The sequence below is a fragment of the Bacillus sp. ISL-7 genome, assembly GCF_018613065.1.
The window spans coordinates 1-47,314 of sequence record NZ_JAGGQW010000077.1; the positions used below are offsets into that span (position 1 = coordinate 1).

Annotated in this window: 48 protein-coding genes and 1 riboswitch; of the genes, 38 read left to right on the plus strand and 10 right to left on the minus strand. The window is 37.6% G+C overall.

Annotation, left to right across the window (positions count from 1 at the left end):
• Nucleotides 1-100 precede the first annotated feature (100 nt).
• Nucleotides 101-304 (minus strand): hypothetical protein, encoded by a 204-nt coding sequence (locus J7E66_RS27445; RefSeq protein WP_215006058.1) that lies wholly within the window; start codon nt 302-304, stop codon nt 101-103.
• A gap of 376 nt (nt 305-680) precedes the next feature.
• A riboswitch (cyclic di-GMP riboswitch) is annotated at nt 681-770 on the plus strand.
• Nucleotides 771-800: 30 nt separating this feature from the next.
• Between J7E66_RS27445 and J7E66_RS27450 the strand changes: the two genes are divergently transcribed.
• Nucleotides 801-932 (plus strand): anti-repressor SinI family protein, encoded by a 132-nt coding sequence (locus tag J7E66_RS27450; protein ID WP_168242216.1) that lies wholly within the window; start codon nt 801-803, stop codon nt 930-932.
• 108 nt (nt 933-1,040) lie between these two features.
• Here J7E66_RS27450 and J7E66_RS27455 read toward each other — a convergent pair whose 3' ends face one another.
• Complete coding sequence (locus J7E66_RS27455) at nt 1,041-1,367, minus strand: helix-turn-helix domain-containing protein (protein ID WP_168242217.1); 327 nt, start codon at nt 1,365-1,367, stop codon at nt 1,041-1,043.
• A gap of 278 nt (nt 1,368-1,645) precedes the next feature.
• Between J7E66_RS27455 and map the strand changes: the two genes are divergently transcribed.
• Nucleotides 1,646-2,395: a type I methionyl aminopeptidase gene (gene map / locus J7E66_RS27460; protein ID WP_098930027.1), complete on the plus strand. Its 750-nt coding sequence runs from the start codon at nt 1,646-1,648 to the stop codon at nt 2,393-2,395.
• A gap of 37 nt (nt 2,396-2,432) precedes the next feature.
• On the opposite strand, the gene J7E66_RS27465 is transcribed toward map, so the two are convergent.
• Nucleotides 2,433-2,657, minus strand: coding sequence for a DUF1128 domain-containing protein (locus tag J7E66_RS27465; protein ID WP_066251264.1), 225 nt, complete (start codon nt 2,655-2,657; stop codon nt 2,433-2,435).
• Nucleotides 2,658-2,894: 237 nt separating this feature from the next.
• On the opposite strand from J7E66_RS27465, the gene J7E66_RS27470 reads away from it, so the two are divergent.
• Complete coding sequence (locus J7E66_RS27470; RefSeq protein WP_215006061.1) at nt 2,895-3,266, plus strand: YtxH domain-containing protein; 372 nt, start codon at nt 2,895-2,897, stop codon at nt 3,264-3,266.
• A 16-nt stretch (nt 3,267-3,282) separates the two neighbouring features.
• Complete coding sequence (locus J7E66_RS27475) at nt 3,283-4,119, plus strand: YihY/virulence factor BrkB family protein (protein ID WP_215006064.1); 837 nt, start codon at nt 3,283-3,285, stop codon at nt 4,117-4,119.
• 237 nt (nt 4,120-4,356) lie between these two features.
• Here the strand turns inward: J7E66_RS27475 and J7E66_RS27480 are convergent, their stop codons facing one another.
• Together J7E66_RS27480 and J7E66_RS27485 are read right to left on the minus strand one after the other, a co-directional pair.
• Nucleotides 4,357-6,270 (minus strand): heavy metal translocating P-type ATPase, encoded by a 1,914-nt coding sequence (locus tag J7E66_RS27480; RefSeq protein ID WP_215006067.1) that lies wholly within the window; start codon nt 6,268-6,270, stop codon nt 4,357-4,359.
• 176 nt (nt 6,271-6,446) lie between these two features.
• Nucleotides 6,447-7,625 (minus strand): MFS transporter, encoded by a 1,179-nt coding sequence (locus tag J7E66_RS27485; protein WP_215006070.1) that lies wholly within the window; start codon nt 7,623-7,625, stop codon nt 6,447-6,449.
• 185 nt (nt 7,626-7,810) lie between these two features.
• Between J7E66_RS27485 and cax the strand changes: the two genes are divergently transcribed.
• From cax to rlmD, 8 genes are all read left to right on the plus strand, one after another.
• Entirely contained in the window at nt 7,811-8,851 is a 1,041-nt protein-coding gene (cax, locus tag J7E66_RS27490; RefSeq protein WP_215006165.1) for a calcium/proton exchanger, read from the plus strand.
• 383 nt (nt 8,852-9,234) lie between these two features.
• Nucleotides 9,235-9,849, plus strand: coding sequence for a YczE/YyaS/YitT family protein (locus J7E66_RS27495; RefSeq protein WP_215006073.1), 615 nt, complete (start codon nt 9,235-9,237; stop codon nt 9,847-9,849).
• A gap of 131 nt (nt 9,850-9,980) precedes the next feature.
• Nucleotides 9,981-10,751 (plus strand): YfkD famly protein, encoded by a 771-nt coding sequence (locus J7E66_RS27500; RefSeq protein ID WP_251033171.1) that lies wholly within the window; start codon nt 9,981-9,983, stop codon nt 10,749-10,751.
• Nucleotides 10,752-10,883: 132 nt separating this feature from the next.
• A complete protein-coding gene (locus tag J7E66_RS27505; RefSeq protein WP_088085809.1) occupies nt 10,884-11,081 on the plus strand; it encodes an SE1561 family protein in 198 nt (65 codons plus the stop codon).
• Nucleotides 11,082-11,277: 196 nt separating this feature from the next.
• A complete protein-coding gene (locus tag J7E66_RS27510) occupies nt 11,278-12,819 on the plus strand; it encodes a fumarate hydratase (RefSeq protein ID WP_285289262.1) in 1,542 nt (513 codons plus the stop codon).
• A 404-nt stretch (nt 12,820-13,223) separates the two neighbouring features.
• A complete protein-coding gene (locus J7E66_RS27515; protein ID WP_215006079.1) occupies nt 13,224-14,189 on the plus strand; it encodes a nuclease-related domain-containing protein in 966 nt (321 codons plus the stop codon).
• Nucleotides 14,190-14,252: 63 nt separating this feature from the next.
• Nucleotides 14,253-15,020, plus strand: coding sequence for a delta-lactam-biosynthetic de-N-acetylase (pdaA, locus tag J7E66_RS27520; protein WP_215006082.1), 768 nt, complete (start codon nt 14,253-14,255; stop codon nt 15,018-15,020).
• Between the two features lie 192 nt (nt 15,021-15,212).
• A complete protein-coding gene (gene rlmD / locus J7E66_RS27525; protein ID WP_215006085.1) occupies nt 15,213-16,595 on the plus strand; it encodes a 23S rRNA (uracil(1939)-C(5))-methyltransferase RlmD in 1,383 nt (460 codons plus the stop codon).
• Nucleotides 16,596-16,978: 383 nt separating this feature from the next.
• Here the strand turns inward: rlmD and J7E66_RS27530 are convergent, their stop codons facing one another.
• Complete coding sequence (locus tag J7E66_RS27530) at nt 16,979-17,443, minus strand: VOC family protein (RefSeq protein ID WP_215006089.1); 465 nt, start codon at nt 17,441-17,443, stop codon at nt 16,979-16,981.
• A gap of 358 nt (nt 17,444-17,801) precedes the next feature.
• Between J7E66_RS27530 and J7E66_RS27535 the strand changes: the two genes are divergently transcribed.
• The 15 genes from J7E66_RS27535 (at nt 17,802) to J7E66_RS27605 (ending at nt 33,188) form a co-directional block, all read left to right on the plus strand.
• A complete protein-coding gene (locus tag J7E66_RS27535; RefSeq protein ID WP_215006181.1) occupies nt 17,802-17,924 on the plus strand; it encodes a DUF2200 domain-containing protein in 123 nt (40 codons plus the stop codon).
• Nucleotides 17,925-18,309: 385 nt separating this feature from the next.
• Nucleotides 18,310-18,723 (plus strand): NAD(+)--rifampin ADP-ribosyltransferase, encoded by a 414-nt coding sequence (gene arr, locus J7E66_RS32995; protein WP_374103894.1) that lies wholly within the window; start codon nt 18,310-18,312, stop codon nt 18,721-18,723.
• A 405-nt stretch (nt 18,724-19,128) separates the two neighbouring features.
• Nucleotides 19,129-19,695 carry a DUF4256 domain-containing protein gene (locus J7E66_RS27545; protein ID WP_215006092.1) on the plus strand — a complete coding sequence of 189 codons (567 nt, stop codon included), beginning with the start codon at nt 19,129-19,131 and terminating at the stop codon, nt 19,693-19,695.
• A gap of 250 nt (nt 19,696-19,945) precedes the next feature.
• Nucleotides 19,946-20,269: an ArsR/SmtB family transcription factor gene (locus J7E66_RS27550; protein ID WP_215006095.1), complete on the plus strand. Its 324-nt coding sequence runs from the start codon at nt 19,946-19,948 to the stop codon at nt 20,267-20,269.
• 3 nt (nt 20,270-20,272) lie between these two features.
• Nucleotides 20,273-20,662: an SRPBCC family protein gene (locus J7E66_RS27555; RefSeq protein ID WP_215006098.1), complete on the plus strand. Its 390-nt coding sequence runs from the start codon at nt 20,273-20,275 to the stop codon at nt 20,660-20,662.
• A gap of 21 nt (nt 20,663-20,683) precedes the next feature.
• Entirely contained in the window at nt 20,684-23,854 is a 3,171-nt protein-coding gene (locus J7E66_RS27560; RefSeq protein ID WP_215006101.1) for an ATP-binding cassette domain-containing protein, read from the plus strand.
• Between the two features lie 318 nt (nt 23,855-24,172).
• The gene (locus J7E66_RS27565; protein ID WP_215006104.1) at nt 24,173-25,354 is read left to right on the plus strand and encodes a C40 family peptidase; all 1,182 of its coding nucleotides are present in this window, start codon (nt 24,173-24,175) and stop codon (nt 25,352-25,354) included.
• A gap of 167 nt (nt 25,355-25,521) precedes the next feature.
• Complete coding sequence (locus J7E66_RS27570; protein ID WP_215006108.1) at nt 25,522-26,229, plus strand: M48 family metallopeptidase; 708 nt, start codon at nt 25,522-25,524, stop codon at nt 26,227-26,229.
• Nucleotides 26,230-26,263: 34 nt separating this feature from the next.
• Nucleotides 26,264-26,761 carry a YehS family protein gene (locus tag J7E66_RS27575; protein WP_215006111.1) on the plus strand — a complete coding sequence of 166 codons (498 nt, stop codon included), beginning with the start codon at nt 26,264-26,266 and terminating at the stop codon, nt 26,759-26,761.
• A 61-nt stretch (nt 26,762-26,822) separates the two neighbouring features.
• Nucleotides 26,823-28,292 carry a protein adenylyltransferase SelO gene (locus tag J7E66_RS27580; RefSeq protein WP_215006174.1) on the plus strand — a complete coding sequence of 490 codons (1,470 nt, stop codon included), beginning with the start codon at nt 26,823-26,825 and terminating at the stop codon, nt 28,290-28,292.
• A gap of 51 nt (nt 28,293-28,343) precedes the next feature.
• Nucleotides 28,344-28,613, plus strand: a complete 270-nt coding sequence (locus tag J7E66_RS27585; protein WP_088085824.1) for an iron-sulfur cluster biosynthesis family protein — start codon at nt 28,344-28,346, stop codon at nt 28,611-28,613.
• A 173-nt stretch (nt 28,614-28,786) separates the two neighbouring features.
• On the plus strand, nt 28,787-29,560 hold the full coding sequence (locus tag J7E66_RS27590; protein WP_215006114.1) for an IclR family transcriptional regulator: 774 nt from the start codon (nt 28,787-28,789) through the stop codon (nt 29,558-29,560).
• Nucleotides 29,561-29,612: 52 nt separating this feature from the next.
• Entirely contained in the window at nt 29,613-30,500 is an 888-nt protein-coding gene (locus tag J7E66_RS27595) for an acetaldehyde dehydrogenase (acetylating) (RefSeq protein WP_215006117.1), read from the plus strand.
• Between the two features lie 23 nt (nt 30,501-30,523).
• A complete protein-coding gene (gene dmpG / locus J7E66_RS27600) occupies nt 30,524-31,552 on the plus strand; it encodes a 4-hydroxy-2-oxovalerate aldolase (RefSeq protein WP_215006120.1) in 1,029 nt (342 codons plus the stop codon).
• 229 nt (nt 31,553-31,781) lie between these two features.
• Nucleotides 31,782-33,188 carry a GntP family permease gene (locus tag J7E66_RS27605; RefSeq protein WP_215006123.1) on the plus strand — a complete coding sequence of 469 codons (1,407 nt, stop codon included), beginning with the start codon at nt 31,782-31,784 and terminating at the stop codon, nt 33,186-33,188.
• Between the two features lie 177 nt (nt 33,189-33,365).
• On the opposite strand, the gene J7E66_RS27610 is transcribed toward J7E66_RS27605, so the two are convergent.
• The gene (locus J7E66_RS27610) at nt 33,366-33,791 is read right to left on the minus strand and encodes a MarR family winged helix-turn-helix transcriptional regulator (protein ID WP_251026733.1); all 426 of its coding nucleotides are present in this window, start codon (nt 33,789-33,791) and stop codon (nt 33,366-33,368) included.
• A gap of 36 nt (nt 33,792-33,827) precedes the next feature.
• Nucleotides 33,828-34,307 carry a glutathione peroxidase gene (locus J7E66_RS27615; RefSeq protein WP_215006126.1) on the minus strand — a complete coding sequence of 160 codons (480 nt, stop codon included), beginning with the start codon at nt 34,305-34,307 and terminating at the stop codon, nt 33,828-33,830.
• Between the two features lie 162 nt (nt 34,308-34,469).
• Here J7E66_RS27615 and J7E66_RS27620 point away from each other — a divergent pair, with 162 nt between their 5' ends.
• From J7E66_RS27620 to J7E66_RS27630, 3 genes are all read left to right on the plus strand, one after another.
• Nucleotides 34,470-34,697, plus strand: coding sequence for a hypothetical protein (locus J7E66_RS27620; RefSeq protein ID WP_215006130.1), 228 nt, complete (start codon nt 34,470-34,472; stop codon nt 34,695-34,697).
• Nucleotides 34,698-34,888: 191 nt separating this feature from the next.
• Nucleotides 34,889-35,272, plus strand: a complete 384-nt coding sequence (locus J7E66_RS27625) for a vWA domain-containing protein (RefSeq protein ID WP_374102998.1) — start codon at nt 34,889-34,891, stop codon at nt 35,270-35,272.
• Nucleotides 35,273-35,332: 60 nt separating this feature from the next.
• Complete coding sequence (locus J7E66_RS27630) at nt 35,333-35,941, plus strand: methyltransferase (RefSeq protein ID WP_215006133.1); 609 nt, start codon at nt 35,333-35,335, stop codon at nt 35,939-35,941.
• Here the strand turns inward: J7E66_RS27630 and J7E66_RS27635 are convergent.
• Together J7E66_RS27635 and J7E66_RS27640 are read right to left on the minus strand one after the other, a co-directional pair.
• Nucleotides 35,930-37,006 (minus strand): GIY-YIG nuclease family protein, encoded by a 1,077-nt coding sequence (locus J7E66_RS27635; RefSeq protein WP_215006136.1) that lies wholly within the window; start codon nt 37,004-37,006, stop codon nt 35,930-35,932. The two genes, J7E66_RS27630 and J7E66_RS27635, sit on opposite strands and share 12 nt — an antisense overlap.
• A 97-nt stretch (nt 37,007-37,103) precedes the next feature.
• Nucleotides 37,104-38,588: a peptide MFS transporter gene (locus tag J7E66_RS27640; RefSeq protein WP_215006139.1), complete on the minus strand. Its 1,485-nt coding sequence runs from the start codon at nt 38,586-38,588 to the stop codon at nt 37,104-37,106.
• A 333-nt stretch (nt 38,589-38,921) separates the two neighbouring features.
• Here J7E66_RS27640 and J7E66_RS27645 point away from each other — a divergent pair, with 333 nt between their 5' ends.
• The 8 genes from J7E66_RS27645 to aroD all read left to right on the plus strand — a co-directional run bounded on the left by J7E66_RS27645 (nt 38,922) and on the right by aroD (nt 47,173).
• Nucleotides 38,922-39,686, plus strand: a complete 765-nt coding sequence (locus J7E66_RS27645) for a MerR family transcriptional regulator (protein WP_215006142.1) — start codon at nt 38,922-38,924, stop codon at nt 39,684-39,686.
• A gap of 304 nt (nt 39,687-39,990) precedes the next feature.
• Nucleotides 39,991-41,004, plus strand: coding sequence for an ABC transporter ATP-binding protein (locus J7E66_RS27650; protein WP_215006145.1), 1,014 nt, complete (start codon nt 39,991-39,993; stop codon nt 41,002-41,004).
• On the plus strand, nt 40,985-41,953 hold the full coding sequence (locus tag J7E66_RS27655; protein WP_215006148.1) for an ABC transporter ATP-binding protein: 969 nt from the start codon (nt 40,985-40,987) through the stop codon (nt 41,951-41,953). Before J7E66_RS27650 ends, J7E66_RS27655 begins: the two co-directional genes overlap by 20 nt.
• 50 nt (nt 41,954-42,003) lie before the next feature.
• Nucleotides 42,004-43,620, plus strand: coding sequence for an ABC transporter substrate-binding protein (locus tag J7E66_RS27660; protein ID WP_215006151.1), 1,617 nt, complete (start codon nt 42,004-42,006; stop codon nt 43,618-43,620).
• Between the two features lie 154 nt (nt 43,621-43,774).
• Entirely contained in the window at nt 43,775-44,782 is a 1,008-nt protein-coding gene (locus J7E66_RS27665) for an ABC transporter permease (protein ID WP_215006155.1), read from the plus strand.
• A gap of 17 nt (nt 44,783-44,799) precedes the next feature.
• Nucleotides 44,800-45,699 carry an ABC transporter permease gene (locus J7E66_RS27670; RefSeq protein ID WP_308162605.1) on the plus strand — a complete coding sequence of 300 codons (900 nt, stop codon included), beginning with the start codon at nt 44,800-44,802 and terminating at the stop codon, nt 45,697-45,699.
• Nucleotides 45,700-45,838: 139 nt separating this feature from the next.
• Nucleotides 45,839-46,357 (plus strand): shikimate kinase, encoded by a 519-nt coding sequence (locus tag J7E66_RS27675; RefSeq protein ID WP_215006158.1) that lies wholly within the window; start codon nt 45,839-45,841, stop codon nt 46,355-46,357.
• A 51-nt stretch (nt 46,358-46,408) separates the two neighbouring features.
• Nucleotides 46,409-47,173 carry a type I 3-dehydroquinate dehydratase gene (aroD, locus tag J7E66_RS27680; protein WP_215006162.1) on the plus strand — a complete coding sequence of 255 codons (765 nt, stop codon included), beginning with the start codon at nt 46,409-46,411 and terminating at the stop codon, nt 47,171-47,173.
• Nucleotides 47,174-47,314: the final 141 nt, after the last annotated feature.

Sequence of the window (47,314 nt, forward strand, 5' to 3'; positions counted from 1 at the left end):
CCATATTATGGGTTACAGTTCACTGAAAAGGGCTGTTTTAGTTAAAAATGTTTAAGTTTTAGTATACTTATCAGCTATATATTTAAGTGCTCACGTCTTTTTACTCTGTCTGATCGGGCAGCAAACGAGCTGTGTCACCGCGATATTCTTCCTCATCTTCCACTCGATTTTTAAATGCTTCCCTTACCACTAGGAATTCTTCGTCTCCAACAGCTTCTCTCGTATGTTTTTCCGTTAAACTGTCTTTTGGAAAATTACCTGGGTGGTTTTTCTTTTTATGTTCAAAATGTTCTCCACGTGCCAATTTCAACACCCCTTTCGTCATCAAAAGTAGTATTCCCTGAATGAAGTGAAAATAATTATTATAAAAAAAGAAAATGCTGTCTGAAAGTGGAATCTAATAAATAGATTCACTCTTCACCAGCTTTATCTTTCGGGGGATCTAGTTTTCATAAGGAAATCCTTAGACATGGAACATCAAAGGGGTAAGCTGTAATTGGTATATTTTTGTAGATATTTGGCATAATTTGTTAGAAAAAAATGTGTGAAAATTAAAATAATGCGACAAATTACAACAACCTACTAAAATAGCACTAGATATAATATCAATGAGGATTAAGTAAATCGACCTATCAAATAAGAACGATAAGCTAATACAGTCATACTTAAGTTGTATTAGTATCAGAAAAAGGCAAACCTGTTGAAAAGCAGGGACGCAAAGCCGAGGATCTAAGGCAAGTATGACTTGTTACGATGGCCGGGCTACCTGGAATACACAATGTATTTTAGGAGTGAGAAAAATGGTTATTACAAAAAGTGAAGTAGAAGTAATCGATCAAGAATGGATGGACCTCATATTAGAAGCAAAAGACTTGGGATTATCCATAAAAGCAGTTCGTGACTTCCTTAGCCAACAAGAAGTTATGAGTTAATCACGGAACGACAGTGTACATAAATAAAAAAAGCATTCTACAAATGGGAGTATTTGTAGAATGCTTTTCTTTTTTCAAATTGAAACAGACCTTTTAAAAAGCTGGTTATTATTTATCGTTTTGATTAATTCGCCACTTGTTAAATTCAAGAAAATCACGAAATTGTTCTTTGGAAACACCAGAATTCATTGCATCTTTGACAAGATTCATCCAATCAATGTCTAAATCCGCTTTATTGACTTCTTCATGTATTAAATGATCAACAGGAATATTTAAGACAACTGCAATTTTTTCAAGAAACTTTATAGAAGGATTCTCTTGTTTGTTATTTTCAAGGTTGCTTAAATAAGATTTTGCCACGCCTGCTTGAGCAGCAAGTTCGGAAAGTGACATTTTCTTTTCTAAGCGAAATTTTTTTACGCGATCACCGATCATAATTCTCACACACCTAATTTTTATTCATTTACATTAATTCTATCAAAAAGAATAGAAAAGCACCATATGAAGAACAAAGGAATATGACAATAAAATGAACTTTGAGAAAGGTTTCACCATATAAAAGTATTTTTGAAAAAATCACAAGATAGGGTTAATATTAATAGTGTTGCCAATAGTGGTCAATTGTAATTCACTAAAAGGTATTGCTTTTAGACGAATAACAATTTTGAATATTTTACATAAAAATAAACAAAAAGGAAGGGGACCCTCCTAAAATGATTGTCCTTAAATCACAACGTGAAATTGAAGCAATGAAAAAGGCAGGAGAAATACTTGCAGCTTGTCATAAAGAAATCGGAAAATTAATCAAACCAGGTATAACCACTTGGGAAATCGATGTATTTGTTGAAGAATTTCTTAAGAAAAATGGAGCAACACCAGAACAAAAGGGTTATAAGGGCTATGAATATGCAACCTGTGCAAGTATAAATGACGAAATATGCCATGGCTTCCCAAGGAAGGAACCTTTAAAAGATGGGGACATTGTGACAGTGGATATGGTTGTCAATTACAATGGTGCTTTGGCTGATTCCGCCTGGTCTTATGCAGTAGGAAAGGTATCCGAGGAAACCGAACGTCTATTAAATGTTACTAAGGAAGCACTCTATAAAGGGATAGAACAGGCGATTGTCGGCAATCGAATTGGGGATATCGGACACGCAATTCAAACCTATGTTGAAAGCGAAGGTTTTTCTGTTGTTCGAGACTTTATTGGCCATGGGATTGGAGCAGTGATACACGAGAAGCCGGATGTTCCACACTACGGGCTGCCAGGAAAAGGCGCAAGAATTAAAGAAGGTATGGTCTTCACAATTGAACCCATGGTTAATGTAGGTAGATACCAAACGAAGATGGACAACAATGGCTGGACGGCAAGGACCATTGATGGAAAATATTCAGCACAATACGAACATACACTTGCGATTACAAAAGATGGCCCTGTCATCTTAACTGAACAGGAATAAAAACAAACCCGTTATGTGCAATAACGGGTTTTTTAGCTTATTTTTTTCGGAGGCTTCCAAGCTCTTCTACTAAGGCCTGCATTTCATTAGGACTAAATGAATTTTTTCTAAGGACCATATCATAAATCTCTTTTAATTCCTCGTACATTTCTTCATCAAAATGCGAAGGTTTTATGGCTCCAAGGTTTAGGACCTTTAGCTTTTCTTTAATTTGTTCAATCATATATTCGACATTCTCAATCGACTTTTCTGATAAATTCATTTGGGTCACCCTTTCTGCGAGTTAATATGTCCATCTTTTCATGTTGAAAATTATATGTCAATACAAAGTTCCTAGGAAAGACTCTCAATTTAGTAAACCAAAAAAAATGGATAAAAGTATCAGTTGGACTTGCGTGGCCATCCTCTATGAAGCAAAATAAATGAAAGAAGGTTTTGGTATTATTATCATCGGGTATTATTGATGATAATAATAATTAAGATTAAAGGAGAGGTTAACATGACAAAGAAAAATCAATTTTGGCGCGGAATGTTACTTGGAGCACTTGCTGGCGGAGCAATCAGCCTTTTAGATAAACAAACTCGAGAAGTGATGAAAGAAAACGTACAAAAAACTACTACAAAAGTTACCTATATCATGAAAAATCCAAGAGAGATTACTGATAAGGTGAAGGAAACTGCAGAAAATTTAAAGACAACCGTTAAGCAGGTCAGTGAAGATATATCTTATATAACAGATAAAGTGGAAGAGTTACGGGAGATAACTCCTCAGGTTACGGACATTTTAAAAGAAACGAAGGAAACATTCTCAAAAAGTGACGAAGCACTCATTATTGAAGAAGTGTTAGGAGAAGAAAAAGAAATTCATTAAAAAAAGGAGGATGAAAATGGAAAAGGTGGGGAATGTTCGCTCATCTTTATTAAAATTACTTTGGCACCGGGTCGATGAAGATGATTTACCTGGATTAAGTGCACAGCTTGCATATTATTTTCTACTGTCCCTGTTTCCGCTCTTGATTGTTTTATTTACACTTCTTCCATATATTCCAATTTCCCATCAGGATATGCTTGGGATCGTAAGGGATTTTGCACCTGTCGAGGCCATGGACCTAATTGAAAAAAACGTCCATGACATAATGAATCATCGGAATGGCGGGTTGTTATCGTTCGGGATCATCGGTACGATTTGGTCGTCATCGAACGGTATTAGTGCGATTGTGAAGGCTTTTAATAAGGCATATAATGTAAAGGAAAGCCGCTCGTTTATTGTCTCAAGAGGGATGGCTATTCTTTTAACTTTTGGAATGATTTTTGTTTTAATTCTGGCGATTATTCTTCCTGTATTCGGCAGAGAAATAGGTGTTTTTTTATTTTCTCAAATGGGCTACACGACAGAATTTATTAAGGTATGGGATACATTAAGCTGGCTGGTAAGTGCGATTATTTTGTTTCTCATTTTTACAGGATTGTATTGGATTGCACCGAATGTAAAAATAAAATGCCGGAGTGCCTTTCCAGGGGCAGCTTTTGCTACCGTGGGCTGGATTATTTCCTCGATTGGATTAACCTTTTATGTTGGAAATATCAGTAATTATTCGCTCACCTATGGCAGTATAGGTGCAATTATTGTCTTAATGATTTGGTTATACATATCGGCATTTATTATTATATTAGGTGGAGAAATTAATGCTTTTTATAGTGAAAAGAATCGTAAGAATTGCTAATAGTTTCCTTCATGAAAATAGCCCATCTGTTCAAACTAAGATAGAACGCTAACTAACTTCAGGGAGGTTCTTATTATGACAAAGAAGACCAAAAAAGATGGCGGTACAAAGCAAAAAGGTAAAGGTAGTAAAGGAAATAAAACTTCGGGGTCTGCGAACGGCTCGAATGGCTATCACTAATGGGTTAAATCCCATATAAAAATAAAAAGACCGGATGAATGTTCATCCGGTTTTTCACTATTTAAGCAATCGAAGGCTATTTAGAATGACTAAAATGGTACTGCCTTCATGACCGATTACTCCATATGGCAAATCGAGCATCTGCAAGAAATTCGATGCGATCAAGATCATGATTACAGTTATGGAGAAAACCACATTTTGTTTAATGATTCTATTCATGCGTTTGGAAAGATCGATGGCCTCGGCAATTCGCGGCAAATCATTTTTCATTAGGACAATATCAGCAGTCTCAAGGGCAACATCAGTTCCTCCGCCCATGGCAATACCGACATTGGCAATTGCTAGCGCGGGTGCATCATTAATCCCGTCACCTACCATTGCCACAGTTTTATACTTTTCTTTTAAATCCTTAAGTTTTTCTACTTTTACCTCAGGTAAGCATTCGGCGAAAAATTCATCTACATGGCTTTCAGAGGAAATCGCTCGTGCTGTTTTTTCACTATCCCCAGTAAGCATGACCGTATGAATACCTTGCTTTTTTAAATGATCAATGGCAAGTTTTGTTTCCTTGCGAACTACATCCTTCATGGCAATGATCGCACTCAGTTCACCATTTATTTCAATGTATACAAGTGTATTGCCAAGACTTGAAAGATCTTTTGCCTTACCTTCAGCAAACTTGTCAACATAATTATTGGCAATAAAGGCAGCCTTACCAATTTTCCACTGCTCACCATTAATTGTCGCTTTAACACCCCAGCCTGGTACATCCTCAAGACTTTCTGGATAAAGGAGATCCTTATTAATGCTCAATTTAACATAATTCACAATCGCGGTTGCAAGAGGATGGTTAGAATGGCTTTCAATTGAAGCTGCTTTCCAAATAAGGTCCTCTCGATCAAGTCCTTCCTTAACAATCACTTCAGTTACTTCTGGTTTCCCTTTGGTAAGTGTTCCCGTTTTATCAAATGCGATGGCTCCTAGATGGCTTAAATTTTCAAGATGAATACCACCTTTAACCAATATTCCATGTCGCGCTCCATTTGATATGGCGGATAAAGTGGCCGGCATAATGGAAGCAACAAGTGCACATGGGGATGCAACCACCAATAATATCATTGCCCTGTAGAAGGCTTCTTGCCAACTCCAGCCTAACATAAAGTGTGGGAGGAAAAACATTAATAAAACAACGGATAGGACTACCTTTACATAGGTTCCTTCAAAACGTTCAATAAACAGCTGTGAGGGTGATTTCTCGCTTTGGGCTGATTGAACAAGCTGTATGATCTTGTGGAAGAGGGTATCATGACTCGCTTTTGTCACTTTAACAGTAATTGAACCAGTCATGTTAACGGTGCCCGCGAAAACATCCTCCTCAGTTCCTTTTGAAACAGGCATAGATTCACCAGTAATAGCTGCCTCGTCGATATTCGTTTGTCCTTTGATGATGATTCCATCAGAAGGGACTCGCTCTCCAGGCTTAATTAAAATAAAATCACCGACACGAAGCACTGAAACAGGGACCTTTTTTTCATAACCACTTGAGATGAGCAAGGCTTCTTCGGGCTGAAGCTTCATTAAAGAGGAAATTTCCTTGTGGCTTTTATTCATGGTATAGGTTTCTAATGCTCCACTTACAGCAAAAATGAAAATTAGAACGGCACCCTCTGTCCAGTAACCAATAATTGCTGAACCTATGGCAGCAAAAATCATTAGCATTTCCACATTTAATTCTTTATTTTCATAGGTGGCTTCAATGCCTTCTTTAGCCTTGGCAAACCCGCCAATTACAAATGCCAGCAGGTAAGCAATAATGGAATCTGCTCCACTTCCGTACTTATCCAATATCCAGCCAGCAGCAATGAATCCACCGCTTAATCCCGCAGCAATCAATTCTGCATGCGGTTTGATTTTTTCTAAGAAACCTACTTTGTGAATACTCTTTGTTAGAGTCTTTGCTTCTGAATTCATAGGATCTCCCCCTCTCAATTTCCTAGTTGATAAGAATAATCAAAATCAATCCCCTTAAAAAATACGAAAGCTGTCATCAAAGGGATGACAGCAACAATTCTAACTTTTATCATTATTTTCTTTCATCTTACCACATATCTTATGCATTAGATATGAATTTGCTCTACAATAGTGGATTAAGAATTTTGTTGTTCGAAAACCAATAAAGTCTTTTTTCCAAAAGCAAAGATGATAATTGATAAGATCAAAAGCATTGTACTAATTATATAGAAGAAACTCACATTTTCAGAGAATTTAATGAACAATCCCCCGATGATTGGACCACATAAGCTGCCAAGACTAAAAAAGATGCCGCATAACAAATTTCCTGTCGGTAGTAGGTTCTTTGGAACTAAATCGGTCATGTAACTTATGCCGAGCGAGAAGGTCGAACCGACTATCATCCCGGAAATGAGGAAAGATACAAACAGCCCAATAAAGGAATGCTCAAGAAAACTTGCAGCTGTAAAGCTGAAAAATCCAAGAAATAATATAGTTATTAAGATATTTCTACGCCCAACCTTATCACTAATAATTCCTAACGGAAGCTGGGTAATGATACTGCCGATTGCAAAAGCTGATAACACCATTGAAACACTGGAAACGTCGAAATTCATTCTTAATGCATAGACAGGGAAACTTCCGTTTAAGGAGGATTCTAAAAAGCCGTAAGAGAATGGAGGTAAGAAAGCAACCCATCCATATTTTAATGCCTTTCTTAACTGCTTGATTGTGGCTAGGAATGAATTGATACCAACTTCTTGTTCAGGTAATTCATTTTTAAGAGTAAAAACAAAGACCCAGCCAATAAAACATAAAATCGAGGAAACAATAAAGGGCAGCGATTGATTTACGTTTACTAATGGTGTCATTAATGGCCCGGAGGCAAAACCAATCCCAAAGAACAGACCATACAGAGAAATATTACGTCCCCGCTTTGCAGCTGGGGAGGAGGAAGTAATCCAAGTCTGTGTGGCAAAATGGAGGGAATGATCGCCAATGCCAATCAGTAATCGGAGCGCAAACCAAAACCAAAATGTCTCCCATAATGGAAATAAAGCAAGTGAAACAATTACGAGCCCGCCACCATAGATAATAACCGGTTTATAACCGTATTTTCTGAGAGGCATTTCCATGAAAGGGGACACAAGTAGAATTCCTATATAAAGTGCTGTAGCATTTAAGCCATTTAATGAAGGAGAAACGCCGCTTTTTTCAAAAATTACTGCGATGAGCGGCAACAGCATGCCTTGCGAAAAACCAGATATGGCAACAATACTAACAAGAATCCAAAAACGAAGGTTATTTTTATTCATAGAACTTCCTCATTCAAATATTTTTAAATAGTTCCTAAATGATGGTAACGAGAAAATCCGCCATTTGCAATTGAACAAACTCCCTAGACTTTTATAATTAGTTTAGGTAAATTAGGGTACAAAAGGAAAAAATTTATATAATAGAAATCCGAGAATTTGGAGGGAATACGGTGAACAAGATTTTTATGCTTATGACACTTATTGGGGTGCCACTTTCAGTTATTGGCTCGCTTATGCACTGGTCAAATATCATCTTATTTATTATTTACTGTTTAACCATAGTTGCATTAGCCAGTTTTATGGGGAGGGCAACAGAAAGTCTCGCAATTGTTGCTGGCCCGCGAATAGGCGGATTATTAAATGCAACCTTCGGAAACGCGGTTGAACTTATTATTTCTATCTTTTCGTTGAAGGCAGGACTCGTTGGTATTGTTCTTGCCTCCTTAACCGGTTCGGTATTAGGAAACTTGCTTCTTGTGGCGGGACTATCTTTCTTTATTGGAGGCATAAAATTTAAGCGGCAGACATTTAATGTGTACGATGCTCGACACAATTCGGGCCTGCTTATGTTTGCTGTTATAATCGCCTTTGTTATTCCCGAAGTTTTTTCGATGAATATGAATGAGACAAAAACTCTTTCCTTAAGTATCGGCATATCAGTCATTCTGATTGTCCTTTATCTAGCGGCCTTATTTTTTAAGCTGGTCACCCATCGAGGTGTGTATCAGCCTAGTACTGAAAAAGGGGCGCATGAGGAAGAGATACCAGAATGGAGTAAAGGGAAAGCGATCGCTGTCCTTTTCATCGCTACCATAGCTGTTGCTTATATTTCCGAGCATCTTGTTCATACCTTTGAATATGTAGGTGAAACTCTCGGTTGGTCTGAATTATTTATCGGTGTAATTATCGTGGCAATTGTTGGAAATGCAGCAGAGCACGCTTCGGCTATAGTGATGGCATTTAAAAACAAAATGGATATTGCGGTGGAAATCGCAATTGGTTCTACCTTACAAGTGGCTATGTTCGTCTTACCTGTACTTGTTCTGATTTCTCTTTTCTTTGAAACCACGATGCCGCTTCTTTTCAGCTGGCAGGAATTAATTGCCATGGTTTCATCGGTTCTCCTTATGGTTGTTATCTCTAACGATGGAGAATCCAATTGGTTTGAAGGGTTAACTTTACTGGCAGCCTATTTGATTATGGGAATTGGTTTTTACTTACTCTAATTTACATTAAAGAGACTCTAAGCCTAATGGATTAGAGTCTCCTTTGAAATATATACTATTTTTAAATTCTTCCATGTACGGAGTTAATGATCTTGCTTGGACTATAATAATAAAATATCTTTTTTGTAGGGTTAAGTATCAATCGCTTTTCTTTGGGCCATCAATCACCAACCTTCATGTTTATTTAGATACATGAACACGAGTGTTGAATCTCATATAAGACGGGAATCCCAACCTCCTTAATATTAATTAGGTAAATGGATAGCAGATTGATTACAGCCCTCCTTACTTGATAGGTTAAGTATATTATATAACGAAATTGTAATTTTGTAAATGTTCTGATTATTACATTTATGTTACTTTTCCCCTAAAAGGAGCCACAAATGAAATTATTAATTAGGTTTTTATTTTTTATTTTCGGTTTAACTATTATGACTTTTGGAGTATGTATGACCATTGAAGTAGCCGATATTGGTGTAGGTGCATGGGACGCACTTAATGTAAGCCTAACTGAAAAGGTTGGGTTATCAGTGGGAAAATGGGTGATGATTGATGGAGCGGTTTTAGTCATCGTTGTTTCTCTTTTATTAAAAAAAAGACCGGATCTGCTTTCATTACTAACTATTATTATCATTGGTTCCTTAGTGGATTTTTGGTTAGACACTGTTTTTGATTTATTTCAAGTCAACCAACTTAAGGGGAAAATCGGGATGTTATTGATGGGCATCTTGATTATTGGATTTGGGGCAGCCATTTATATTCAGGCTAAGTTTCCACAAAGTCCAATCGATAATTTTATGTTGGCAATCAAGGAACGTTTTCATGTTAATTTAATGGTTGCGAAAACGATTGGGGAAATTACAGCCTTAATTCCAGCAATTTTTCTGCATGGGCCTATTTCATACGGGACCCTTATTATCACTTTTACGGTAGGGCCGGCCATTCAATTGTTTTTTCCATTTTTTGAAAAATTAATGGTCCGTCTTCAGGCGAAATAATGAAATTACTTGCTTGGATGGATAAAATATATCAACTCCGAAAAAACTACTAGCAGACTGATTAATGCTATTTAGTGAAAGGAGTTTAACTCGTGAAGAGAAATATCTCTGTTCTTATGACACTGCTATTAATGTTAACTTTTATTCCGTCAGGGTATGCACAAAAGGTTCCGGTGAAAAAAGTCTCGGTTAAATATCAAGTTCCAGCTTCGGTTCGGAATATCACCAAGGAAAATACTTATCCGAATTCGACACAGGATCTGCCATTACTGCAACCAAGTGATTTAACTAAGAAGTTGATTAATTCTTCAAAGGTCAAAATTGAAAATCCTGATTTGATCCGGATGTTGAATGAATCGAGTATTAATAGCACACCTTTTGCGATTGGTTATCGCGCGATCGTCTACTTAGGCCAGTGGCCGTTGAATTACGAATCAACCGAAACTTCCCCGAATTGGGAGTTCCAAAAAATAAACACAAATTATTTCGATAATCGTGGCGGAAAGGTGCCATATCAGATTAAGTATGTTCAGGAGTCGCAAAAAATCATCAGAGGCGGCCTAACGGCTAAAATCGCCAATGCCGAAGATGTGAAAAAAATGATGCTATTAAAGGCGATGGAAAAAACGAATCTTCCACTTTCATTTGATACGATTATTGGAGCAGGCACAAAGAATGATCATATTTATAACATCCCTCCTAACCGCCTAGGCTACTTATACGCTTATGCACCAGGTGTGAATGAAAAAGGAAAAGTAACCTACGGTGAGGTCTACTTAATGCTAAAAGGAAGTAAAAAGTTTATCGTAATTAAAAATGTCACGTCCCAAGGAATTGGTGCATGGATCCCTGTACAGGATTATGTTTCCTTTGGATTTGCCGCATCTGAAAGACCAAGATGACTTTAAAGTTGAGGACTCCTCCGTACAGGAGTCTTTTTATTTTTTAAAAATAGGGCAAAATAATAATAATCGATTGTCAAAGTTTAAATTATTCGGTAGGATGAGAACGTTAACGAAAAGGAGTGAATCAGTTTGGGTAATCCAATTGAAGATAAAAATACACAAGTGAATTTTTTAAAACAACGTTTAAACATGTTCATTGATGTGCTCGATGCCATTGATCCTGAAGATACGGATCTTGAAGATATTGACCGCTTAATTTCAATGTTAGATGATATGGAATCAAAATGCAGAGAATTTAATAATCGCGAAGTGAGTGAGTCTGTTTAATCAACAGGCTCTTTTTTTATTTTGGAGGGAGGTGAGTTTCTTTATCCAAAATTTACATGGTTTTTTTTCCGATTAACTTGGCAACGGTTGCAAGCTAATCCTTTAATTCTAGAGGGTATAGGAGTATAATATAAACGTGCAAAAACGTTGAAAATTGAAAAGACTATTGGGGAACATAGGGAGAGGGGTACTCGAATTGAATATTTCTAAATTTCAAGAAAGCATGTACAAGCTAGTCGTAGAAACATCAACAAAACTTCCTAAGGATGTACGCCGGGCCGTTAAAAAGGCGAAGGAAATAGAAAACGCGGGAACAAGTGCGGCGATGAGCCTAGCGACGATTACAAACAATATCAAAATGGCAGACGACCAAGTGTCACCCATCTGCCAGGACACTGGTTTACCAACCTTTAAAATCAAAACGCCAGTTGGTGTAAACCAGTTAGTAATTAAAGAAGCGATTCGCAATGCCATTGTTTTAGCAACAAAAGAAGGAAAATTACGCCCGAACTCGGTTGATTCACTCACAGGTGAAAATAGTGGTGATAATCTTGGTGCAGGGGTGCCGGTTATCAAATTTGACCAATGGGAAAAAGACTATATCGACGTTCGTCTTATATTAAAAGGCGGCGGTTGTGAAAATAAAAACATTCAATACAGTCTTCCATGTGAAATAGACGGTCTAGGCCGCGCTGGACGTGACCTTGATGGAATCCGTAAGTGTGTCATGCATTCCGTATATCAAGCACAAGGACAAGGCTGCAGTGCTGGCTTTATTGGCGTTGGGATTGGCGGCGACCGTTCCTCCGGATATGATTTAGCCAAAGAACAACTATTTCGTTCCGTTGAAGATGTGAACCCAAATGAAGAACTTCGCAAGTTAGAAGAGTATGTTATGGAAAATGCAAATAAATTAGGAATTGGCACCATGGGCTTTGGCGGCGAGGCAACTCTTTTAGGCTGTAAAGTCGGTGTGATGAATCGTATTCCTGCAAGTTTCTATGTGTCTGTTGCTTACAATTGTTGGGCATTCCGACGTTTAGGTGTGAGTGTGAACGCGGAAACAGGCGAAATTAATGAATGGATGTACCAAGACGGGGAATTCATTGATTTTGCTGAGGGAGAGGCAGCGAAGGAAACCGCAGCTACATCTGAGGGTGTTATCACGCTTGAGGCGCCAATTTCCGAAGAACAGATCCGTGCCCTTAAAGTTGGAGATGTCGTTCAAATTAACGGCATGATGTACACAGGCCGTGATGCAATTCATAAGTATTTAAGTGATCACGAGGCACCTGTTGATTTAAATGGACAAGTTATTTATCATTGCGGTCCGGTAATGTTAAAGGATGACGCTGGTGAGTGGCATGTTAAAGCTGCGGGTCCGACAACAAGTATTCGTGAGGAACCTTACCAAGGCGATATCATGAAGAAGTTCGGAATCCGCGCTGTCATCGGTAAAGGCGGGATGGGCCCGAAAACATTGGCAGCGTTGGAAGAGCACGGAGGTGTGTACCTGAATGCGATTGGCGGTGCGGCCCAGTATTATGCAGATTGTATTAAATCTGTGGAGGGTGTGGATTTAATGCAATTTGGTATTCCAGAAGCGATGTGGCATCTGCGTGTAGAGGGCTTCACAGCCGTAGTAACCATGGACTCGCACGGAAACAGCTTGCACGCCGACGTTGATAAATCTTCCTTAGAAAAATTAGCTCAGTTTAAGGAACCGGTTTTTAAATAAGGTATTTTTGGGATAGGCGCTTTGGGCGTCTATCTTTTTTAATTTAAAGAGCAATTAGTGAGGAAGGGATAAAACTGGGAATTAGATGCCATTTTTTGAAAAATAAAGTCCCTGTTTTGTATAATTAATCTTAATTTTGGTCGAATAACCTGGTTTTATTTTCGATGTTGGAAATATTTTCTAATAATTGTTCAATTCCTAGCTTTTTATGAAAAATAAATTGAATAATTGTATAATAAATCTTTTTTATCGTGTAATTATCTCCCGATATGTAAAATTCCCCTTTCATCTTTTGTCTATCACATTATTTTTAACAAAATTCATAAATACTTCATACACGAAATAAGGAAAACATGTTATAAATAAGCGAAACAATTTCTAGATTTACTAAGGGAGGTATTAATTTGTTTGTTAAAGAACTAACACTTCCGCTTAATCTCTTAAAAGCCGAAGCATTGGAAAAAAGAATGCCCTTAAATCATCCCAAACTTAATGCTTTAAGGCTATTCATTAAAAATTTACGATCTGGATATAATGGAGAAAGAAAAATACATTACTATCTAGGACAAATTCCCCCAAAAAGGTTTCTCATTATCCACGACTTGCGTCTCCCGTATGGAGAAGGATACTTTCAAATCGATGCCCTGCTACTTTCCCCAAGAGGTATTCTCATGATTGATGGAAAAAACCATTCTGGCAAACTTACGATTGAAAAAAATCAGATGATTCAAGATTATTTGGACAATAGGGTCATTTATGAAAATCCAATCGCACAGGCACAACGCCATAACATACTATTGACATATTTTCTAGAAAAACACCAAATCCCTCCAATCCCAATCGACTCCTTAGTTTCTATTTGTAAATCATCCACTGAGGTATGTATTAGTCCTGGATACACAGCTGCTCAAAAGAAGGTTTGCCGAGTAGGTGATTTACTTGGAAAAATCGATGTATTTTATCATCAACAGAATAAGAACCAGATTGAAAATAAAACCATTGAGAAAATAAAAAAGCTCTTTTTAAAGAACCACACTCCTCTAATTACAGACATTCTTCAAAAATTTGGTATTATAAAATCTGAAATTATAACTGGAGTTCAATGTCCCAATTGCTTCCAATTTCCAATGAAATATAAGAGGAAAATATGGTGTTGTCCTACTTGTCAATTTATTTCACAAGATGCGTACATAGATGCGATAAGAGAGTATTTCTTTCTACACACTCCATCATTTACAAACATGGAAATACGGAATTTCCTCCATCTTCCATCAACAAGAATAACCGCGTATTTTCTTTCCTCATTAAACTTCCCTTATACTGGAACAACTAAGGGGCGGATTTATTATCCGCCTAAAAATTTCCTTTAAATACTATTAATCTTTTCTCTCCAATAACAAATAATAAAAAAAACAAAAATAGGGGGAACATGGATGAAAAGATTATTGTGCATCCTCAGTATGCTGCTCGTTTTGATACCTCAGAGTACATATGCGGCTGTTTCTAATCAGCCGATTCATTGGGGTTTTAAAAAGGGGGTTAACGAACAGCCTGCAGAAGCAGGGGCTGAGCTTGATCAGTTGATCGAACAATACGGGGCTTTTTACAAAAGTGACCCTAATAAAAAGACGATTTATCTTACCTTCGATAACGGATATGAACAAGGTTATACCCCTCAGATTCTTGATATTTTAAAAAAGGAAAAGGTCCCTGCAACATTCTTTGTAACAGGACATTACTTGCTCTCAGCAGGGGATATAGTTAAAAGGATGGTAAAAGAAGGGCATATTATTGGTAACCATTCGTGGCATCATCCAGACCTTACAGCTGTAAGTGACGAAAGGATACGTGAAGAGCTGGAAAAGGTCCGGGCTAAAACGAAAGAATTAACGGGTCAAAAGGAAATGAAATATCTCCGCCCGCCAAAAGGAGTCTTTAGCGAGCGAACGATGCAAATTGCTAAAGAAGAGGGTTATTCACATGTTTTCTGGTCCCTTGCCTTTGTCGATTGGGAGGTAAACCGGCAAAAAGGCTGGCAATATTCCTACGACAATATCATGAGTCAAATCCATCCCGGTTGTATACTGCTATTACACACTGTTTCAAAAGACAATGCCGATGCACTTGAAAAGGCGATTCAGGACTTAAAGAAAAAAGGCTACAAGTTCAAAAGCCTGGATAAGTTTCCGAAGAAAAAATAATAAAAGCTAAAGGCGAATTTATTCGAAAATTCGCCTTTTAATGATTCATTTTATCAATACCGAATCATGGAGATTCGGTTTTTCAATGTAAATCATGCTATAATACGGGGTAAAATTAAAATGAAACTATCTGTAATGAAGAAACAGTTACTAGGGTTCTTTGAATTTATGGAATAATTTGGAGTGAAATAGATGAAAACTGATCAAAATATCAAAATCGAATTAAATCAAACCTTCCCCCTCACCATCAAAAGGCTCGGAATTAATGGGGAAGGCGTGGGCTATTTTAAAAAGCAAGTTGTCTTTGTGCCGGGAGCCCTTCCAGGTGAAGAAGTTGTCGTAGAGGCAACGAAGATTAACCCTAAATTTGCTGAGGCAAAAATCAAAAAAATCCGGATTAAATCCCCGCATCGTGTACTGCCACTATGCCCGGTGTATGATCAATGCGGTGGATGCCAGCTACAGCATTTGAAATACGACCAACAGCTTAAGGAAAAACGTGATATCATCATTCAATCATTGGAGCGCCATACCAAAGTTGACATCAACAAGCTCGAAATTCGTGAAACAATTGGGATGGAAGACCCATGGGGATACAGAAACAAGAGCAGTTTTCAAGTCAAGGCAATCGACGGCAGGGTATTAGCCGGACTGTATGGCCTTAATTCCCATCAATTGATTAATATTGACGAATGTGCTGTGCAGCATGCACAAACAAATGAGGCAACCTCTGAAGTGAAACGGATTTTAGAGGAATTAAAAATTCCGATTTATAATGAAAAATCTAGAAAAGGTATTATTCGAACCATTGTTACTCGTGTCGGCATTCAAACAGGGGAACTGCAAATAGTTCTAATAACTACACAAAAAGAATTGCCGAAAGTGGACGTCATCATTCAGGAAATCCAACAGCGTCTTCCAAATGTAAAATCAATTGTGCAGAATATAAATGGACAAAAAACATCACTAATTTTTGGCGACGAAACCTTGCCATTAGCTGGTGAAGATTTTATCCAAGAAACCTTGGGAGACTTACAATTCGAGCTTTCGGCAAGGACCTTCTTCCAGTTAAATCCTGTGCAGACAGTAAAACTTTATAATGAAGTGAAAAAAGCAGCGGCTCTAACTGGCCAAGAAAAAGTCCTCGATGCCTATTGTGGAGTGGGAACTATTGGCTTATGGCTTGCTGACCAGGCAGCCGAAGTCCGTGGGATGGACGTCATCACGGAATCGATTGATGACGCTAAGAAAAACGCGAAGCGCCACGGATTTACCAATACTAAATACGTACCTGGAAAGGCAGAAGAGGTCCTGCCTAAATGGGTCAAAAAGGGTTGGAAGCCCGATGTCATTGTAGTCGATCCACCTAGAACAGGCCTAGAGGGGCAGCTCATCCAAACCATCCTTCAGGCAGAACCAAACAAGTTGATATACATCTCATGTAATCCTTCAACTTTGGCTAAGGACATTCAGAACTTAAGCGCGAAATATGAAGTAAAGTATATTCAACCAGTGGACATGTTCCCGCATACGGCACACGTCGAGTGTGTTGTGCAACTCATTCTTGTAAGGTAATATATATAGAATTTATGCCTATTCTTCGGAGTAGGCTTTTTGCGTAGCTCAGAAAGGGATTGATTTTAGATAAAGTTCGTAAATTATTTACTCGACAAGATTTGGCACTCTTCGAGTCGTGACAGACACCCAACTTAAAGCAAACCGACATAGCGCTTATCGCCAATGCATTTGTCTATGGGTATCGTCTGGAAGATGTGTTAACGTTAAAGAGTTTAAAAAGTAAAAAAAAAGCCTAATCCCTCCGTATTTTAGCGAAGAGTTAGGCCAATGATCCTCCAAAAACGTGCCCGATTACGGAAGATCAAGATAATTATTGATTGCTACTTTAGCTTATTGAAAATGCTAAAGCATCATATATGATGCCATCTTCCAAAATAGTTTTATTTCTTCGTGGATTCTGTCCTCTCGTTAGCTATCTTCCCTCCCAAGCTAACAGGACTAACGTCTTTAACGTGCTCCGAAAAAGTCCATACATGCCCCTCTAGATCTTGGGCTGAATATTGACGCTCACCGTATTCCGTGTTGAAAATCTCTTCCAAAATGCGTGCACCCGAAGATATCGAATTCCTATAATGCTCATCTACATTGTTGACGAATACCATAAGGGATTGCGTTTGGAGTCCAAGTTTACTAGGGCTTGTCATTGTTCGGCTCGAATTTTTAAGCATGACCCAGGCATTACCTTTATGTATCATCACGCCATGAAGTTGTCCATCGGGGAGATTGAAATGATAGTCTTCGACGAAACCGAACACTGAAGTTAACCAAGCTAAGGCATCAGCAACGTTCTCATAATAAACATGCGGAAGGATGTGATCAGTTGGTACAGAACGATTTATCACCATAAATAGAACCTCCATTTATTTGTCTATTTTACTAGTTCTCCAATTTTAAACAAACACCTCTTAACCTGCCATTGATACGGTAAAAACAGCCCATTTGTTGTGAAACTAAAGCGCCCGATTATGGAAGATCGATTTTATTGAAGATAAGAACTTTTTAATTAACAAAACCGTCTTAATTTCTACCAATTTATTTTTATTGTCATTATTTTTGTTTTTCGAGTTTAACCTTTGTAGTCATCCCCATAGCGGAAGCCTCATAACTTAATACTCCATGCTGAGCATTATATGGTTTTGTATGATATTTCCTTTGAATCAATTATAATTAATTTAAGGAAAAGTAAGAGGAGGGCTGGCTAAAATGAAATGGCAAGAAGCTAGAGAGTTATTCCTAAATCAGTTTCTTTTGGTTTCAATTCTTGATTATCATGAAGAAGACGAATTATCAAAGGGCAAGCCAATGGAGAAGATTTTGAGAAGTTGAATTTCCGGGTGTACTCATAATAACAATCAATTAATTTGGAGGTAATTAGATGAATATAAAATTTGATCCAAATAACGTCGTTATTAAACTCTGTATGAGTGGGATGGGATTGGAGGATAGTGGAAATATTGAAGATGCAGTCAAGGTGTTTCACAAAGCATGGCACGAAGCAACAGACGACTATGAAAGATTTATTGCAGCTTATCATTTAGCTCGTCAACAAAAGAGTATTACAGACAAATTAAAATGGATGGAAACATCTCTACAGTGTGCACTAAAAATAGATGATGATAATGTGAAGAGTGCATACTCAACGTTATATTTAAACATTGCCAAATGTTATGAGGAGTTGTGTGATACTGAGAATGCAAAAAGAAATTATGAATTGTCAAATTCATCTCAGGGTGCCCCTTCTGATGTAGGACCATTTTACCATGGGACAAAGGCAGATTTGAAGGCTGGTGATTTACTAACAGCAGGTGGAAATTCAAATTACAAATCTGGGCTTAAAATGAACCACATTTATTTCACTGCTAATGTCAATGGCGCAGGACTTGCAGCAGCTTTAGCAAAAGGAGAAGGAAGAGAACGAGTTTATATAATAGAACCAACTGGTGAATTTGAAAACGACCCAAATGTTACTGACAAAAAATTTCCTGGTAACTTAACACGTTCTTATCGTTCAAAAGAACCTTTAAGAATTATTGGTGAAGTAACAGAATGGGCGAAACTGACAACTATGGAGCGACGCGAATGGCACGAAAATTTAGCTAAAAACAAGGGCGAAATTATTAACTGAACATATTTCAAGATGTTAAAATGCAAATGACTTTTTGAAAATAGCCAAGATGAAAGAAAATATTATCGAACTGGTTGCTGCGTATCCAGTTTCAATTGCTGAGTTTGCAAGGTATCCTTCACCAGTACCCCATGTGTTGCCACATACACTCCGCACATGTGGAGTGCGTGTCGCAGTTAATCTTGAAATAATCTGCGACCTACTTTCAATCCATGTTGAATGTGTTTGTGTGCTATATATGGCTGATTAAGGATTGGAAAAAATAAATAATATCCATCATAGAGCATCTGCAGAAAAATGCAGGTGTTTTTGTTTGTTTGTATAAAATGCTTTAGAATGAAATTAAATTAAAATTTTATTATGATTAAAAGCATTTGGTTAACATAATTTAGGAAGAGGTTTAGTATGAATATTGAAAAAAGGAAGTTGTCACCAGAACAACATGAAGAAATACTTAGAACATTGAAAGCCAGTTTTGAGAAAAACATGAATCGCCATAAAGGACTTGAATGGGCTAATGTACAAGCAAAGCTAGAAACTAATACTGAAAAACTGTGGTCGCTTTATGAAATGGAAAGAACAGGCGGTGAACCGGATGTTATCGATCATGATAAAAAGGCGGGCGAATACATTTTTTATGATTGTTCAGTGGAAAGTCCTAAAGGCCGCAGAAGTGTTTGTTACGATCGTGAAGCGCTGGAGTCAAGGAAAGAACACAAACCAAAAAACAACGCAATAGAAATGGCTGCTGACATGGGTATTGAGATGTTAACGGAAGAACAATACCGGGAGATGCAGAGACTTGGAAATTTCGATACTAAAACATCGAGCTGGGTGAAAACACCTGATAATATTAGAAAACTCGGTGGGGCCATCTTTTGTGATCGTCGCTACGATACTGTTTTTGTGTACCATAACGGAGCAGAATCCTACTATGCTGCCAGGGGTTTCCGTGGCTCGCTAAGGGTCTAAATTTTGCTGTGAAACGCTGCCCTGTGAAGGGACAACTCATTTTTAAGAAAGGCGACTAACCCATTTTTGGGAGTTGCCTTTTTACGTTTCCTGTAACGGATTACCAAAACTGTATTGAATAGGAATAAAGATATGATGATAAATGAATAGAACGATTAACTTATGACTAAAATAAAATTTGACTGGACACCAAATAGTGTCCTATGATAAAGACACTAATTAGTGTCCTATTTAAAAAGGGGGGGTGATTTTGAGCGAGAAAAATCAAGAGCGTGATGTTTATGCAGCCATCGCTGACCCAACAAGACGTAAATTGTTAGGTTTGTTGGCGGAGGCAGAAGAGTTACCTCTTCACGAATTAACTGCTCAATTTCAAATGGGGCGTACTGCTGTCTCTAAACATTTGGCTATTCTTAAAGAAGCGGGCCTAGTTGCTGACCGTAAAGTTGGTAGAGAAACAAGGTATCGACTAAATGCGGCTCCGCTACAGGAAATTAAAGATTGGGTATCCTTTTACGAGAAATTTTGGAATGAAAGAGTGTTACTCTTAAAAAATTTATTAGAGGAGGAATAAAAAATGGCAGATGTATCATTAGATTTTCAGTTTACAAGTTCAATCAATAAGGTGTGGAACGCATTAACCGATTCGGATACTCTTGCAAAATGGATAATGGAAAATGATTTTAAACCAATCGCAGGACATAAATGTCAATTCCGAAATCCGCAGTGGAATTTAATTGTAGATTGTGAAGTACTAGTAGTGGACGAGCCTAATAAGTTATCTTACACATGGGTAGGTGGTCCGATAAACACTACTGTCACATGGACATTGAAGGAAGAGGATGGCACAACTTACTTACATCTTGAACAAGCAGGATTCGAAAAAGAAGATCAAGCGTTCAATGGTGCGAAATATGGTTGGGCGAAAATGGGCGAAGATCTTAAAAAATTGTTAGGGGAAATGTAAGACTAAACCGAGGATATCCATATGAAAATAAATCAATTAATTGCGAACAATATTAACAAATTAAATGCAGCACTTCCAGCAGATCAATCGTTAGGAATTGCTGGTTTGTCAGGATCTGGAAAAACAACTTTTTGTCAAACCATTGGTGAAGAATCCAAGAAACGTCTCGTTTCCTTATTGCCAAAAGCTGAATATCAGTATTTATTTCCTAACATAATGGAAACCAATTTTAGTGCTATCAAGATGGAAGAAATGCCACTTGTACTTTTTCTTGGGAGATCATCCATTTCTTCCAATCCACGTTCAACAATTGGCACACATACTGGCGTGTTTACAGAGATTCGTGTGAGTCTGGCTGAAAAATATAATCTTTCTCCGGAAGTGTTTTCCTTTAATAATGCATTAGGCTGGTGTCCAGAGTGTAAGGGTCGTGGAACTACTAAAAATGTCGAATGTAAAAAGTGTATGGGAAAGCGCTATAATCAAGAAGTTGAACAATATAAAATTGAATTATTTGATCAACCACATAGTATTTCCAATATCAACAATTTAAGTATTGAATCGATTCTATCACTAGCAGAAGTTTTACATATTAGTGAAGCGAAACAGCATATTCTTAAAAATATTATTAATATGAATATTGGTTACTTAACATTAAATCGGATCATGGGTACATTGTCAGGCGGGGAAATAACACGTCTTTACTTGGCAGAATTCATGGCAGCCAGTGAAAATACCGTGATTATTATTGATGAAATCTCCGTTGGTCTTGATCACCAAACACTATTGAAGATTTTAGAACAGATTAAACAATTAGGCTATAAGAACCAAATTTGGTTCATTGATCATTCCGACACCGTGCTAGATACAACGGATGAGCAATTGTTCTTTGGACCCGGCAGTGGGAAATATGGCGGAAAAATTGTGGAAGAATCACCGCGTCCCCAACCCATCCATTGGGAACAAAATCAAGAAATGCCAACAGATTACTATCAATTTCGTGAACTGCATTGCCGTAATATTCAAATGGCTGAAATTCAGATTCCCAAAAATAGACTTGTCACCTTTACGGGTGAGTCTGGATGTGGTAAATCTACGCTAGTCAATGAATGTATCGCCAAGGATTTTCTGAAGCGTTATCCAAAAGATAAACTGGTTATCGTTGGTCAGGATCGAAACCAATCGATTACTAGTCGGTCAACCGTTGCGACTTTTCTTGATATCAAAAAGAAACTCACAAAATATAGTGAAGATATTGATGATATTTTTGAGCGCTCGATTGAAGACATTATTGAGGAACTTCCAAATGAAGACATCGCACATAAACGTTTGAGTTTGCTGATCAAACTAGGACTAGGTTATTTGACATTAGAAAGAAAAACACAAACCTTATCGACTGGTGAATTTCAATGTGTTCATTTAGTTTCGGAACTGTTTGCGAATTCTAGAAACCCTCATACACTTTTCATTTTCGACGAACCTTCAAAAGGTTTATCACAAAATATTCTAAATCAATTCATTGATAGTGTCAGGGGCATTCTGCAAGATGAATCTGTCTCAATTATGATGATTGAACATAATGCCTATATGTTAGAAAGCTCTGATTTTATCGCTGATTTTGGTAAAAGAAAGATTGAACCTGTCACTCATCTTGAAGTTGTCAGTCATAACGAATATTACGAGCTTAAAAATAAGGAAGATGTTGTGCTTCCATCGCAAATTTCTTCGACACTCAAAGCGCAAAATGGCATTACTTATTTAAAAGAAAATCATATCGACTATTTTAAGAATGCAGAAAACGTCTATAAGGGCGGTATCTTAAAAAGCTTATCATCAATGGCCCGTTTAATTTACGGCGAATACGAATCTGACACCATTGCGCCTGTCATTGCTATAGATCTTGAAAGACATTTGTATAGCCAATACAGTTTTCTCTATGAAATGGGCGGCGTCATCAACCATATTATCGCGTCGCATCCGACCATTAAAGATACGAGAAGCTTCGATTTCTATTCACAGGACAATCATTGTCCATCATGCTCAGGACGCCTTAAGATTGAAATATTTGATAAAGATCTTGTCATTCAGGACAAAACCGTTCCATTCTGGGATGGCCTATTTCATCCTGAAGTGATGGAAGTATTAAAATATTATCAATATCCAAAATTAGAGTTTCTATTTGAGGAAATTAAGAATGAACTCGGGTTCGATCTGACGAAAAGCTACAATGAGATGTCAGAAGAAGAAAAGCATATTTTTTGGTACGGATATTTTGAAAAGACATTCTATGATAAAGCAGGCAAGACACAGAGGACCTGGGTAGGCTTTAATACAATCGTTGGTGGGTATATGGTCATTTCGAAATCGGTGATTAAAGAGAAAATGAAAGCATCTAAAGAAAAGATTACCTGTCCGATTTGTCATGGAACTGTACTTAATCATCATAAACAGCTTACATTTGATGACACAGATATTCGTGAGATGATCAATCAGCCACTTGATCAAGTGTTACAAATAGTTGGAGAGTTACCTGTACTCGTAAAGCTAAAATCTATTGTTGGCGGCGATATGACTTTGACAGAAGATGTATCCCTGTTGTCTAGAAAAACACAAGTCGCATTGAAAATGTTTGAATTGGAACTCGCAAGCTTTGTTGGGTATGAAATGGTATTACAAAATGCCTTACCATTCTGGGATACGATTAAGGGCTATATCGAATCTATCAGCATCAATAATCAGATTACCATCTGTGATTTTGCCAATATCAATGAGACAAGAGAAACTATCATTGATAAGTATTTCACTAATGGAAAATACAAAAAACTAACGTATGTTTATGAAGCATTTGGTTACAAAAAAATAGTCACTCAAATTAATAAAATTAATAAAAGTTATCCATGTCCATTCTGTAAAGGGAAGAAAGTCATTACGGAAGAGAATCTCCATGATGGCGTGTTTAAATTAACGATACCATGTGTGAGTTGTCGTGCAAGTGGCATCAATGATGAAGGTCGCAAGGAAATGGTCGAAGGCATATCAGTAAAAACATGGTTAACTGGCAAAGTAAGTGATGTAGTTGATGAAAGTTTATATACAAAAGCTGTCGCTGATATTCCAATTTTTAATCGTATTCGTGAGTTAAATAAACGAGATATGATGGCGGTTTATCAATGCCTTGAGCAAAATAATTAGATTTGAATGATTAAAACAAGCCATGTAAGTGTTAAAAGAATTGATATTAAGAAGCTGCAAATTTGGAATGGGATAATATCCTGTTTCTTTTTTTTGGTCTATTTTAACAATACAGGTTTATGTTTAGGCTCTAGAATACCGTGAAGGGTGTCCGTCTAAAATAGGGAACAGGAGTCGACTCTTTATCAGATTATTCTACATAAAATTACAATTATATTACATTATCGACTGTTTCGTTGTTATTAGTCCGTTTGGAAGATAAACTATTAATATATAAAAAAATCGAATTAACAATAGGTAATAAGAGGAGATTTTAAAATGATAAGAAAATTATTTAAATATACAGTATCGGCTGCCATCCTCGCCACTATGATTCAAGCAACACCTACTTTTGCAAGTCCAGTAGATTCACCAGTTACACTAAATGAAATCAATACTACAAAAGTACAAATCAATGACTTTGAAACAAAGATCCAGCAATTAGACAACCGGATCTCCTTATCCATGGAGAAAAGTCAACAACTAAACGATCAGATTAAAACACAACAAGGAAAAATTGAAAAAACAGAGGCTGAAATTGAAAACGCTAAAAAGTCCTTAGATGCTCATAAAAAGGTCTATTCTGATCGTCTAAAAAGCATTCAGTTAGAGGGCAAACAATCAATCGCTACATACGCTGAGCTTTTACTTTCGTCTGATAACATTTCAGAGTTTTTAACTCGTTTTACTGCTATATCGCATATTATGGAAACTGACACAGACTTACTGAACGGTTTAAATGATAAAGAACAAGCGTTAGAAAATGCAGAGGAAAAATTACATAATGAGTTTGACCAATTAAAAAAGAGCCAGGTTGAATTAGCTTCTGAACAAAAAATGATTGAAGAAGATAAAAAAGAAGTTGAAGAAGGAATAGCTGAGGCGAAAAACACATTACAAAACCAACAGGCTCAACTGGCACAACAAAAGGCTGAACAAGCCCGACAGCTTGCTGCACAACAACAAGCCCAAGAACGCGCTCAACAAGCCCAACAACAGTCCAGACAGCCTGCTCAACAAGCCCAGCAACAAACTCAACAACAGGCACCAGAAAGCAGCAGACCATCTAAGTCTGCACCACCGTCAGTTGCAGCCATTTCAACTAACTCTGGATCGGCAAGTGCGATGATTGCTTACGCTAAACAATTTTTGGGCGTTCCTTACGTTTGGGGCGGTTCAACGCCAAGCGGATTTGATTGTTCGGGATTCACTTCCTATGTGTTTCGTTCAGTTGGCATTAATCTGCCAAGAGTTTCACGAGACCAGCAAAATGTTGGAACAAGAATTTCTCCTAGTCAAGTACAGCCAGGAGATTTAGTATTCAGGGGTTCTCCTGCCTATCATGTCGGCATTTATATTGGAGGCGGGCAATATATACATGCTCCGCAAACGGGTGATGTTGTGAAAATTGCTTCGTATAATCCGTCTAAATTTTCTAGTGCTGCTAGAGTATTGCGTTAGAAGTAACAATTTTTTGAAATGTAACTTTAAATAGTGAGACCCTTGCAAAAAAAGTTAATTGCTTTTTCAAATAAACATAGGCAAAATCATGTTAGAGTAGGTTATTTATACTTACTCTAATTTTTTTTGCTGTTATTTTACCCATTGTCATAAATGAAGGTGATTAAGTGATACATAAATATTTAGGTCAGACCCTTAGTTTTGAGATAAATTATAAAAATCGTACATCCATGGGCATTTATATAGATGTTTATGGAAATGTTGAAATCCAGGCTCCTAAAGGGACCTCCGATGAACTTATCCAGCAATTATTAGAGGAAAAATGGGATTGGATCCAGCAAAAATCAACAGAAATGAAGGATAGAACGCTTGGCCAAAAGGTTAAGCTCTATGATCATGGTGAAACCTTTCTTTATTTAGGAAACGAATATCCTATCAAGGTCTCTCAAGATATAACTATCAAGCAAGACTATGTAGTGTTAGAAGGGGATAAATTATATATATATGTGAAACAGCTTGAGGATGAGAAAATAAAACAAGCCTTAAAACGGTTTTATTATCAGCAGTGTAAAACCTTAGTAGAGAGGAGTATTCGTTCCTATCAAAGTAACTTTAAAATAAAACCAAGGTCTATCCGTATTTCTGATAATAACAGGAACTGGGGAACCTGTGATTCCAGGCAGCAATTAACCTTCAATTGGAAGCTCGCGATGGCACCATTGAAGGTAATTGATTATGTAGTCGTTCATGAAATGTGCCATATGGTTCATCTGAATCATGATCGATCTTTTTGGCGCCTTGTAGGTAAAATAATCCCCGAATATGAGCAAATGGAGAACTGGCTAGCTTTATCAAGTTGGAAAATGACAGTCTAAAAGTGGAACATCAATTTTAAAGGGAGACTTACTGATGGATAATAATGATATATTAATTCGAATGAGATATGCACTAGAAATAAAAAATAAAGAAATGGCAGAAATATTTAAACTTGGCGGAGTGGAAGTAACAGTCCCTGAGGTAATAAAGATTCTAACAAAATCCGATGATGAGGCTGAATATGACGATCAAATAAAATGTAATAACAGTATGTATGATTCATTTTTAAATGGACTTATTATTTTTAAAAGAGGGAAACAAGAGACCAAACCAGGACAGTCGGAAACACCGGAACCGTCAATAAAGAAAAGCGCAAACGTTAATAATCTCCTGTTGAAGAAAGTAAAAATAGCGCTGGCCTTAACTACTGAGGATATGCTGGAAATATTCGAAAATGCAGGAATAACAGTAACAAAAGGAGAACTCGGCGCTTTATTAAGAAAAGAAGGGCATAAGAATTATAAAGAGTGCGGGGATAAATACGCTAGAAATTTCTTAAAAGGTTTAGCTTTAAAATATAGGGAACAGTAATAACAAACAGAGCAACACTACATTGGTTACTCTAAACTTTTTAAAAAGAAAAGGGGATACGATGGCTAAAGAAATTAATGAACTAGGCTGGAACTTAGATAACAGTTATGCTGGACTGCCAGACTTATTTTTTACTAGGACCGACCCAACGCCTGTTCGTTCACCCAAGTTGATTATTCTTAATAACCGGCTGGCAACCTCCCTTGGCTTGAATATACAAGAGCTCGAGAGCGAAAATGGCGTAGCAGTATTCGCTGGCAACCGGATACCTGAGGGGGCCATGCCGCTTGCCCAAGCATATGCAGGGCATCAATTTGGGCATTTCACGAAATTAGGGGATGGACGGGCCATTTTGCTTGGTGAACAAATCACCCCGAAAGGTGAACGGTATGATATTCAACTTAAGGGTCCAGGTAGAACACCGTACTCCCGCGGAGGCGATGGTCGAGCGGGGCTTGGACCGATGCTGCGTGAATACATCATCAGCGAAGCAATGGATGCGCTTGGGATACCAACCACCCGAAGTCTAGCCGTTGTGACAACCGGGGAGGCAGTATTCCGCGAAACCGCCCTGCCAGGAGCAATTCTGACTCGTGTGGCATCCAGCCATCTGCGCGTTGGTACCTTTCAATACGTTGCAAAATGGGGCACAGTTGAGGAGATCCAGGCACTAGCAGACTATACACTAAAACGCCATTATCCACACGTTGACACTGATGAGAGACGATATCTATCGCTTCTACAGGAAGTGATCAAACGTCAGGCAGCGCTAGTAGCAAAATGGCAGTTGGTTGGCTTTATCCACGGGGTCATGAACACCGACAACATGACCATTAGCGGAGAAACGATTGATTATGGTCCGTGTGCTTTTATGGATACCTATGATCCTGCAACAGTATTTAGTTCTATTGATAGGCAAGGACGTTATGCTTATGGCAATCAGCCGTATATTGCCGGTTGGAATCTCGCTCGATTGGCTGAAACTCTTTTGCCGCTCTTACATGACAATCAAGAACAGGCTGTCCAACTGGCTCAGGATGAGATTTCACATTTTATGGAGTTGTTCCAGGGTAATTGGCTGGCTGGAATGAGAGCCAAACTCGGCATATTTAACGAGGAAGAACAGGATGAATCTCTTGTTGATAATCTTTTAACTATGATGCAGAAGTATAAGGTGGACTATACCAATACTTTCCGAGCATTAACTTTTGATAAGCCAGAGGATACAGACTTAGTGGAGACTTCAGAATTTAAGCAGTGGTATGAGCAATGGCAAGCACGTCTAAATAGACAGCAGGAATCGAAAGACTCCTCACACCAGTTGATGCGTAATAGCAATCCTGCGGTAATCCCTCGTAACCACCGGGTGGAGGCCGCACTAGACGCTGCCGTGAATCAAGAAGACTACAGCGTAATGGAGCGGTTGCTTGATGTACTTTCAAGCCCATATGCGCACTCCCCAGAACAGACGGAATACTGCACGCTTCCTGAGCAATCAACCCAGCCTTACCAAACCTTTTGTGGTACATGATAATCATTAACTAAATCTCTTTTTAGGAAATTAAGGTGTGAGGATGATCGCGTGTTTCTATTAACTGAAAATGCCAAAACAGAACTACAAAATAGGTTGGAACTAGCAGATTCAAAACAATTTATCCGGCTGCAAATGCGTAAAAGTTGTTTTATGAAAGTGAAATTGACCTTGGAAGAAACGATTCAGCCAAATGATGCAGAAATCACTAAGGATGAGTTGCATTTCATTATTGACAATGGTGAGTGCCATTATTTCAATAATAAAACGTTAGATTTTATCCCAGATACAACAGGTTTTAAACAATTTGAGATTATTTAAAAAGGAGTCTGATTTCTATGAAATCAGACTCCTTTTTTTATATTTTCAACGTAAATTAAAAAAACAGCTAAATTATTAAAAATATTGACAGAATAATGAACGAGAGTTACTATTAGATTGTCCTTAATAAATGTGAACGTCGTTCGATAATGTCGAATATAAGGAGGATGGTTGTGTCAGAACGTTTAATTCAGTCAGTTGAAAGAGCCGCTGATATCCTAGAATTATTTTTGGTTACTAAACCAGAACTAAGTATCAAAGAGATTAGTGAGAATTTAAATTTATCAAAAAGTACTGTCCACGGTATTATCAAGACCTTGGAACATAGAGGGTTTCTTCAACAAAATCCTGAGGATTTGAAATATAAGCCAGGGATCAAGCTTTTTGAACTTGGGAATTTTGTCGGAAAAAATTTCGATATTGGGAAAATTGCAAGGCCCATTATTAGAGATTTAGTGGATGGACTAAATGAAACTGTTCACTTAGTTTCGTTACAGCGAGATGAAGTTATTTACATTGAAAAAGTAGAAGGTCAAAGTGCCCTTACTATTTATTCGCATATTGGAAAAAGAGCTCCTTTTCATAGTACGGGTGTGGGAAAGGCAATACTTGCCAACCTTAATGAAAACGATGTTAACAGAATATTATCATCTATCAATTTGGAATCATTTACTAAGCACACGATGACAAATATAGAGGAAATAAAGGAACATTTACATTCCATCCGTGAGCAAGGCTATGCGGTCGATGATGAGGAAATTGAGTTAGGGCTTAAATGTATAGCTGCGCCGATATTTAATCATCAAGGAAATGTAATCGCTTCAATAAGTTGTGCTGCACCTAAAATGAGGCTTGATGAAAATCGGCTGCCTAAGGTGATAGCAGGAATTAAAAGTGCTGCAGCAGAGATTTCAAGTTGTTTAGGCTATAAAGGTAAAAATACCTGATAGAAAGACAAAGAGGGAAATAAACACATTAATTTTTAGGAGGAGAATTATTTTGTCAAAAGTAAAAGTTGCCGTTCTTGGCTCAGGGAACATTGGTACAGATTTAATGATTAAACTTGGACGCTCTGAATATTTAGAGCTAACAGCTGTGATTGGGATTGACCCGCAATCAGACGGATTACGCCGTGCAAGAGAATTAGGTTATGCTGGGGTTGATACGGGAATCGATGGTTTTCTTGCAGACAAAACACTAGAAGCAGACATCGTTTTTGATGCAACTTCAGCCAAAGCTCATCTTTATAATGCAAAAGTGTTAAAAGAAGCAGGAATAAAAGTAATTGATATGACCCCTGCAGCTGTAGGTCCATATGTATGTGCTGCTGTAAATATTAATGAACATTTAGATAAAGATAATATCAATTTAATTACCTGTGGTGGTCAAGCAACCATTCCAATGGTTCATGCAGTTAACCGAGTAGCTCCAGTAGAGTATGCAGAAATCGTTGCAACGATTGCAAGTTTAAGTGCTGGCCCTGGAACACGTGCAAATATCGATGAATTTACGGAGACAACTTCACGTGCAATTGCTGAGGTGGGTGGTGCTAAAAAAGGAAAAGCGATTATGATCCTAAACCCTGCTGAACCGCCAATTATGATGCGTGATACCGTTTATACACTTGTTGAGGATGGGAAAATGGATGAACAAGCGATTAGGAAATCGATTGAGGAAATGACTAAGGTTGTTCAATCCTATGTTCCAGGCTATCGACTCCGCACAGAACCAATTTTTGAAGGAAATAAAGTAACCATCTTCCTTGAAGTAGAAGGTGCTGGTGATTACCTTCCTAAATACGCAGGAAACTTAGATATCATGACATCTGCCGGTGTTAAAATTGCTGAAGCGTTTGCTAAAAAATTATTAACGAAAGAAACAGTTTGAACTGTAGAAAGGGGTAAAAAATAATGACAAATGAAAGAGATATTCTTATCACAGAGGTAGCATTACGCGATGGTAGCCATGCGATCAATCATCAATTTACAGTTGAACAAGTACTTAAGGTTGCAAAGGCATTAAATGACGCAAATGTTCCTTATATCGAAGTATCCCATGGAGACGGTTTAGCAGGATCTTCTTTACAATATGGACTTTCCCGTACAAATGAAATGGAATTAATCGAAGCAGCCGTTTCTGTTGCCGACAAATCCAAAATTGCTGTGTTACTTTTACCAGGAATCGGTACTTTACATGAATTAAAAGAAGCAGCTAATTTAGGAGCAAAAATGGCTCGTATTGCAACACATGTAACAGAAGCAGACGTGGCGCCACAACACATTGCCTACGCAAAAGAATTAGGGATGGAAACAGTTGGATTCTTAATGATGAACCATATGGCACCTGTTGCTAAATTAGTAGAACAGGCTAAATTAATGGAAAGCTATGGAGCAGATTCAGTATACGTTGTTGACTCTGCAGGTTACTTACTTCCAGACCAAGTTCGCGAACGTATTCGTGCTCTTAAACAATCCATTGGCGTTAATGTTGGTTTCCATGGTCATAACAATTTATCTTTAGCGATGGCCAATACACTTGCTGCAATCGAAGAAGGTGCCACTCGTATTGATGGCAGTGTTCGTTGCCTTGGTGCTGGTGCCGGTAATACACAAACAGAAGTACTTGTAGCAGTTTGCGAACGGATGGGTATTAAAACAGGGGTAGATTTATATAAAATGATGGACTTAGCTGAGGACATTGTGGCACCACTTTTACAAGTACCACAAGAAATCACAAAAGACAGCCTAACACTCGGATATGCTGGTGTATATTCTAGCTTTGCTCTTCATGCAAAACGTGCAGCTGCAAAATTTGGTGTGGATTCACGTGATATTTTAATTGAACTAGGAAATCGTAAAGTAGTTGGCGGTCAAGAGGATATGATTGTTGAAGTGGCTGCAGAGATTGCTAAAAACAAGTCAAAGATAGTCTTGGCCTAATAGTTATAACCCATTACAAATAGATTTATAGAATATTAAAAAATAATAGAGTTGATGGAAGAGGGGACTAAACTGTTCCCACCTCCATCGACTAGCCTAAATCGGAATGATTTAATTTATTTTCTATTAAAATGCTTATGTAACCGTTTTTACCTTTAAGAAGAGATAGATAACCGTCTAAACTTCATCTTAGCTGGAATTTACATCATAGGATTAGAGGAGAAATTTTATGGAATTAGTTATAATATTATTAGCACTCGGAATGTTAATGTTTATTGCATACCGAGGATTTTCAGTTATCATGTTTGCACCGTTATGTGCATTATTCGCTGTCTTTTTAACGGACCCTGATTGGGTTCTTCCGTTTTTCTCCAATGTATTTATGGGGAAAATGGTTGAATATATTAAACTATACTTCCCAATTTTCCTATTAGGAGCTATTTTCGGTAAAGTGGTAGAAATGTCAGGATTAGCACGTTCAATTGCATCTACGCTTATTCAGTTAGTAGGACGTAAACGTGCAATGTTAGTTATCGTTTTATTGTGTGCGATTCTAACATACAGTGGAATAAGTTTAGTCGTTGTTGCTTTTGCTGTTTATCCATTTGCAGCACATTTATTCAGACAGTCAGATATTCCGAAACGATTGATTCCAGGGACGATTGCACTTGGTTCATTTACCTTTACGATGGACGCACTTCCTGGTTCACCTCAGGTGCAAAACGTTATCCCAACTACATTTTTCAAAACAGATCTTTATGCCGCGCCTACTCTTGGAATAATTGGGGCAATTTTTATCTTCATACTTGGGATGCTCTATTTAAATTCACGTCGTAAAAAGGCAGAAAAAGCGGGCGAAGGCTATTATAGTTTCGGCACAATCAAAGAAAAACAGATCGATATTGATTTAGACCAAAATGAAAGTATAGCCCGTAAAATCTTGGCATTTGTTCCAGTAGTCCTTGTCGGTGTTTTAAATAAAGTGTTAACCACTTGGATTCCAAAATGGTATCCTAATGGCTTTGATTTTTCTAAGATTGGCTTAAATTTTCCAAATGTTGAAACTTCCCAGGTTGTCGGTATTTGGTCAGTTGAAATTGCTCTTATTGTCGGTATTCTTACAACCATTTTATACAATCGTAAACCCGTTGTTATGAACTTCAAGGATGGCATGAATCTTGGTATTGCTGGTGCATTATTAGCCATCATGAACTCTGCAACTGAATATGGTTTTGGAGCAGTAATTTCTAACCTTCCTGGTTTTACGATGGCGAGAGATGGAATTGCTAAATTATTTACGAATCCTCTATTAAATGGAGCAGTTACAACCAATGTTCTATCTGCTATTTCTGGTTCCGCATCGGCTGGTATCGCCATTTCACTTGGGATTATGGCAGATAAATATATTGAATTAGCAACTCAATTCGGTATCCCGCTTGAAGTAATGCACCGCGTAATTTCCATGGCTTCAGGGGGTATGGATACACTTCCACATAACGGAGCAGTCATTACGTTGCTTGCGATCACAGGCTTAACACATAAGCAGTCCTACCGTGACATTTTCGCTGTTACCATTATTAAAACAATCGCTGCTTTCTTTATCATTGGCGTTTATTTAGTAACAGGTCTTGTTTAAGACTACAATTATTGAATACAGATGGTAATCCTTCTTGTAGTTGGACTAGCCATTTAGAATATGTATGAAAGCAATAACCCGATTGCAATTGGAGCAATCGGGTTATTGTTAAGTCACCTCAAATAAAGAAACTCGTAATCTCTTCATAAAATCCCACATGATATGATTGTTGTAAGTCTAATGTTCCCGTTCTTTCAACTTACTATGCAATTGATTCAATCGCACCATTAATTGTTTATATTCCTCGAGTTCAATATTACAGGATTGTATTTCTTCACCAACTGTTTTTGTAATGGCTTGTTTTTCTTCCAGTGCTTTCTTTTGTAAATGGATATAGACTTTTCTCTCATCTGCCTTTGAACGTTCTTTTCTAAGCCAACCATTTGCTTCCATTCTTGTCAGCATGGGAGTCAATGTTCCAGTACCTAAACTTAATTTTTCTCCTATCTCCTTAACCGTTATACCATCTTTTTCCCATAATGCTAATAGAACTAAGTATTGAGGATAGGTTATTCCATAAGGTTGAAGTGCACTTGAATATAACTTATTGAATTCACTTGCTGTTTCATAAATGGCAAAGCATAGTTGGTTTTTTAATAACATGAAGTCTTCCAAGATGATCACCTTACTTTAAAATAATTATGAAAATAATCTTTTTATATCCTTCTCAATTCTGCTTGGTTCAGTCGTGGGGGCATACCGTTCGATCACCTGACCCTTTGAGTCGACTAGAAATTTTGTGAAATTCCATTTTATATTTTTTGTAAGAGCACCTGGTTTCTGGTTCTTTAAATAAGTAAATAGGGGATCAGTATTATTGCCATTTACATCAATTTTAGCGAATATTGGAAAGGTTACCCCGTAGTTTAATTGGCAGAACTGTGTTGTCTCTTCAATATTAGCAAATTCTTGATTATTGAATTGATCACAAGGGAAACCTAAAATCTCTAAACCATTCTCATTAAACTTTTCATATAATTCTTGAAGTCCTTTGAATTGAGGTGTTAACCCACATTTACTTGCAGTATTCACAATAAGTAAAGGCTTGCCTTCATAATCCATTAATGATTTTTCCTCACCATTAGTCATCTTTACACTAAAATCATAAATCGTTGTCAATTGAGTCTCCCCCTTGGTTTTTACTATGGAATTTTTTAGATTAAATCGTTTGCGATTTAATCTTACACGATTTAATTAAATGTGGCAAGTCTGAATATGTTAACTAGGCTGGATATCTGGAACGGAAAAGAGAAAGATAAAGATAAAAAGGAGGGTTTTCCAATGGGGATAAATTTGTTTAATGGTAAAAATGGAGAAGAAAAGGAAATACTTAAAGACGTTCTTGAGGATTCAATCGAAACGGAAGAAAATTTAATGCGGACATATCTAATAACGGCAGAGCGAATTCATGATGATGATGAACTAAAGGAACGCCTTGAAAACTTTGCCGAAGGAAATGCGAAACGAACCAAACAACTGATTGATGAACTCAATGAAATCAAGGAATAGTAAAATTTAGTGCTCATCTGTGAATAGACCAAGATGAGCATTTCTTTTTTACTTGCATACGTTTCTATTGTTGTTCTGATTACCGCAATTATCCAAACATAAACCTTTTCTTTATAAACCAAAATAATATGGTTCACTTATACATTCCAAAGGAGTTGGTCGTGTTGAAATGGCACAAAACGATACTTTCAATGATTCAACAGCGTCAAGATAAAAAGGTTGCGTTAGCTGTAGACACTTCCACGAATGAAGCCCCAAGCATATTAATCAATAACATAGTAAAACTGTTTGAACAATTAAAGCCAGATACCATTTTGGTGCAAGCAGATTTTAAAATTAGAAGTACATCACCTGTCAAAAGTGATACAATTAAATACTATACACATGGGAAATCTTCGTATACCTTGGTGCTTGAGTGGGCTAAAGAAGAAAATATCGATACACTATTTTATATTACCGATGTAACCGGCTTTATTTCAGAAGACATAGAAAATGTTAGTTATGAAATGATTTGGCTTGTACCTGGAGCTATTTTGCCAAGGGTTCCTTTTGGCAAAGCAATTAAAGTAGCCTGAAAAGAATCCCTCACAAAAAGTGGGGGATGAACTCTTTCGGATAGGAGTTATGAGTTTTCAATGAAAGAATATTATTATGATAAATTAATGGGGATAAAAACGGGAGGGGACCAAGAGGGATTTAATAAGTCCTTTCACTACCATCGTTATGAGCCAACGCCATATAGCGCCCTCGAAGAATTATTTAACAACTATAAATTAACTAGCCATGATCGAATAGTTGACTTTGGGTGTGGCAAAGGGAGATTAAACTTTTTTATTCATTATCTATTTAATGCAATGGTTGTTGGCGTTGAAATGAATGAGGATTTCTATCAGGAAGCAATTGAAAATCGAACTAGTTATTTAAAGAAAACCGACACGAGAAATAGCAATATTGATTTTTATTGCGGTTTGGCGGAAGAATACCAAATAGACCCTTATGACAATCGATTTTACTTTTTTAATCCGTTTTCAATCCAAATTTTTATGAAAACCATTAATAATATATTGCTATCGGTGGAAAAATCCGAGCGTAATATTGAATTGATTTTATATTACCCATCAGAAGATTATATATATTATTTAGAAAACGATACCTCTTTTGAATTGAAAAAAGAAATCACTTTGCCTTACTTCTATGAACATAATTCTAATGAGAGATTTTTAATTTATCAATTAATCGTATAGCTTTTGCATTAATTTGTTTATCTCATCGTTTAATTCAGCTGTGTTTTTAGTATCAAGCAATTGTTCAGAAATGACGATATAACTGCTGTTGCTTCCTTTCAAATAACTATAGATAATCTGTGCGGCATCAATTTCATCTCTGCTGACTTTTTTTGTTGAATTAACTTCTGTAGTTTTAAAGATGCTTAATATATTGGACGTGATTGTTTTCCTCGTAGCCTCAATCTCAGACCATGAATATTTTTCACTGGAGAGTATTTTGTTCTTCTTAATTAGGAATAGTTTAAAAGTACTGTAATTTAAGGATTCAACGACTGCGAGATTTTTATTACTTTCCGTAAATTCAATCACTTTTTCTTTATTTAGAAGGGAGTGGATGGCATCCAACGTGTCTCTATACTTTGCGGCCACTTCAAAATCAAATTCTTCAGAAGCCTCTATCATTCTTCGCTCCATAACTTCAAGCAGGCTCATATCGGTGCCATGCAGTAAGCCGATAATCTTAGTTATGTTTTCATTATATCGCTCAAGTGCATCTCCTCCTAAACACATACCAAGGCATAAACCTAAGGAATAATTTAAACAGGGAGTGTTCTTGTTTGAAGGGCTGCTACAGCAGATCTTATAGAATTCCTTGATACCTTGGAGCGCTTTTTCGACAGTTTGCTTGCTTGTATACGGACCAAAATAAAGACTGTTAGGGTTATCAGGACTGCTACAAGTGTTGACTCTGTGAAAGCCGGCATCCATTTCAATCCTAATATAGATATAGGATTGAGGATTTTTCATCATTCTATTAAAAAGGGGCTTGATTTCACTGATTAATTTACATTCCAACATAAACGCTTCAAATTCTGTGTCAGTAAGGATATAGTCAAAATCCTTTAGGCTTGCTTTTAGCTTTATTATCTTTTTAGGATGGGCCTTTGAATTTTGGAAGTATGACCGCACACGATTTTTAAGGTTTTTTGCTTTTCCTACATATATAATTTGTGCTCTGGAGTCCTTCATAAGATACACTCCAGGGGAAGAGGGAAGGTTTTTTACCTTTTCTTTAAGATCCATATGAATACCTCCATTCACACTATATTTTATCACAAATAAAAAAGGTGCCCAGCCTTCACCATCAGTGGATGAGAAGACTAGGCACCTTTTTTTATAATTACCGAATACCTTTCATGTAGCCCTGAATTTTCGGAGCTAACATTAATAGAATAATACCTAGTACGATAGATGCTCCACCAATCACACCAAAATAGGTCATTTCAGTTTCAGGTGTGTAGAATTTAACAACTTGTGCATTTAGTGCTTGTGCAGCAGCACTTGCTAAGAACCATAAGCTCATCGTTTGCGCTGAGAAGGCTGCAGGAGCTAATTTAGTAGTCGCTGACAAACCAACAGGTGACATGCATAATTCTCCAAATACAACAATTAAATAACTAAGAACAAGCCACATTGGACTCACCAATGAATCCGTACCGCCAAAATAAGCAGGTATAAGAATAACTAGGAATGACAAACCAGCAAATAATAATGATAATGAGAACTTTTGAGGTACTGATGGCTGACGCTTTCCTAATTTAACCCACAACCAAGCAAATACAGGCGCAAATATAATAATAAATAACGGGTTTAAAGATTGAAACCACGCTGGCTTAATTTCAATTCCAGCAAAATGTAATTGTGTACGAGTATCAGCAAAACTTGCAAGGATGGTTGAACCTTGCTCTTGAATTGCCCAGAACATAACCGCTGCAATAAATAACGGGATATAAGCAATAATCCTTGAACGTTCTACTGCTGTTGTTTTTGGACTACGGTACATCACAACGAAATAAATCGTCGGAATTAAAATACCAAGAAAAGTAACAATATTAATAAAGCTAGCAAAAGTTAAAAGTCCTTTTGGTATTAATACTGCACATAAAACAACAAGAATAATTACAGCTAATCCAATAAAAGTGAAGACTTTTTTCTTTTCTGCAGGTGACATTGGATTGGCAATCATCGTTCCTGCAAGACCTAGATTTTTTTTCTTTGTAAGACTGAACACAATTAATCCTAAGAACATACCTACAGCGGCAATTCCAAACCCTAAGTGGAAGTTACCAACCGATCCAACGATTAACGGGGATAAGAATGCTCCCAAGTTAATACTCATATAGTAAATAGTGAAACCTGCATCACGACGTTCGTCCTTTTCGCTGTACAATTCACCTACTGCGGAAGAAACATTTGGTTTAAGCATTCCAGTACCTAGAACAATCAATACCATGGAAACAAAGAACATAGAAACACTGCCAGGAATAGCTAGAGCTATATGTCCAAACATAATCAAGATTCCACCGTAAAACACGGCTTTTGAAGAACCGAAGACCCGGTCAGCCAGCCAGCCGCCAATTATTCCAGACATATAAACAAGTGATCCATAGATGGACATGATAGAAAGTGCGAGATTTTTATCAATGCCCAATCCGCCTTTAGAAACTTCATAATACATATAGAAAACGAGGATGGCTCTCATTCCATAGTAAGAAAAGCGCTCCCAAAATTCAGTAAAGAAAAGAGTAGATAGGCCTTTAGGATGTCCGAAAAATCCAGTTTGAGGTACACTATCCACAATTTTCTGTCTATTTATGTTTGACATGTTACAACCTCCCTTTTATTATATTATAATACTTTCTGTTGTTTTGAATTGTCAAAAACTTTTTTTCTGGAAATAAGTTATGAAAGGTTATAAACATTGATAATACTGAATTTCAGTTTAATAAAGGGAAAAAAGAAAGTTTTTTTAAAATAGTAAATGATTTCAGATAAGAGGGACTTTTCACTCTAATAGACCTTAATTGGTGCCTGACACCACAGATGGACATTTGTCCATCTGTGGTGTCAGGCACCTTTTTTCCTAAAAATAGGCATAATAGTGATTGACATTGACGTTGCGTAAAGGTGTATCGTTAGTTTATAAGGGGGTGAACGAATGGAGTATACAGTGCAGAAGCTTGGAGGTCTAGCTGGTGTTAGTACTAGAACACTTAGGTATTATGATGAAATTGGAATCCTTAAGCCAGCTAGAATTAATTCCTCAGGATACAGAATTTATGGTCAAGCGGAGGTGGACCGTCTTCAACAAATCTTATTTTACAGGGAATTAGGGATCAGTTTAGAAAGTATAAAAGAAATTGTAACAGCTCCAAACTTTGATGGCGCTGCAGCACTTAAAGAACATCGTGAAAAACTCCTTGAGAAAAAGGAACAGTTAGAATTATTAATTGCGAATGTAGATAAAACGATCGCAGTAACAGAAGGGAGAATGAAAATGTCAAATAAAGAAAAGTTCGAGGGTTTTAAGAAAAAAATGATTGACGAAAATGAGAAAAAATACGGGAAAGAAATTCGAGAAAAGTATGGAGATGAAACCGTCAAAAAGTCAAATGCCAAACTTCAGAATATGACACAAGAACAACATGATGAGGTAACAGCACTAGCTGAAAAATTGACACAAACGTTAGCTGAAGCTTTTAAAACCGGGGATCCAGCCGGAGAAAAGGCACAAACAGCCGCTGACCTCCATAAGCAATGGTTATGCTACTATTGGAATGAATATAGTAAGGAAGCCCATGCAGGTCTGGCACAAATGTATGTGGATGATGAAAGATTTACCGCCTATTATGATAAACAACAGCCAGGGACCGCTGAATTTTTAAGGGATGCCATTCACATTTATACGGGTATGAAAAAATAACTTTTTACAATAGATGAGATTCCCTGTAAGACAGCGATAGTCTACAGGGTTTTTTTATTACCTTTTATATTTTTTATTATTTTAATATCTAAAGGAAAAATTTAGTGTATAACACAAAAAAGCGCCTTAGTGCATTACCGCGGCTATGTGCTACTGGGATATTTTGAACTTTTTTCACGTAATTGACAAAAATGGATAGTACCACTAAAGTAATATATGTCATAATTATTTTAAAATTTATTATATTATTATATTTCTGATTAGAATGAATACATAAAAAAACAATGTACAGGTAGGTGTAAATGTGGAAAAGGATCCTATTCTTCGAATAAAAGACTTAAAGGTGTCTTTTCAATCAGGGAAAAAACTAGTGCCGGCAGTTGATGGCATCAGTTTCGAATTAAAGGATGGAGAAATTCTAGGGATTGTAGGTGAATCGGGGAGTGGTAAAAGTGTCACTTCTTTAGCGACCATGGGTTTGATTCCTTCTCCACCAGGAAAAATCGAGAATGGTCAAATCATTTTTGAAGGAAAAGACCTGAAAAATATCTCCGAAAAAGAGTGGAGAAAAATCCGCGGCAATCAGATTTCAATGATATTCCAAGAGCCTATGACCTCATTGAATCCGTTGTTTACAATTGGTAATCAGTTAATGGAAGCCATCCGACTGCATACAGACCTTTCAAAGCGAGAAGCAAATGTACGCAGTATCGAATTATTAAAACTTGTTGGTATTCCAAGAGCAGAAGGAATTCTTAAAGAGCATCCACATCAACTATCGGGCGGTATGCGGCAACGGGTAATGATTGCGATGGCCATGGCCTGCAATCCTAGAGTGCTGATTGCGGATGAGCCAACAACCGCACTTGACGTAACAATTCAAGCACAAATCCTTGCCTTAATGAAGGACTTAAATAAAAAGACAAATACATCGATCATTCTCATTACCCATGATTTAGGTGTCGTTGCAGAAATTTGTGAACGCGTAATTGTCATGTATTCTGGGCAAATCGTGGAGCAGGGTGATGTTAGAACGATACTCAAAAATCCTCAGCATCCTTATACAAAGGGCCTTTTAAAATCCGTCCCTGATTTAAGAGGGAAAAAGGAACGGCTTTATAGTATTCCCGGCACTGTCCCTACACCAGGATCAATCCAAAAGGGCTGCCGGTTCGCGGCTAGATGTTCAGAGGCATTTGGTCAATGCCAGGAAGAAACACCAGTTTTGTATAAAACGGAAAAAGACGGACATGAAGTGCGCTGTTTCCTACAAACATTGATGAAGGGGAGTGACAACCATGTCAGAGTTACTTCTTGAAGTAAATGGATTAAAAAAGTACTTTCCGATTACAGGGGGCCTTTTTGGGAGCAAACAAGGAGAAGTCAAAGCGGTTGATGATGTATCCTTTTACGTTAGAAAAGGAGAAACATTGGGCATCGTTGGTGAAAGCGGTTGCGGTAAATCGACCACGGGCCGTCTGCTCATGCGTTTGATTGAAGCAAGTGAGGGTAGGATTATTTTTGAAGATCAAGAGATTACTAGTATGTCAAAATCTGAATTAAGAAAAACTCGACGAGATATCCAAATGGTATTCCAAGACCCTTATGCATCGCTTAATCCAAGACATTCGATCGAACAGATTCTTGAAGAGCCGCTCATTGTTCATGGAATAGGGACAAAAGAGGAACGTAAAAGGCAAGTGAGAGATATGCTTGAGGTAGTTGGCTTAAGCAGTTACCACGCTAAAAGGTATCCGCACCAATTTAGCGGCGGTCAGCGTCAAAGAATTGGAATTGCAAAAGCGTTAATGACCAAACCAAAACTAATTATCGCCGATGAGCCTGTTTCAGCACTGGACGTATCCATTCAGGCTCAGGTTCTTAACCTGATGAAGGACATACAAAGGGAATTTCAGCTTACTTACATATTTATTGCTCATGATTTAGGAGTTGTACGCCATATTAGTGATCGTGTTGGCGTGATGTATTTAGGAAGATTAATAGAGTTAGCTGAAAGTGAAGATCTATATGAAAATCCGAAGCATCCATATACAAAAGCGCTCCTATCAGCTGTGCCAATACCGGATCCAGATATAAAGAGGGAGACCATTTTAATAGAAGGAGAACTTCCAAGTCCTGCGAATCCTCCCTCAGGTTGTGCCTTCCATACACGATGCTCACAGGTGATGGATATTTGTAAAAAGACTAGACCTGCGGAACAAAATCTAAACGGTCATTTTGTCGCATGTCACTTATATAACAAGTGATTTGCTGCATTTATGATAAAAAACAAAAATATAAGGGGGCAACAAAACTTATGAAGAAGAGGTCTTTTAAACTGCTGTTAATCTCTCTATTAGCCATCAGTATGTTTCTAGTTGGCTGTAGCAGCAAAACCAATGAAGAAGCAGGAGGCAAGAAAGATCCTGCCACTGGAAGTGGATCGAAAAAAGATACACTAGTTTATGGTCGTGGTGGAGATTCTACATCTCTAGATCCAATCACCACAACTGAAGGTGAAGCATTCAAAGTAACAGAAAACATTTATGAAACATTGATTCAATATGGTGATCAAGATACTACTATTAATCCAGGACTTGCTGAATCGTGGAAAGTGACACCAGATGGCTTAACTTACACATTCAAGCTTCGTCAAGGAGTTAAATTCCATGACGGTACTGATTTTAATGCAGACGCGGTTGTTTTTAACTTCGATCGCTGGATGAATGGTAATGCTGACAGCTTCCCATATTACACCATGTTTGGTGGATTTAAAGGGGAAAAAGGACACATAATTAAAGAAGTTAAAGCTGTTGATGCAAATACAGTACAATTTGTATTATTTAGACCACAGGCACCGTTCCTTAAGAACCTAGCCATGTCTCCGTTTGGAATTGCAAGCCCTGCGGCTGTTAAAAAATACGGTGATAAGTTTAGACAAAATCCAGTTGGAACAGGTCCATTTAAATTCGTTGAGTGGAAAGAAAACGATACAATTACGCTTGAGAAGAACCCTGACTACTGGCAAAAAGGCTTGCCCAAGTTAAACAAAGTTATTTTCCGCGTGATTCCTGAAAATACTGCACGTTTGAACGCTCTAGCAAATGGCGAGATTGATGTGATGGATGGACTAAACAATTCAGATGAGGCGACTGTTAAAGCAAATGCCAATCTCCAAGTGATTGAACGTCCATCAATGAACGTGGGTTATATTGGTTTAACAACCACTCGTAAACCATTTGATAATAAACTCGTTCGTCAAGCGATTAACTATGCTGTTGATAAAAAATCAATCATCGATGCGTTTTATGGTGGGAAAGCCCTTGCAGCGGTCAATCCAATGCCTCCTTCCATCGAAGGCTATAATAAGGCAGTTGAGCCATATCCATATGATTTAGAGAAAGCAAAGCAATTGTTGAAAGAAGCTGGATACGAAAAAGGATTTGAAATTGACCTATGGGCAATGCCTGTTGCTCGCCCTTATATGCCAGAAGCACAAAAAGTTGCTGAAGTTATTCAAGAGAGCTTAAGCAAAATCAATGTCAAAGCCAAAATCCAATCTGTGGACTGGGCTACTTACTTAGATAAAGCAGCAAAAGGTGAATTTGATATGTTCATGCTTGGCTGGACAGGCGACAACGGTGACCCTGATAACTTCTTATACACATTGCTTGATAAAGACAGTATTGGAAGTAATAACTATTCCCAGTACAGCAATGACAAATTACATGACGTCTTAATTAAGGCACAAACAGAAATTGATCAAGCAAAGCGTAATGCACTTTATGAGGAAGCACAAGTAATCATTCATGATGATGCCCCTTGGGTACCACTGGTACACTCTACACCGTTGTTAGCAGCAGGAAAAGATGTCGCAAATTACTTACCGCACCCAACTGGATCAGAAGCACTAACAAAAGTTGAATTTAAATAACAGACAAGTTTAACAGACCGAATTAATAATGGCTGAAAGGGGAGGGAGCTTAGCCTCCCCTTTTGTTAACTAAACACATTCAGTTTTTTTGTAAAAAAATTGTTTAGCTAAAGCATCTAACCAGGCGCTTACGCTTTTCAGTGAGGTGAAAAATTTGTTTACTTATACAGTCCGCCGTGTGTTTTCTTTAATCCCTGTTTTAATTGGGATGACTCTCGTGGTTTTTGCCATCATCCATGCTATTCCAGGAAATCCCGCTCAGGTAATTCTTGGGCAAAGAGCGACTGCAGAATCAATTGCCACGTTAACAAAGGAATTAGGGTTGGATAGACCTTGGTACATACAATACGCCGATTATATTAATGCTTTACTTCATGGGGATTTAGGAGTCTCACTCAGGACAAGGGGTCCAATTAACGAAGAAATATGGTCCTACTTAGCAGCAACCGCCGAACTAACAGTAGTGGCAATGTTAATTGCCATCATAGTGGGGGTAAATGCAGGAATTGTCAGTGCTTGGTTCTCCAAATCATGGTTTGATTATGTTGCGATGGTTCTTGCATTGATTGGGGTGTCATTGCCGATTTTTTGGCTTGGTTTAATGGAGCAATGGGTATTTTCAATTGAATTAGGCTGGCTTCCAACGACAGGAAGAGAGAATGTTAGAGATCCCGTTGCAGCAATTACTAATTTTTATTTAATAGATACCCTCTTACAAGGAAGATTTGATCAATTTATAACGGTCATAAAGCATTTGGTGTTACCTAGCATTGCACTCGCAACGATTCCAATGGCGATTATTGCTCGAATGACCCGCGCAACCATGCTGGAAGTGATGAAGTCAGATTATGTCCGTACCGCAAGAGCAAAGGGACTGAGCATGTTCTGGGTCGTTTATAAACATTCCTTAAAAAATGCCGTTATCCCGGTTCTAACTATCATCGGGTTGCAAACCGGTCTTTTACTTGGAGGAGCTATATTAACGGAAACAATCTTTGGCTGGCCAGGAATCGGGAGATATCTATATGATGCGATCGGCTATCGAGATTATCCGGTTATCCAGTCAGGGATATTAATTATTGCGGCAATTTTTGTACTCATTAATTTAATTGTGGATCTATTATATGTTTTGGTTGATCCACGAATAAAATATACCAAGTAGAGGAGGGGGATCTTAAAGTGGCGGAATTAGCAAAAAAACCGGCAAATATGGCAACGGTAATTGTTGAAGAAAAGCTGACACCTCCCTGGAAGGAAGCATGGATTTCATTTTATAAAAACCGATTAGCAGTAGTTGGTTTAGGAATTGTGGTCTTTTTTATTATCATTGCTATATTCGCTCCTATTATTGCTCCATATAGCTTTAAAGATCAAGTGTTGGCAGATCGAATGCTCTCACCTTCCAGTGAGCATTGGTTTGGGACAGACGACTTTGGCCGAGATATTTTTTCTCGTATTGTTTATGGTGCAAGAATATCATTGTGGGTTGGCTTTTTCTCAGTTTTAGGCTCAGTTGTGGCAGGGACATTACTAGGAATTGTAGCTGGATATTACGGCCGCTGGGTAGATGCGATTATCTCGCGTATTTTTGATATTATGCTAGCTTTTCCAAGTATTTTATTGGCGATTGCGGTTGTTTCTATTTTGGGGCCATCCCTGCAAAATGCTTTGATTGCGATCGCGGTTATTAATATACCGAACTTTGGACGATTGGTTCGCTCCAAAGTATTAAGTGTTAAACAGGAAGAATATATTATGGCTGCCCGTGCCGTCGGAATGAAAGATTCACGTATCCTTCTCCGTCATATTTTACCTAATAGTATATCACCAGTAATCGTTCAAGCTACATTAGCGATTGCCACAGCAATTATTGAGGCAGCAGCTCTTGGTTTCCTTGGAATGGGTGCACAAGCACCGACACCAGAGTGGGGAAAAATGCTTGCCGATTCAAAAAATTATATCACTCAGGCACCATGGACGTTATTCTTCCCTGGGGTCGCTATAATGCTGACTGTGCTCGGATTTAACTTAATGGGGGACGGGCTAAGGGACATCCTAGATCCGAAAATGAAACAATAGACGTAGAGACTCCTGTGTGGGTCTCTTTCTTTTGGTGTCATGCACCATTAACTTGATTAATTAATAATTGTCTAAAATCTCAAAATAGCATTATAATTATGCTTAATAATTTGTTTTACCAATTGGGGGTTTGGCGTAAATGTTGAATAGAAATAATAGTATTGTTTTTATTGGGTTTATGGGTGTTGGAAAAACTACGATCGGCAAGATGGTTGCTAATAAACTAAATCGTGATTTTATTGATATTGATGAACAAATTGAAAAAGAATACAACATGCCAGTGTCCCAAATTTTTTCTGAATTTGGTGAGAAAGTTTTTAGAGAAAGAGAAAAAAGTTTAATTGCAAGTCTAGCGTCCCAGCAACAAAAGGTTATTTCTGTCGGCGGCGGTGCCTTCCTGCAAGAAGAAATTAGAAAGACCTGTTTAGAATCTTGTATTGTTATTCTGCTAGATTTATCATTGGAGGGCTGGAAAGATAGATTAGGTCTGATTATAGACAGCCGACCTGTTTTAAAAGGAAAGTCAATTGAGGAAATGGAAGATCTTTTTTACAAAAGACAAGATATTTATGTTAACCATCATTTGAAGATTTCAACTGATAGCAAGGATGCAAAAGAAATTGCTAACCAAATTATTGACGAATTAAATTCAATCTAGGGAAAAATAGGTATCAAAACTTATGTGGAATGGGACAAGGAGTGGGAACAAATGACTAAAACAGTAACGGTTAGAGGTCTCGTCATTGGGGAAGGAATGCCAAAAATTTGTGTCCCGTTGGTGGGAGAAACACTTGTACAATTAAAGGAAGAAGCCGAATTTCTAAAAACAATTGACTTAGATGTAGTAGAGTGGCGGGTAGACTTTTTTGACCAAGTAGAAGATTTTGAGCAGGTGAAAAAGGCTCTTGCTGAAATTCGCACGTTCCTGCCTGCTACACCACTTATCTTTACCTTTCGAAGTAATAAAGAAGGCGGCAATAAGGAAATAACCACTTCTTTTTATTTTGAATTAAACAAGACGGTTGCAGAAACAGGTCTGGTGGATTTCATTGATGTTGAGTTATTTAATGATGAAAATGAAGTCAAAACAATAATTGAAAAGGCACATGCAAAAAATGTTTTTGTTATTGTCTCTAACCATGATTTTCATAAGACGCCAACAAAAGAGGAAATTATCTCGCGGTTACGGAAAGCACAAGAGTTTGGGGGAGATATACCAAAAATTGCTGTAATGCCAAATAGTACAGCTGATGTGCTAACCCTCTTAGATGCAACAAATACAATGAACGAACAGTTTGCGGATAGGCCGTTCATTACCATGTCTATGGCAGGTAAAGGGGTCATAAGTCGATTGGCTGGAGAAGTATTTGGGTCTGCTGTTACTTTTGGGGCAGCAAAAAAAGCATCAGCACCCGGACAGGTAAATGTGAAGGAGTTGCGAGGTGTATTAAACCTGTTACATGAAAGTCTATAAAAAAACCGAAAAGCACTCAGAGGAGTGTTCAGATTGTCGAGAATGGGTATTTTTCTCGGCAATTTTTTATTCTCAGCATTTAATTATTCATTGTACCTGCTAATGGGCCTGTTGATTTCCGCGGAAGGCACGCAGACTCCT

Excerpts from the sequence above, each read along its gene's own strand:
- J7E66_RS27565 (WP_215006104.1), top strand. The coding sequence starts at position 24,173 with ATGATAAGAAAATTATTTAAATATACAGTATCGGCTGCCATCCTCGCC.
- aroD (WP_215006162.1), top strand. The coding sequence starts at position 46,409 with ATGACTAAAACAGTAACGGTTAGAGGTCTCGTCATTGGGGAAGGAATG.
- J7E66_RS27480 (WP_215006067.1), bottom strand. The coding sequence starts at position 6,270 with ATGAATTCAGAAGCAAAGACTCTAACAAAGAGTATTCACAAAGTAGGT.
- J7E66_RS27630 (WP_215006133.1), top strand. The coding sequence starts at position 35,333 with ATGAAAGAATATTATTATGATAAATTAATGGGGATAAAAACGGGAGGG.
- J7E66_RS27635 (WP_215006136.1), bottom strand. The coding sequence starts at position 37,006 with ATGGATCTTAAAGAAAAGGTAAAAAACCTTCCCTCTTCCCCTGGAGTG.
- J7E66_RS27605 (WP_215006123.1), top strand. The coding sequence starts at position 31,782 with ATGGAATTAGTTATAATATTATTAGCACTCGGAATGTTAATGTTTATT.
- J7E66_RS27645 (WP_215006142.1), top strand. The coding sequence starts at position 38,922 with ATGGAGTATACAGTGCAGAAGCTTGGAGGTCTAGCTGGTGTTAGTACT.
- J7E66_RS27560 (WP_215006101.1), top strand. The coding sequence starts at position 20,684 with ATGAAAATAAATCAATTAATTGCGAACAATATTAACAAATTAAATGCA.
- J7E66_RS27575 (WP_215006111.1), top strand. The coding sequence starts at position 26,264 with ATGGATAATAATGATATATTAATTCGAATGAGATATGCACTAGAAATA.
- J7E66_RS27655 (WP_215006148.1), top strand. The coding sequence starts at position 40,985 with ATGTCAGAGTTACTTCTTGAAGTAAATGGATTAAAAAAGTACTTTCCG.
- cax (WP_215006165.1), top strand. The coding sequence starts at position 7,811 with ATGCTTATGACACTTATTGGGGTGCCACTTTCAGTTATTGGCTCGCTT.
- J7E66_RS27610 (WP_251026733.1), bottom strand. The coding sequence starts at position 33,791 with ATGTTATTAAAAAACCAACTATGCTTTGCCATTTATGAAACAGCAAGT.
- J7E66_RS27640 (WP_215006139.1), bottom strand. The coding sequence starts at position 38,588 with ATGTCAAACATAAATAGACAGAAAATTGTGGATAGTGTACCTCAAACT.
- J7E66_RS27495 (WP_215006073.1), top strand. The coding sequence starts at position 9,235 with ATGAAATTATTAATTAGGTTTTTATTTTTTATTTTCGGTTTAACTATT.
- J7E66_RS27485 (WP_215006070.1), bottom strand. The coding sequence starts at position 7,625 with ATGAATAAAAATAACCTTCGTTTTTGGATTCTTGTTAGTATTGTTGCC.
- J7E66_RS27580 (WP_215006174.1), top strand. The coding sequence starts at position 26,823 with ATGGCTAAAGAAATTAATGAACTAGGCTGGAACTTAGATAACAGTTAT.
- J7E66_RS27450 (WP_168242216.1), top strand. The coding sequence starts at position 801 with ATGGTTATTACAAAAAGTGAAGTAGAAGTAATCGATCAAGAATGGATG.
- J7E66_RS27530 (WP_215006089.1), bottom strand. The coding sequence starts at position 17,443 with ATGGTGATAAATCGTTCTGTACCAACTGATCACATCCTTCCGCATGTT.
- dmpG (WP_215006120.1), top strand. The coding sequence starts at position 30,524 with ATGACAAATGAAAGAGATATTCTTATCACAGAGGTAGCATTACGCGAT.
- J7E66_RS27475 (WP_215006064.1), top strand. The coding sequence starts at position 3,283 with ATGGAAAAGGTGGGGAATGTTCGCTCATCTTTATTAAAATTACTTTGG.
- J7E66_RS27625 (WP_374102998.1), top strand. The coding sequence starts at position 34,889 with ATGATTCAACAGCGTCAAGATAAAAAGGTTGCGTTAGCTGTAGACACT.
- J7E66_RS27545 (WP_215006092.1), top strand. The coding sequence starts at position 19,129 with ATGAATATTGAAAAAAGGAAGTTGTCACCAGAACAACATGAAGAAATA.
- map (WP_098930027.1), top strand. The coding sequence starts at position 1,646 with ATGATTGTCCTTAAATCACAACGTGAAATTGAAGCAATGAAAAAGGCA.
- J7E66_RS27555 (WP_215006098.1), top strand. The coding sequence starts at position 20,273 with ATGGCAGATGTATCATTAGATTTTCAGTTTACAAGTTCAATCAATAAG.
- pdaA (WP_215006082.1), top strand. The coding sequence starts at position 14,253 with ATGAAAAGATTATTGTGCATCCTCAGTATGCTGCTCGTTTTGATACCT.
- J7E66_RS27465 (WP_066251264.1), bottom strand. The coding sequence starts at position 2,657 with ATGAATTTATCAGAAAAGTCGATTGAGAATGTCGAATATATGATTGAA.
- J7E66_RS27455 (WP_168242217.1), bottom strand. The coding sequence starts at position 1,367 with ATGATCGGTGATCGCGTAAAAAAATTTCGCTTAGAAAAGAAAATGTCA.
- J7E66_RS27535 (WP_215006181.1), top strand. The coding sequence starts at position 17,802 with ATGAAATGGCAAGAAGCTAGAGAGTTATTCCTAAATCAGTTTCTTTTG.
- J7E66_RS27675 (WP_215006158.1), top strand. The coding sequence starts at position 45,839 with ATGTTGAATAGAAATAATAGTATTGTTTTTATTGGGTTTATGGGTGTT.
- J7E66_RS27500 (WP_251033171.1), top strand. The coding sequence starts at position 9,981 with ATGTTAACTTTTATTCCGTCAGGGTATGCACAAAAGGTTCCGGTGAAA.
- rlmD (WP_215006085.1), top strand. The coding sequence starts at position 15,213 with ATGAAAACTGATCAAAATATCAAAATCGAATTAAATCAAACCTTCCCC.
- J7E66_RS27660 (WP_215006151.1), top strand. The coding sequence starts at position 42,004 with ATGAAGAAGAGGTCTTTTAAACTGCTGTTAATCTCTCTATTAGCCATC.
- J7E66_RS27470 (WP_215006061.1), top strand. The coding sequence starts at position 2,895 with ATGACAAAGAAAAATCAATTTTGGCGCGGAATGTTACTTGGAGCACTT.
- J7E66_RS27620 (WP_215006130.1), top strand. The coding sequence starts at position 34,470 with ATGGGGATAAATTTGTTTAATGGTAAAAATGGAGAAGAAAAGGAAATA.